Source organism: Bradyrhizobium sp. 1(2017) (assembly GCF_011602485.2).
Classification (GTDB): domain Bacteria; phylum Pseudomonadota; class Alphaproteobacteria; order Rhizobiales; family Xanthobacteraceae; genus Bradyrhizobium.
The window spans coordinates 6,918,917-6,974,576 of sequence record NZ_CP050022.2; the positions used below are offsets into that span (position 1 = coordinate 6,918,917).

At 65.0% G+C, this 55,660-nt stretch carries 55 protein-coding genes (2 of these 55 cut by a window edge); 24 read left to right on the top strand and 31 right to left on the bottom strand.

Annotated elements, in window-relative coordinates; all coding sequences use genetic code 11:
- Positions 1-175, bottom strand: partial view of a response regulator transcription factor gene (locus HAP40_RS32825; protein WP_166813456.1) — the beginning only. It extends 446 nt beyond the left edge of the window; the window shows 175 of its 621 coding nt (coding positions 1-175); its start codon is at positions 173-175; its stop codon lies beyond the left edge, outside the window.
- 203 nt (positions 176-378) lie between these two features.
- On the opposite strand from HAP40_RS32825, the gene HAP40_RS32830 reads away from it, so the two are divergent.
- Positions 379-1,416 carry an AraC family transcriptional regulator gene (locus tag HAP40_RS32830; RefSeq protein ID WP_166813454.1) on the top strand — a complete coding sequence of 346 codons (1,038 nt, stop codon included), beginning with the start codon at positions 379-381 and terminating at the stop codon, positions 1,414-1,416.
- Positions 1,417-1,418: 2 nt separating this feature from the next.
- On the opposite strand, the gene HAP40_RS32835 is transcribed toward HAP40_RS32830, so the two are convergent.
- Positions 1,419-2,630 carry an NnrS family protein gene (locus tag HAP40_RS32835; protein WP_166813452.1) on the bottom strand — a complete coding sequence of 404 codons (1,212 nt, stop codon included), beginning with the start codon at positions 2,628-2,630 and terminating at the stop codon, positions 1,419-1,421.
- Between the two features lie 128 nt (positions 2,631-2,758).
- Between HAP40_RS32835 and HAP40_RS32840 the strand changes: the two genes are divergently transcribed.
- Complete coding sequence (locus HAP40_RS32840) at positions 2,759-3,469, top strand: Crp/Fnr family transcriptional regulator (protein ID WP_166813450.1); 711 nt, start codon at positions 2,759-2,761, stop codon at positions 3,467-3,469.
- A gap of 115 nt (positions 3,470-3,584) precedes the next feature.
- Here the strand turns inward: HAP40_RS32840 and HAP40_RS32845 are convergent, their stop codons facing one another.
- Both HAP40_RS32845 and hemN read right to left on the bottom strand, forming a co-directional pair.
- Positions 3,585-3,782, bottom strand: coding sequence for a DUF1858 domain-containing protein (locus HAP40_RS32845; RefSeq protein ID WP_166813448.1), 198 nt, complete (start codon positions 3,780-3,782; stop codon positions 3,585-3,587).
- A 196-nt stretch (positions 3,783-3,978) separates the two neighbouring features.
- Entirely contained in the window at positions 3,979-5,331 is a 1,353-nt protein-coding gene (gene hemN / locus HAP40_RS32850; RefSeq protein WP_166813446.1) for an oxygen-independent coproporphyrinogen III oxidase, read from the bottom strand.
- A gap of 156 nt (positions 5,332-5,487) precedes the next feature.
- Between hemN and HAP40_RS32855 the strand changes: the two genes are divergently transcribed.
- The 5 genes from HAP40_RS32855 (at position 5,488) to HAP40_RS32875 (ending at position 10,878) form a co-directional block, all read left to right on the top strand.
- Positions 5,488-5,694 (top strand): hypothetical protein, encoded by a 207-nt coding sequence (locus HAP40_RS32855; protein ID WP_166813444.1) that lies wholly within the window; start codon positions 5,488-5,490, stop codon positions 5,692-5,694.
- Between the two features lie 230 nt (positions 5,695-5,924).
- The gene (nirK, locus tag HAP40_RS32860; RefSeq protein ID WP_166813442.1) at positions 5,925-7,049 is read left to right on the top strand and encodes a copper-containing nitrite reductase; all 1,125 of its coding nucleotides are present in this window, start codon (positions 5,925-5,927) and stop codon (positions 7,047-7,049) included.
- Between the two features lie 53 nt (positions 7,050-7,102).
- Positions 7,103-7,981 (top strand): SUMF1/EgtB/PvdO family nonheme iron enzyme, encoded by an 879-nt coding sequence (locus tag HAP40_RS32865; protein ID WP_166813440.1) that lies wholly within the window; start codon positions 7,103-7,105, stop codon positions 7,979-7,981.
- A gap of 169 nt (positions 7,982-8,150) precedes the next feature.
- Complete coding sequence (locus tag HAP40_RS32870) at positions 8,151-9,176, top strand: Fe(3+) ABC transporter substrate-binding protein (RefSeq protein WP_166813438.1); 1,026 nt, start codon at positions 8,151-8,153, stop codon at positions 9,174-9,176.
- A gap of 55 nt (positions 9,177-9,231) precedes the next feature.
- Positions 9,232-10,878 carry an ABC transporter permease gene (locus HAP40_RS32875; protein WP_246741228.1) on the top strand — a complete coding sequence of 549 codons (1,647 nt, stop codon included), beginning with the start codon at positions 9,232-9,234 and terminating at the stop codon, positions 10,876-10,878.
- A 206-nt stretch (positions 10,879-11,084) separates the two neighbouring features.
- On the opposite strand, the gene HAP40_RS32880 is transcribed toward HAP40_RS32875, so the two are convergent.
- Together HAP40_RS32880 and HAP40_RS32885 are read right to left on the bottom strand one after the other, a co-directional pair.
- Positions 11,085-11,735 carry a 3-oxoacid CoA-transferase subunit B gene (locus tag HAP40_RS32880; RefSeq protein WP_166813434.1) on the bottom strand — a complete coding sequence of 217 codons (651 nt, stop codon included), beginning with the start codon at positions 11,733-11,735 and terminating at the stop codon, positions 11,085-11,087.
- Positions 11,736-11,803: 68 nt separating this feature from the next.
- On the bottom strand, positions 11,804-12,511 hold the full coding sequence (locus HAP40_RS32885; protein ID WP_166813432.1) for a CoA transferase subunit A: 708 nt from the start codon (positions 12,509-12,511) through the stop codon (positions 11,804-11,806).
- 272 nt (positions 12,512-12,783) lie between these two features.
- Here HAP40_RS32885 and HAP40_RS32890 point away from each other — a divergent pair, with 272 nt between their 5' ends.
- The 4 genes from HAP40_RS32890 (at position 12,784) to HAP40_RS32905 (ending at position 18,101) form a co-directional block, all read left to right on the top strand.
- The gene (locus HAP40_RS32890) at positions 12,784-14,676 is read left to right on the top strand and encodes an AsmA family protein (protein ID WP_166819248.1); all 1,893 of its coding nucleotides are present in this window, start codon (positions 12,784-12,786) and stop codon (positions 14,674-14,676) included.
- A 223-nt stretch (positions 14,677-14,899) separates the two neighbouring features.
- A complete protein-coding gene (locus HAP40_RS32895) occupies positions 14,900-16,285 on the top strand; it encodes an ABC transporter substrate-binding protein (protein WP_166813430.1) in 1,386 nt (461 codons plus the stop codon).
- 95 nt (positions 16,286-16,380) lie between these two features.
- Positions 16,381-17,253 carry a carbohydrate ABC transporter permease gene (locus HAP40_RS32900; RefSeq protein ID WP_166813428.1) on the top strand — a complete coding sequence of 291 codons (873 nt, stop codon included), beginning with the start codon at positions 16,381-16,383 and terminating at the stop codon, positions 17,251-17,253.
- Positions 17,250-18,101 carry a carbohydrate ABC transporter permease gene (locus tag HAP40_RS32905; protein ID WP_166813426.1) on the top strand — a complete coding sequence of 284 codons (852 nt, stop codon included), beginning with the start codon at positions 17,250-17,252 and terminating at the stop codon, positions 18,099-18,101. Before HAP40_RS32900 ends, HAP40_RS32905 begins: the two co-directional genes overlap by 4 nt.
- Here HAP40_RS32905 and HAP40_RS32910 read toward each other — a convergent pair.
- The 6 genes from HAP40_RS32910 to HAP40_RS32935 are packed head-to-tail and all read right to left on the bottom strand — an operon-like array spanning position 18,059 to position 25,765.
- The gene (locus HAP40_RS32910) at positions 18,059-18,598 is read right to left on the bottom strand and encodes a DUF6622 family protein (RefSeq protein WP_166813424.1); all 540 of its coding nucleotides are present in this window, start codon (positions 18,596-18,598) and stop codon (positions 18,059-18,061) included. The two genes, HAP40_RS32905 and HAP40_RS32910, sit on opposite strands and share 43 nt — an antisense overlap.
- Before the next feature lie 14 nt (positions 18,599-18,612).
- Positions 18,613-19,425 carry an ABC transporter permease gene (locus HAP40_RS32915; protein ID WP_166813422.1) on the bottom strand — a complete coding sequence of 271 codons (813 nt, stop codon included), beginning with the start codon at positions 19,423-19,425 and terminating at the stop codon, positions 18,613-18,615.
- A 4-nt stretch (positions 19,426-19,429) separates the two neighbouring features.
- Positions 19,430-20,344 carry an ABC transporter permease gene (locus HAP40_RS32920; RefSeq protein ID WP_166813420.1) on the bottom strand — a complete coding sequence of 305 codons (915 nt, stop codon included), beginning with the start codon at positions 20,342-20,344 and terminating at the stop codon, positions 19,430-19,432.
- On the bottom strand, positions 20,341-21,510 hold the full coding sequence (locus tag HAP40_RS32925) for an ABC transporter ATP-binding protein (protein ID WP_166813418.1): 1,170 nt from the start codon (positions 21,508-21,510) through the stop codon (positions 20,341-20,343). The genes HAP40_RS32920 and HAP40_RS32925 overlap by 4 nt, the downstream gene beginning before the upstream one ends.
- A gap of 52 nt (positions 21,511-21,562) precedes the next feature.
- Positions 21,563-23,041, bottom strand: coding sequence for a glycerol-3-phosphate dehydrogenase (locus HAP40_RS32930; protein WP_166813416.1), 1,479 nt, complete (start codon positions 23,039-23,041; stop codon positions 21,563-21,565).
- A 36-nt stretch (positions 23,042-23,077) separates the two neighbouring features.
- Positions 23,078-25,765: a sensor domain-containing protein gene (locus HAP40_RS32935; protein ID WP_166813414.1), complete on the bottom strand. Its 2,688-nt coding sequence runs from the start codon at positions 25,763-25,765 to the stop codon at positions 23,078-23,080.
- 202 nt (positions 25,766-25,967) lie between these two features.
- Between HAP40_RS32935 and HAP40_RS32940 the strand changes: the two genes are divergently transcribed.
- Positions 25,968-27,071, top strand: coding sequence for an NAD(P)/FAD-dependent oxidoreductase (locus HAP40_RS32940; RefSeq protein ID WP_166813412.1), 1,104 nt, complete (start codon positions 25,968-25,970; stop codon positions 27,069-27,071).
- Between the two features lie 172 nt (positions 27,072-27,243).
- Here the strand turns inward: HAP40_RS32940 and HAP40_RS32945 are convergent, their stop codons facing one another.
- Positions 27,244-27,426, bottom strand: coding sequence for a YdcH family protein (locus HAP40_RS32945; RefSeq protein ID WP_166813410.1), 183 nt, complete (start codon positions 27,424-27,426; stop codon positions 27,244-27,246).
- Positions 27,427-27,754: 328 nt separating this feature from the next.
- On the opposite strand from HAP40_RS32945, the gene HAP40_RS32950 reads away from it, so the two are divergent.
- The 3 genes from HAP40_RS32950 to HAP40_RS32960 all read left to right on the top strand — a co-directional run bounded on the left by HAP40_RS32950 (position 27,755) and on the right by HAP40_RS32960 (position 28,663).
- A complete protein-coding gene (locus HAP40_RS32950) occupies positions 27,755-27,961 on the top strand; it encodes a YdcH family protein (protein WP_148771963.1) in 207 nt (68 codons plus the stop codon).
- Between the two features lie 149 nt (positions 27,962-28,110).
- On the top strand, positions 28,111-28,329 hold the full coding sequence (locus HAP40_RS32955) for a hypothetical protein (protein ID WP_166813408.1): 219 nt from the start codon (positions 28,111-28,113) through the stop codon (positions 28,327-28,329).
- Positions 28,330-28,411: 82 nt separating this feature from the next.
- The gene (locus tag HAP40_RS32960; protein WP_166813406.1) at positions 28,412-28,663 is read left to right on the top strand and encodes a hypothetical protein; all 252 of its coding nucleotides are present in this window, start codon (positions 28,412-28,414) and stop codon (positions 28,661-28,663) included.
- Positions 28,664-28,665: 2 nt separating this feature from the next.
- On the opposite strand, the gene HAP40_RS32965 is transcribed toward HAP40_RS32960, so the two are convergent.
- Positions 28,666-29,376, bottom strand: a complete 711-nt coding sequence (locus HAP40_RS32965; protein WP_166813404.1) for a GGDEF domain-containing protein — start codon at positions 29,374-29,376, stop codon at positions 28,666-28,668.
- 141 nt (positions 29,377-29,517) lie between these two features.
- Here HAP40_RS32965 and purE point away from each other — a divergent pair, with 141 nt between their 5' ends.
- Positions 29,518-30,006 (top strand): 5-(carboxyamino)imidazole ribonucleotide mutase, encoded by a 489-nt coding sequence (gene purE / locus HAP40_RS32970; protein WP_166813402.1) that lies wholly within the window; start codon positions 29,518-29,520, stop codon positions 30,004-30,006.
- On the top strand, positions 30,003-31,109 hold the full coding sequence (locus tag HAP40_RS32975; RefSeq protein ID WP_166813400.1) for a 5-(carboxyamino)imidazole ribonucleotide synthase: 1,107 nt from the start codon (positions 30,003-30,005) through the stop codon (positions 31,107-31,109). Before purE ends, HAP40_RS32975 begins: the two co-directional genes overlap by 4 nt.
- Positions 31,110-31,148: 39 nt before the next feature.
- Here the strand turns inward: HAP40_RS32975 and aqpZ are convergent, their stop codons facing one another.
- A complete protein-coding gene (aqpZ, locus tag HAP40_RS32980; RefSeq protein ID WP_166813399.1) occupies positions 31,149-31,871 on the bottom strand; it encodes an aquaporin Z in 723 nt (240 codons plus the stop codon).
- Between the two features lie 261 nt (positions 31,872-32,132).
- Between aqpZ and rpsU the strand changes: the two genes are divergently transcribed.
- Positions 32,133-32,429, top strand: a complete 297-nt coding sequence (rpsU, locus tag HAP40_RS32985) for a 30S ribosomal protein S21 (protein WP_008546194.1) — start codon at positions 32,133-32,135, stop codon at positions 32,427-32,429.
- 192 nt (positions 32,430-32,621) lie between these two features.
- Entirely contained in the window at positions 32,622-33,275 is a 654-nt protein-coding gene (locus HAP40_RS32990) for a tetratricopeptide repeat protein (RefSeq protein ID WP_166813398.1), read from the top strand.
- A 21-nt stretch (positions 33,276-33,296) separates the two neighbouring features.
- Here the strand turns inward: HAP40_RS32990 and HAP40_RS32995 are convergent, their stop codons facing one another.
- From HAP40_RS32995 to HAP40_RS33045, 11 genes are all read right to left on the bottom strand, one after another.
- Positions 33,297-34,244: a hypothetical protein gene (locus HAP40_RS32995; RefSeq protein WP_166813397.1), complete on the bottom strand. Its 948-nt coding sequence runs from the start codon at positions 34,242-34,244 to the stop codon at positions 33,297-33,299.
- Between the two features lie 93 nt (positions 34,245-34,337).
- A complete protein-coding gene (locus HAP40_RS33000; protein ID WP_166813396.1) occupies positions 34,338-34,622 on the bottom strand; it encodes a cupin domain-containing protein in 285 nt (94 codons plus the stop codon).
- A gap of 19 nt (positions 34,623-34,641) precedes the next feature.
- A complete protein-coding gene (locus HAP40_RS33005; protein ID WP_166813394.1) occupies positions 34,642-35,739 on the bottom strand; it encodes a calcium:proton antiporter in 1,098 nt (365 codons plus the stop codon).
- A 49-nt stretch (positions 35,740-35,788) separates the two neighbouring features.
- Positions 35,789-37,123, bottom strand: a complete 1,335-nt coding sequence (locus HAP40_RS33010; RefSeq protein ID WP_208024916.1) for a sodium:proton antiporter — start codon at positions 37,121-37,123, stop codon at positions 35,789-35,791.
- Positions 37,124-37,220: 97 nt separating this feature from the next.
- Positions 37,221-38,018, bottom strand: a complete 798-nt coding sequence (locus tag HAP40_RS33015; RefSeq protein ID WP_166813392.1) for an alpha/beta hydrolase — start codon at positions 38,016-38,018, stop codon at positions 37,221-37,223.
- A gap of 22 nt (positions 38,019-38,040) precedes the next feature.
- Positions 38,041-38,211: a hypothetical protein gene (locus HAP40_RS33020; RefSeq protein WP_166813390.1), complete on the bottom strand. Its 171-nt coding sequence runs from the start codon at positions 38,209-38,211 to the stop codon at positions 38,041-38,043.
- Between the two features lie 18 nt (positions 38,212-38,229).
- On the bottom strand, positions 38,230-39,627 hold the full coding sequence (locus HAP40_RS33025; protein WP_166813388.1) for an NAD(P)(+) transhydrogenase (Re/Si-specific) subunit beta: 1,398 nt from the start codon (positions 39,625-39,627) through the stop codon (positions 38,230-38,232).
- A gap of 39 nt (positions 39,628-39,666) precedes the next feature.
- Positions 39,667-39,984, bottom strand: coding sequence for a proton-translocating transhydrogenase family protein (locus HAP40_RS33030; RefSeq protein WP_166813386.1), 318 nt, complete (start codon positions 39,982-39,984; stop codon positions 39,667-39,669).
- Positions 39,985-39,995: 11 nt separating this feature from the next.
- A complete protein-coding gene (locus HAP40_RS33035) occupies positions 39,996-41,123 on the bottom strand; it encodes a Re/Si-specific NAD(P)(+) transhydrogenase subunit alpha (protein WP_166813384.1) in 1,128 nt (375 codons plus the stop codon).
- Between the two features lie 144 nt (positions 41,124-41,267).
- Positions 41,268-41,420, bottom strand: coding sequence for an aa3-type cytochrome c oxidase subunit IV (locus HAP40_RS33040; protein WP_166813382.1), 153 nt, complete (start codon positions 41,418-41,420; stop codon positions 41,268-41,270).
- A gap of 237 nt (positions 41,421-41,657) precedes the next feature.
- Complete coding sequence (locus HAP40_RS33045) at positions 41,658-43,601, bottom strand: M3 family oligoendopeptidase (RefSeq protein WP_166813380.1); 1,944 nt, start codon at positions 43,599-43,601, stop codon at positions 41,658-41,660.
- A gap of 127 nt (positions 43,602-43,728) precedes the next feature.
- On the opposite strand from HAP40_RS33045, the gene HAP40_RS33050 reads away from it, so the two are divergent.
- The 3 genes from HAP40_RS33050 to HAP40_RS33060 all read left to right on the top strand — a co-directional run bounded on the left by HAP40_RS33050 (position 43,729) and on the right by HAP40_RS33060 (position 49,675).
- Positions 43,729-45,228 (top strand): sigma-54-dependent transcriptional regulator, encoded by a 1,500-nt coding sequence (locus HAP40_RS33050; protein WP_166813378.1) that lies wholly within the window; start codon positions 43,729-43,731, stop codon positions 45,226-45,228.
- 344 nt (positions 45,229-45,572) lie between these two features.
- On the top strand, positions 45,573-47,783 hold the full coding sequence (locus HAP40_RS33055; protein WP_166813376.1) for a L,D-transpeptidase family protein: 2,211 nt from the start codon (positions 45,573-45,575) through the stop codon (positions 47,781-47,783).
- Between the two features lie 263 nt (positions 47,784-48,046).
- Entirely contained in the window at positions 48,047-49,675 is a 1,629-nt protein-coding gene (locus HAP40_RS33060) for a DUF882 domain-containing protein (protein WP_166813374.1), read from the top strand.
- 160 nt (positions 49,676-49,835) lie between these two features.
- Here HAP40_RS33060 and HAP40_RS33065 read toward each other — a convergent pair whose 3' ends face one another.
- The 4 genes from HAP40_RS33065 to HAP40_RS33080 all read right to left on the bottom strand — a co-directional run bounded on the left by HAP40_RS33065 (position 49,836) and on the right by HAP40_RS33080 (position 52,964).
- Positions 49,836-50,255 (bottom strand): DUF1801 domain-containing protein, encoded by a 420-nt coding sequence (locus HAP40_RS33065; protein ID WP_166819246.1) that lies wholly within the window; start codon positions 50,253-50,255, stop codon positions 49,836-49,838.
- 46 nt (positions 50,256-50,301) lie between these two features.
- The gene (locus HAP40_RS33070) at positions 50,302-52,068 is read right to left on the bottom strand and encodes an adenylate/guanylate cyclase domain-containing protein (protein WP_166813372.1); all 1,767 of its coding nucleotides are present in this window, start codon (positions 52,066-52,068) and stop codon (positions 50,302-50,304) included.
- Between the two features lie 118 nt (positions 52,069-52,186).
- Positions 52,187-52,459 carry a DUF2312 domain-containing protein gene (locus tag HAP40_RS33075; protein WP_018641571.1) on the bottom strand — a complete coding sequence of 91 codons (273 nt, stop codon included), beginning with the start codon at positions 52,457-52,459 and terminating at the stop codon, positions 52,187-52,189.
- Positions 52,460-52,658: 199 nt separating this feature from the next.
- Complete coding sequence (locus tag HAP40_RS33080; protein ID WP_166813370.1) at positions 52,659-52,964, bottom strand: DUF1244 domain-containing protein; 306 nt, start codon at positions 52,962-52,964, stop codon at positions 52,659-52,661.
- A gap of 169 nt (positions 52,965-53,133) precedes the next feature.
- Here HAP40_RS33080 and HAP40_RS33085 point away from each other — a divergent pair, with 169 nt between their 5' ends.
- A complete protein-coding gene (locus HAP40_RS33085) occupies positions 53,134-53,724 on the top strand; it encodes a DUF1036 domain-containing protein (RefSeq protein WP_166813368.1) in 591 nt (196 codons plus the stop codon).
- A complete protein-coding gene (gene pyk / locus HAP40_RS33090; protein ID WP_166813365.1) occupies positions 53,721-55,157 on the top strand; it encodes a pyruvate kinase in 1,437 nt (478 codons plus the stop codon). The genes HAP40_RS33085 and pyk overlap by 4 nt, the downstream gene beginning before the upstream one ends.
- A 147-nt stretch (positions 55,158-55,304) precedes the next feature.
- Here pyk and HAP40_RS33095 read toward each other — a convergent pair whose 3' ends face one another.
- Positions 55,305-55,660 carry the 3' portion of a TetR/AcrR family transcriptional regulator gene (locus tag HAP40_RS33095; RefSeq protein WP_166813363.1) on the bottom strand. 325 nt of this gene lie beyond the right edge of the window, so the window shows 356 of its 681 coding nt (coding positions 326-681); the start codon falls outside the window, past its right edge; its stop codon occupies positions 55,305-55,307.

Below are 55,660 nucleotides of genomic sequence, written 5' to 3' on the forward strand. Positions count from 1 at the left end.
CGAGCAGCACACAGGCCGGCATTCGCGCTCTTGCCTCCGACAGCAGCGAGGCGCCGTCGGCGAAGCAGATCACGTCGTAGGCGCTCTGTTGGAGCGCGGTCGAGAGTTGTTCGCGGGCGGTCGCGTCAGTTTCAATGACGAATACCTCACCCTTGGAAAGCGTGTTCCCCGGCATCATCCCGATCCAGCAATGTCTTGGTCAAATGGCCCGAGACGACCGCGGGCCCCGTCGCCCAGCCGCGCCGTTGTGAGCACGGCATTCACGCCAGTGCTTCGGTTCTCCTTATGTATGTTCCGCGCTGTTCCCGGATTTGACGGATCGGGACAGAAACTTTACATTTCGGGACACTGCGGGAATGGCCGACAGGAACGGGTCGCATGACCGACCTCATTCGCAGCGCAGGCTTGAGCTATTATCCGGAGGTCGCCCGGTCGGTCGGGCTCGACCCCAGGCAGATGATGCGCAAGGTGCGCCTGCCGCCGACCTGTCTCGACAAGCCCGATACGCCCATCGCCGTCGCCGGCCTGCGCCGCCTGCTCGAATTGTCGGCCGAGGCATCCGGCGCCGAAGATTTCGGTCTACGCCTCGCCGAGCGGGGCGGCCTGACCAATTTCGGCGCGGTCGGCTTGATCGTGCGCGAGCAGGCGACCGTCGGCGAGGCCATCGAAGCCTTCTCGCGCTTCATTCATGTCCATCATGACGGCATGCGGCTCGACGTCGTGCGTGCAAAGCGTACGGTGACGATCACGCTGCATCTGCGCGGCCGGCGGCCGACCGCGCCGCGCCAGGCGATCGACATGGCGCTCGGCAGCGTCCACCGCATCATCCAATCGCTGTTCAGCAGCGCTTGGCGGCCGCTGGAGGTGCACCTGCATTATCCGCCGCCCCGCGACCGCAAGCGCTATCGCGAGTTCTTCGGCTGCCGCGTGACCTTCAACGCGGATGGTGATGCAATCGTGCTGTCGGCGCACGACATGGAGCGGCGGGTCCCGAGCGCGCATCCGCTGATCGCGAGCTATCTGCGCAAGCGAATCGAGGCGATCGAGACGCGCCCCTCAAGCTGGGAGGCCAAGGTCGACGAGGTCGTGCGCATCCTGCTCGCCAGCGGCGACTGCACGGTCGAGCGCGTGGCAGAGCATCTCGCCTGCACGCGCCGCACCGTCCACCGCCACCTTGCCGCATCAGGCACGAGCTTCTCGGCCATCCTCGATGCGCAGCGCGCCGATCTCGTCACTCAGTTGATCGACGATCCCGGACGGCCGCTGGCCGACGTCGCCGTGCAGCTCGGCTTCTCCGCCCAGAGCGCCATGGCGCGCTGGTTCCGCGGACGCTTTGGCTGCACCATCTCCGCATGGCGCAAGGGCGCGCGGCCGCGGACGCCGCTGACCGGCGGGCCGGCGGCCACCGCGGCGTAGATTCAGCGCGCCGGGGCGGCCATTCCCATGATGGCAAGTGCGCGTCGGCGGCTGCCAGCGAGCAGCGGACCGAACGCGATCGCAAATCCGAGGAACGCGACCACCCAGCCGCAGGCCGCAATGTGCAGCAGCGCATTGCCATAAGCGGGCAACGCCACCGCGGCGACGCGCGCCAGCGCCGCGATGATGATCGCGAGATAGATCCCTTGTGTCGCCGGCGAGGCCGTCAGCGCCTGTCCGGTGTGGCCGAGGCTTGCGCGGGTCATCACCGCAAGCGTCATGATTCCGGCCGCGCCCGTCATCCAGGCGTGAATGCCCGCGCTCGGCGCCAGCACGCCGAAGCCCGCCAACGCATTCAGGAGAAAGCCGAGCGGCACGAAGACGTACCCGACATGGAGGATCAGGATCAGCCGCTCGCGCGTGGTGCGGTCGCCGGCCCAGCGCGCAAGCCGCGCCAGATGCAGCCCGCCGACGAGCGCCATCGCGACGCCGGTGACGGCATTCAATGGCGCCACGATCCAGGAGATGAGTGCGAGCGCGCTGCACCCGATCACCGCGCCGTCGAAGCGTCCGAACGGTACCGGCAGGCGGCCGGGATTGAACTTGACCAGCCAGTTGCGGGTGAAGCTCGGGATGATGCGACCGCCGATCAGCGCAATCAACAGTACGACCACGCCGATGCCGGCGCGGATACCGACATCGGCCGTCCCTTCGAAATGCGTTTCGAGGTGAAAGGCGATGTTGCCGGCAAGCAGCACCAGCACGAGCGCCACCACGGGCAGATTGCGCCAGTTGCCGCCTGCGATGATCTCACGCGTGGCGGCGGCAACGACCAGCGCCAGGAAGGCGGCATCGACGAGGAGCGCGAACATCCAGCCGATGTCGGCAGACAGCGTCACCGCGACGCGCCCGGCAATCCAGACCACCAGCAGCGCAGCCAGCGAGGTGCCCTGGATCGGCAGCCGTCCGGTCCAGTTCGGGATCGCCGTGAACAGAAATCCGGTGATGACCGCAGGCAGGAAGCCGTAGAGCATCTCGTGGACATGCCAGTCGCGGGGGGCAAAGGCTGACGTCACCGACAGCTCGCCATAGAACATCGGCAGCCAGACCAGGATCGACAGGGCGGCCTGGATCGCGGCGAACAGGAAAAAGGGCCGAAAGCTGTTCGCAAACAGCGGCCAGCCCTCAAATTTGCGGGATCGGGCGCCAGCCATGGGTTCACTCCTGAAAATTCAAACCGGTGCCTGGAAAAATACTGCCGTCAGGCCGGCCCGTTTTGCGCTATCGCAAACTGCCCGACGATTGCAGGTGCCATCACACTCCCGAGCGCCAAGGAGACAGAATGGCCAAGGTCGACACATCGCTGGTTGCGCATTTGCCGCTGTTCGGGGGCCTCAAGCCGGAGGACCTCGAGGAAATCCTGCGCGAGGCCCGCTCGGCCCGTTACCCCAAGAACAGCGCCATTTTCGAGCAGGGGGCGGACGCGCAGTCCTTCTTCCTGCTGCTGCACGGCCACGTCCGCGCCGCCAAGACCACGCCGACCGGCGAGCAGATCGTCGTGCGTTATGTCGCGCCCGGCGAGACCTTCGGGCTCGCGATGGCAATCGGAGCCAACCGCTACCCCGCGACCGCGATGGCGGTCGACGACAGCGTGGTGCTGGTCTGGCCGAATTCGGCCTGGCCGCGTCTGGTCGAACGGTTTCCCTCGCTCGCCGTCAACACCATGCAGACCGTGGGCATGCGGCTGCAGGAGAGCCACACCCGCATCCTGGAGATGTCGACCCAGCAGGTCGAGCAGCGCGTCGCGCATGTGCTGCTGCGACTCGCCAAGCAGTCCGGCAAGAAGCTCGATCACGGCATCGAGATCGACTTCCCGATCAGTCGCCAGGACATCGCACAGATGACCGGCACCACGCTGCACACCGTCAGCCGCATCTTAAGCGGCTGGGAGAGCCAAGGCCTCGTCGAGAGCGGCCGTCAGCGCATCATCCTGCGTGAACCGCACAGGATCGTCGTGCTGGCGGAGCGGAGCCCCGACAGCGGCGCGGCATGAGAGAGGCGCCAGGACGTTTTTTGCTCGGGGTGGGAGCGAGGGGGCGCTCCGCTTACGGCGAAAGCGCGCCCTCGCCCGGGAACTCGCGCGCGTCCGGCGCGAATTCCGAAACCCGTCACGCCGGCACGCAGTCGCACAGCGCGGCGAGGAATTTCTCGCGGTCGACCCCATGCTCGCGGCAGGCGTCGTCTACCGTGTGGAACATCGCGATCGGACAGCCGACACACGCCATTCTGAAAGCGAGAAACACGCGGATCGTGTGCGGCGCGGTGCGCATGATGTCGTCGACCAGATCGTCGGATCGGAAAGACATGGACAACTCCGTTCCGAAACGACGATAGCGGAGCGGTTGGGAGGATCTTTGTTGAGGCGCAAGCTGTTGCCAGTTCCTCAGCTCGTCATTCCGGGGCGCGCCGCCATCCAAGTCGGCTCGCCGACTTGGATCTTCGTATCTGCCGAACTCGGGTAAACCCGAGTTCGGGTGGCGCGAGCCCGGAATGACGGAGAGACTACACCGCCCGGCTGTGAAGCTGCTTGCCCGGATCCAGATGCGCGTCGAACGCCGCCGCGACGCTGCGGACCAGGAAGCGCGAATCCCTTGCGACCGCGAGCCGGTCGCCCTCCAGCCTGACGACACCGTCGGAGATCAGCGGCTTCAGACGCGATGCCGATTTCAACGTCGCCTCGGGATCCGCGCCATGACGGGCGCAGATGCCGCCGACATCGGCGCCGAACTCGCACATGATGCGCTCGATGATGTCGGCGCGCAACCGGTCGTCGTCAGTCAGCCCATAGCCCTTCGCGGTGGCGAGGCGCCCGGCACCGATGCTCTGCGCGTAGGCGCCGATCTGCACCTCGTTCTGGACGTAGCCCTGCGGCAAATGTCCGATCGCGCTTGCGCCGAAACCGAGCAGGACCTCACCCTTGTCGGTGGTGTAGCCCTGGAAATTGCGCCGCAGCGTCCGCTCCTCAAAGGCCACGGCCATCGAATCGGCGGGTCGCGCGAAATGATCGAGCCCGACCTGCACGTAGCCGGCCTCTTTCAGCGCATTCGCGATCGCGCAACCCTGGTCGTGACGCGCAGGACCGTCGGGCAGGACGGCCTCGTTGATCATGCGCTGGTGCTTCTTGAAATCAGGCACATGGGCATAGCCAAACACCGAGAAGCGGTCGGGCGCGAGCGCGAGCGCGCGCCGGACCGTGTCCAGGCACGAGGCGACGGTCTGATGCGGCAGCCCGTAGATCAGGTCGAAATTGACTCCCGCGATATCGGCACGCCGGAGCATGTCGACGACGGACGCCGTCTGCTCGAAACTCTGCACGCGGTTGATCGCGCGTTGCACGACGGGATCGAAGCTCTGAACCCCGAGGCTCGCGCGATTGACGCCGGAAAGGCGCATTGCCTCCACCATGTCGGCGGTCAGCGTCCGTGGATCGATCTCGACCGCGATTTCCGCCGTCGGCAACACGAAGAATGCGCGACGCATCACGGCCATCAACTCGACGAGAGCTTCCGGCGCCATGATCGTCGGCGTGCCGCCGCCGAAGTGAATGTGCTCGACCTTGATGCGGCGGCCGATGGTGTCGGCCACCTGCTCGATCTCGCTGCGCAACGTCCGCTGATAGGCCGCGATCAGGTCGTCGCGGCGGACGATCTGGGTATGGCAGCCGCAATACCAGCACATCTCGCGGCAGAACGGCACATGCAGATAGAGCGACGCGCTGGCGCCTGCCGGGAGTTCGGCGAGCCAGCCCGCATAGGTGTCTCCACCGATCGCGGGCGAAAAGTGGGGGGCGGTCGGATAGCTCGTATACCGCGGCAATCTCTCTTCGCCGTAGCGCGCCGCAAGATCGACTCTCATGTCTTACCCATTCGTAGATCGGTGCCGCGCGTCGCGGCAAATCCCGGATGGCATTAGATTACCCGTTCCCGGACGAGCGACCTTGCGCTCGCTCAAAGTCCGATCGCCGGATTTGGCTAACGATGGCGTTTGATCATCGTTATCTGGAGATAGGCCATGGCGTCGTACGCGCTCGATCTCGTTCTCTGGCTTGCCGGCATCCGCGGCCACATCCCGCGCTTCGACGATTTCCGTCCTGTTCCTGCGGCGCCCGCAACCGGCGCAAATTATCTGATGCGCGTCCTGGCCATCATGGCCAGCGTGTTTGCCGCGCTGTCGCTCGCGGTCTGGGGCACAGTCTGGATGGCAATACGCCTGCTCTGATCGAGCCTGGGTTGGCGGCCGAATGCAATTCAACATGCGAACGATTTGCCGCTTGCGCGCCTGATGCCGCGACATCGGCTGTTCTCATCGTCGACGTCGCCCCGGGCGCCCCCTTAAGGAATTCACCGGAGGCAAATCCGGCAGAAGGTTGTTGCAGCGCAAATCATCTTGCCGTGATCGGCGCAGACTGCATCCGTCATCAAAATCACTTCAGATGAAGGATGCTTCCGATGTTCACCCGCAGAGCCGCACTGATCAGCGCCGCCGCGACAGCTCTGATGCTCGCGACACCCGCCTTCGCTGCCAGCGATCTCAAGCTGCCGCGGCAGAAGGTCGAACTGGTCGCACCGCCCTTCGTGCATGCGCACGAACAGGCCACGACACAAGGCCCCAAGATCGTCGAGTTCAAGCTCAACATCGAAGAGAAGAAGGTCGTCATCGACGACAAGGGCACCACGTTCCAGGCCATGACCTTCAACGGTTCGATGCCGGGCCCGATGATGGTCGTCCATGAAGGCGACTATGTCGAAGTGACGCTGGTCAATCCATCGACCAACACCATGCCGCACAATATCGACTTCCACTCCGCGACCGGTGCGCTCGGTGGCGGCGAGCTGACCCTGGTCAATCCCGGCGAGCAGGTCGTGCTGCGCTGGAAGGCAACGCGGACCGGCGTTTTCGTGTATCACTGCGCCCCGGGCGGTCCGATGATCCCCTGGCACGTCGTCTCCGGCATGAACGGCGCGGTGATGGTGCTGCCGCGCGAGGGCCTCAACGACGGCAAGGGCCACGCGCTGAAATACGACAAGGTCTACTATGTCGGCGAGCAGGACATGTATGTGCCGCGCGACGAGAAGGGCAACTTCAAATCCTACGATTCGCCGGGCGAAGCCTTCACCGAGACCGAAGAGGTGATGAAGAAGCTGATTCCCACGCACGTCGTGTTCAACGGCAAGGTCGGCGCGCTGACCGGCAAGAACGCGCTGACGGCGAAGGTCGGCGAGAACGTGCTGATCGTGCATTCGCAGGCCAACCGCGACAGCCGTCCGCATCTGATCGGCGGCCACGGCGACTATGTCTGGGAGACCGGCAAGTTCTCCAACGCGCCTGAGACGGATCTCGAGACCTGGTTCATCCGCGGCGGTTCTGCGGGAGCGGCGCTGTACAAGTTCCTGCAGCCCGGCATCTACGCCTATGTCACGCATAACCTGATCGAAGCCGCAAACCTCGGCGCCACCGCGCACTTCAAGGTGGAAGGCAACTGGGACGATGACCTGATGACCCAGGTGAAGGCGCCGGCGGAAATCCCGCCGCGGACACAAGGCGCCCTTCAGACCGGTCGCAAGATCAACTGACGAACCAGAAGGGGCCGGGAACAACCGGCCCCTTTTTCTTTCGGGGGATCATCATGCTGATCGCGTTCAAGCTGAAATTGGCGCTGGCCTGCGCGGCCGGACTCGCGGGACCGCTGGCGGTCGCGCCGCTCGTCTCCGAGATAGCGACGCACACGGCAGGTGGCGAGCCGGCGATCGTCGAGATCGCCGCGGGCAGCTTCCTCTATCGCGAGGCCGGCGATTTCACGCGCGCCGGACAGCAGGCCGAAGCACCGCTGCGAATGATTCGCTTCAACAGGCCGCTCCGCATCATGCGTGACCAGGTTTCCTCGGCCGACTTCCAGCTCTGCGTGCAGGATGGCGCATGCCGCGCGCTGGGCCGCGACGTCGCCGTCGCGCCGGATCGCCCTGCGGTGCAGGTGAGCTGGTACGACGCCGAAGCCTATGCGGGCTGGCTGTCGCGCAAGACCGGCAGGCATTATCGTCTGCCGAGCGACGAGGAATGGGCATTTGCCGCCGGCAGCCGCTTCAAGGATGACGGCGCGCCGGTCGACTCACGCGATCCTTCGAAGCGCTGGATCAGCCGTTACGAGCGCGAGTCCGAGCGCGGCTCCTCCGACACGACCGTTTATCCGTTCGGCAAATTCGGCCTGAACGAGCACGGCCTCGAGGACGTCTCCGGCAATGTCTGGGAATGGACATCGACCTGCTTCGTCCGCTCGCGGGTCGACGAGAGCGGCAATGCGATCCGCCCCACCGTGAATTGCGGCGTGCGCGTCGCGGAAGGCGTTCACCGTGCCTATGTCACCGATTTCATCCGCCACGCCCGCGCCGGCGGCTGCGCGCAAGGCGTGCCGCCCGCCAATCTCGGCTTCCGCCTGGTGCGGGAGGAGACGTCGTGGTTGGTCAGCGTGTCGCAGCGCCGGAGTAAGACGTGGCCGGTAAGATCATAGCGGCACGCATCATTTTCCCATGGACGTCTCGGTGCGCTACTTAGAATGAATCTAAATTGTATTTGGAATCCCTCTAAGTCATGTCCCTCGCGACATCGCGTCGCTGACTTCGCCGCAGCGGCTGCGCTACTCAATCGAACTTTCAATCGCGCGCCTGGGAGCAGCCCTCATGATCAATCTTCGCGTCCTCGCCGCGTCAGCGGCGGTGCTGAGCCTGACCTCGTCCTTCGTATCGAGCGCAGCCGCCAATGGCGAGGTCAACGTCTATACGTATCGCGAGACCAAGCTGATCCAGCCGCTGTTCGACGCCTTCAGCAAGGATACTGGCATCAAGGTCAATGTCGTGTCCGCAAGCTCCGGTCTGGAGCAGCGCATGAAGGCGGAAGGCGCCAACAGCCCGGCCGATGTGCTGCTGACAGTGGACATCGGCCGCATCGATGAGGCCGTGCAGGCGGGCGTGACCCAGCCGATCAAGTCGGAGGCGGTCGACAAGGTCGTGCCGGCGCAGTATCGCGATCCGGACGGACACTGGGCCGGCATCTCCATGCGCGCGCGCGTGATCTATGCCTCAAAGGATCGCGTCAAGCAGGACAAGATCACCTATGAGGAGCTTGCCGATCCCAAGTGGAAAGGCAAGATCTGCATTCGCTCGGGCCAACACATCTACAACAACGCGCTGTTCGCGGCCTATGCCGCCAAGTACGGCGAGGCAAAGGCCGAGGAATGGCTGCGCGGCGTGAAGGCCAATCTCGCGCAGAAGCCATCGGGCGGCGATCGCGAAGCCGCGCGTGACGTTGCGGCCGGCAAGTGCGACATCGGCATCGGCAACACCTATTACTGGGCGCTGATGATGAACAACGATCCCGAGAAGAAACCGTGGGCGGAGGCGACCCGCGTCATCCTGCCGACCTTCGAAGGCGGCGGCACCCACGTCAACCTCTCCGGCGTGCTGCTGGCCAAGCACGCCCCCAACAAGGCCAACGGCATCAAGCTGATCGAGTGGCTCGTCAGCGAGCAGGCGCAGCAGATGTACGCCGACCAGAATTACGAATATCCGGTTCGGTCCGGGGTCGCCATCAACTCCACCATCGCGGGCTATGGCAAACTCGGCCCAGATCCGTCGCCGATCGCAAAGATCGCCGCCAACCGCAAGGCTGCGGCCTCGCTGGTGGACAAGGTCGGCTTTGACAACTGATCTCTGGCGGCCGTCGTCTCTCAAATTGTCAGAAGCTAAGGGCGCACGGCCTCGCTTGAGAGGCCGTGCCCACGCCGGGCGCGCCGCAACAGCCATCGCGATCGCAACCGCGATCCTGGTCGCGGCGCCGGTGATCTCGATCGTTTCGCTGGCTTTGCAGCCGGCGCCCGATGTGTGGCACGATCTGATCAACTACGTGCTGCCGGCCGCCCTCCTGGATACTGCGCTGCTGCTCGTCGGAGTCGGCGCTCTCACACTTCTGACCGGCGCCGGCACCGCGTGGGTGATGTCGCGCCACGATTTTCCCGGCCGGGGCATGCTCTTGTGGCTGATGCCGTTGCCGCTGGCGATTCCGACCTATCTTGCGGCTTACGTTTATGCCGACCTGTTCGAACCGCTCGGCCTGGTGCATCGCACTTTGGCGATCTGGCTGCCGCTGCGCGATGCCCTCGGCCATCTCCCCAACCTGCGCTCGCTGCCGGGCGCCATCTTCGTGATCGGGCTGGTGCTCTACCCTTACGTCTATCTGTCGGCGCGCGCGACGTTCCAGGTTCAGTCTGCCGAATTCGCCGAGGCGGCCAAGACGCTGGGCGCCGGCCGATGGACCGTTTTCTGGCGCGTTTCACTGCCGATGGCGCGGCCGGCGCTTGCGGTCGGCGTGGCGCTGGTCGCGCTGGAAACGCTCAACGACATCGGCGCCAGCGAGTATCTCGGCATCCGCACGCTGACGGTCTCGATCTTCACCACCTGGCTCAACCGCGGCAGCCTTGCCGGTGCGGCGCAACTCGCATGCCTGATGCTTGCGATCGTCGCCGGCCTGATCGCGATGGAGCGTTACGGCCGTCGCAATGCCAACATCGAATTCTCGGCCGAAAGCCCGCATGTGAGGCAGCGGACGCCGCTCTCAGGCGCAAGAGCGTGGATCGCGATCGCGGTCTGCGTGCTGCCTGTGCTGATCGGCTTCGTCGTGCCGCTGTGCTATCTGGCGCATCAGGCTCTCGGTCGCGGACTGCTTGCAAATTTCGACCCGCTGCTGTGGCGCCACACCTTCCATTCGTTTGCCTTTGCAGCGCTCGCGACGCTCTTGGCGCTGATGCTTGCGCTCGCCACGACGATCGCGCACCGCTTTCGGCCCGATCCTCTGCAATATCTGGCGATGAGCATCGCGCAGACCGGATACGCGCTGCCGGGTCTCGTGATTGCCCTCGGCCTGCTGACCCCGGTTCTGGCGGTCGATAACGCGATGAGCGTGGTCGCCGCCTGGACCGGACATTCGCTGCCCGGGCTGATCCTGGTCGGCTCCGGGATGGCCGTCGTCATCGCCTATACGATCCGTTTTCTTGCCGTGCCCATCGGCATGATCAAGGCCGGGTTCGACAGCATCCCGCACGACTATGACGAGAGTGCACGCACGGTCGGCGCTGGCCAGGCAGTCATGTTGCGGCAGATCTATCTGCCGTTGCTCCGGCCCGCGATGCTTGGCGCCGTCATCATCATGTTCGTCGACTGCCTGAAGGAACTCCCGGCAACGCTGCTCCTGCGTCCCCTGAATGTCGAAACACTGTCGACGTCGATCTACCAGTTCGCAAGCCGCGGCAATTTCGAGGACGGCGCGCTCGCGGCACTCCTGATCATCGCCGCCAGCATCGGCCCGGTCGCCTGGCTGACCCGATTCTCCGAGGTGCCGAGCGGCCCCGCTTGAAGACAGGGGCACTTCATCCGCACATCCATGGCGCCTCGACCGATCGAGTTCGCATCGCGCGACTGATCGCGCGATCCCGTACTTCAGAGACATTCGTGCTTGATCGAGCGGCCACCATTGTCCGTCTTCACGAGGAATAGCGGCGCTCAGCCAAGATCGTGAGGACGCACAGACCGTATCGTGGTGTGCGCCCCAGCGTGTCTCGCTTACGTGTTCTTCAGCGCGACGCGGAATTCGGCGTCGGTCTTGGCCTTGACCTCGTCGAGCGAGACGCCGTCGGCGAGTTCGATCAGGGCCATGCCGCCGTTGCCGTGCTTGTCGATGGTGAAGACGGCGAGATCGGTGACGACCATGTCGACGACGCGCTCACCGGTCAGCGGCAGGTTGCACTGCTTCAGCAGCTTCGGACCGTCCTTGGCCGAATGCTCCATCACCACGACGACACGCTTGACGCCCGCGACGAGGTCCATCGCGCCGCCCATGCCCTTGACCATCTTGCCGGGGATCATCCAGTTGGCGAGATCGCCGTTCTGGGCCACCTGCATGGCGCCGAGGATCGACAGATCCATGTGGCCGCCGCGGATCATGCCGAAGGAATCGGCGCTCGAGAAATAGGACGTCGAGGGCAGCTCGCTCACGGTCTGCTTGCCGGCGTTGATCAGGTCCGCGTCCACCTCGTCTTCATATGGGAACGGGCCCATGCCGAGCATGCCGTTCTCGCTCTGAAGGCTGACGTCGATGCCGTCGGGGATGTAATTCGAGACCAGCGTCGGGATGCCGATGCCGAGATTGACGTAATAGCCGTCGCGCAATTCCTTCGCGGCGCGCGCGGCCATCTGTTCACGGGTCCAGGCCATTGTTGAGCTCCAGTCGATTCTTTAGTGGCGCATGATCTGATCGGAAAACCGGTGTCCACTTTTCCGGATCATGCGCTCGTGCGCGGGCGGGTGTTGCGGAATTCGATGCGCTTCTTGGCCGTGCCGACCTCGACGATGCGCTTCACGAAGATGCCGGGCGTGTGGATGTGGTCGGGATTGAGTTCGCCGGCCGGAACCAGATGCTCGACCTCGGCCACCGTGACCTTGGCGGCGGTCGCCATCATCGGGTTAAAGTTGCGCGCGGTCTTGCGGTAGATGAGGTTGCCGGCGGTGTCGCCCTTCCAGGCATGCACGATGGCGAGGTCGGCGAACAGGCCGCGCTCCATCAGATATTTCTCGCCATCGAACTCCTTCACTTCCTTGCCTTCGGCGATCAGCGTGCCGACGCCGGTCTTGGTGTAGAAGGCCGGGATGCCGGCGCCGCCGGCGCGGATGCGCTCGGCCAGCGTGCCCTGCGGATTGAATTCGAGTTCCAGCTCGCCGGCGAGGAATTGCTGGGCGAACAGCTTGTTCTCGCCGACATAGGACGAGATCATCTTCTTGATCTGCCGGGTTTCGAGCAGCCGGCTGAGCCCGATGCCGTCGACGCCGGCATTGTTGGAGACCACCGTCAGACCCTTGACGCCGGACTCGCGGATCGCGTCCGACAGCTCCTCGGCGATGCCGCAGAGGCCGAAGCCGCCCGACATGATCATCATGTTGTCTTTCAGAATGCCGTCGAGAGCCGACTTGGCGTCGGGATAGACCTTGTTCATGCAAATGACCTTCGACTGAACCTTCGGCTTGCGGGCGTCGCGCCTTGTTGGCGGCGATTATTAGGCGAAATCCTCCAAAGCCGTCAATGATACGGGGTTCTCCGTTCCGCCCCCGGGTGATAGAAGCTGCCCACGCCGTGGGCAGAATCGTCCGCGGCCTTGAAAGCGACAAGAAAACCCATCAAGTTGCGGGGGTTGGGCGTGGGCGCGCAGGTTTCCCGACCCGCCCTTCTGGCTCCAACGACCAACCCGATCAGGACATGCCATTGACCATGGCCCAAGGAATGAAGCGCCTCGGGACGCCGATCGCGGCGCTGCTCGGCGTGGCGCTGATCGCCCTGATCGCGACCTCCTGGCTCATCAACCGTGACGCGCTGCGCAGGGCGGTGGAAGCGCAGATCCGCGACGTGACCGGGCTCGAGCTCAGTGTCGCGGGCGCGATCGACATCTCGGTGCTGCCGGCGAGCTACATCTCCTTCCACGACGTCGGTCTCAAGGGCGGCGGCGCCAACGATCCCGCGCTCCATGTCGACGTGCTCACCGCTAACCTGCGGCTGCTGCCGCTGCTGCTGCAACGCTTCGAGATCGCCGACCTGACGCTGCTGCGGCCGCGCATCCATGTCAGCCTGAAGCCGGACGGCGAGAGCAACTGGACGCCCTTCATCCAGACCATTGCACGGACCATGAAGCCCGGCGCCGACAACCAGGTCTCGTTCTCCGAGATCAGGATCCAGGACGGCGTGCTCAATTACGAGGACGCTGCCACGCGCGGCACCGAGAAATTCGAGGATATCGACCTGTCGCTGGCCTGGCCCTCGATCTCGCGCTCCTTCGCCGCGACCGGGCAGTTCGACTGGCGCGGCGAGCGCGTCGACGGCACGATCAGCTTTTCCGATTTCCTCGCCGCCCTCTCCGGCGAGCGCTCGGGGTTGAAGGCGCGGATCGCGAGCGCACCGCTCAAGCTCGCCTTCGACGGCAGCGTCGCCAACCGCACCAGCCCGATGATGGAAGGCACGCTCACCATCGACAGCCCGTCCCTGCGCAACGCGCTGCGCTGGACCGGTCAGCCGCAGCCCGCCAGCGGCGGCTTCGGCCGCTTCGCGCTGAAGGCGCGTGCCAACGTCGTGGGCCCCTCGATCGCGCTCACCAACGTCAATGTCGAGCTCGACGGCAACACCGCCGAGGGCGTGATGACTTACGCCAATAACGGCCGGCAGACGCTGCAAGCAACCCTCGCCGCCGACGCACTCGACTTCACGCCCTATATCTCGACCTTCCGCCTGCTCACGAGCGGAGCGCGCGACTGGAACAGGCAGCTGTTCGATCTCAACGGATTGTCGACCACCGATCTCGACATGCGACTGTCGGCAGCAAAGCTGACGGTCGGACCCTCCAAGCTCGGCCGCACGGCGATCGGCGCGAATTTGCGCAACGGCGCGCTGGCGCTCTCGGTGGGCGAGGCCCAGATCTATGGCGGCATCGCCAAGGGCTCGTTCGGCATCACACGCGCCGACAACGTCGCCGACATCAAGGCGCAATTCCAGTTCACCGACGTCGACCTGCAGGCCTGCGCCTCCGAACTGTTCGGCCTCAACAAGCTGTCCGGCCGCGGCAACATCGGCGTCTCCCTGTTCGCCTCCGGCTCGAGCCCGTTCGGCCTCGTGCAGTCGCTCGACGGCAGCGCCACGGTCACCGGACATAACGGCGCGATCTCGGGCTTCAATGTCGAGCAGTTGCTCAAGCGCCTGGAGCGACGGCCGCTGTCGGGCGGCGGCAATTTCCGCAACGGCTCGACGCCCTATGACAGCCTCACCATCGCGGTGAAATTCTCCGACGGGATCGCCACCGCCGAGGACATCCGCATCGAAGGACCGGCCGCGAAGATCACGCTGACCGGCACCGCCTCCGTGCCGACGCGCGAATACGACATGAAGGGCGTGGCGAGCCTCAACACGACATCCGGCTTTCAATTGCCCTTCATGGTGCAGGGTCCGTGGGATGATCCCTTGATCTTCCCCGATCCCGAAAGCCTGATCCGACAGTCGCCTGCGGCGTCTCCCTTCCTCGATCTCCTGAAGCAACGCATTACCGGTGGCGGAAAGCGCCCCGCACAGGATGGATCGCCGACGGCTGAGAATGCCAAAGAAGGCGCCAAATCGAACTGAGATTACGAAGTGAGGGTTCGACCTGAGGATCGCGTCCGCCGAGCGGCGCGAATTGATCAGGGCGAATTGATGCGGCGATTGGATCGATGCGCGCATCAAACATCGCGATTGGTCCGACATTTCGCGACCTTCGTCTGACAAGATGGCGCTAGATCGGACTCCCGCCATGCGCTAGTGTTTTATACGACCGGTTAAAAACACCGGCCGTTTGAGGGAGAAAAACGTGAGATCCAAGGTTATTGGCGCAGTATCATTGGCGGTCGCTGCGGCTGGGCTTTTCGCCGCCACTGCACCCGCCTTTGCGCAGCAGAAGACGATTACGGTCTGGTGGGGCAAGGGCTTCTATCGCTCCGAAGACGACGCGCTGATCGAGACGATCAAGAAGTTTGAAGCCAAGACCGGCATCAAGGTCGAATTGTCGCAGTACGCGATCCAGGACATGATTCCGAAGACGGTCGCCGCGCTCGATGCCGGCACCGTGCCCGATGTCGCCTATTCCGACTCTTATGACGTGCAGGCGCAGGGCAAGTGGGCCTATGAGGGCAAGCTCGAGGACCTCACGGACATCATGGATCCGATCAAGGGCCGGTTCGTGCAGAACACGCTCGATGCGTCGATCCTCTACAACGACGTCGCGAAGAAGAAGGCCTATTACGGCTTCCCGCTGAAGCAGCAGAGCATGCATGTCGAGATCTGGAACGACATGCTGGAGAAGGCCGGCTTCAAGCTTGCCGATATTCCCAACGACTGGGCCGGCTACTGGACGTTCTGGTGCGACAAGGTGCAGCCGGCCATCCGTAAAGCCAGTGGCCAGCGCATCTACGGTGTCGGCCAGCCGATGGGCGTTGAATCCACCGACGCCTTCCAGTCGTTCTACACCTTCATGGACGCCTACCACGTCAAGCTGGTCGACGACGACGGCAAGCTCACGGTCGACGATCCCAAGGTTCGTGAGAACCTGATCCACGCCCTGAAGGACTATACCGACACCTATATCAAGGGCTGCTCGCCGCCCTCTTCCACGACCTGGAAGGACCCGGACAACAACGTCGCCTTCCACAACAAGACCATCGTGATGACCCACAACTTCACGATCTCGATTGCGGCGAAGTGGTTCGAAGACTCGCAGAACCAGGCCCTCACCCAGGAGCAGCGCGACGCCGGCAAGAAGGCCTATGAGCAGGACATCGTCACGGCGTCCTTCCCGAAGGCCCCCGATGGTTCGACCATCCGCTACCGCTCCGACGTCAAGACCGGGCTGATCTTCACCGCGGCCAAGAACAAGGCCGAGGGCAAGCAGTTCATCAGCTTCCTGCTCCAGGAAGAGAACATCCGTCCCTACATCGAGGGTGCGCTCGGCCGCTGGTTCCCGGTGACGAAGGAAAGCCAGGAGAGCCCGTTCTGGCAGGCTGACAAGCACCGCAAGGCCGTCTACACGCAGTTCAAGGGCGGCACCGCCGCGTTCGACTTCACCAAGAACTGGAAGTTCACGATCCTCAACAACGAGAACGTGTGGGCGAAGGCGATGAATCGCGTCGTCAGCGAGAAGGTTCCGGTCGACAAGGCCGTCGACGAACTGATCGCCCGCATCAAGCAGGTCGCGGGTTAAGTCATCCGCTCCCTCTCCCCGCCTCGCGGGGAGAGGTGTAAGAACAACACCGGCCGCGTTTCGCGGCCGGCTTCTCTTTGAAGAGTCCGAAAAGAATGGCGATCACGCTTTCAGGCGATCAGGCACTTCCCGGCCCGCCACTGTCCTCGCGGCTGACCACGGCGCAGGCCTGGGGCATTGTGCTGCTCGCACCCTATTTGCTCGTTTTCCTCGCCTTCGTCGTCTATCCCGTCTGCTATGGACTGTGGCTGGCCCGCGCGCCGGAAAACTACGTCGCGCTCTATCACGACCCGATCTTCGCGCGCGCCGCGATCAACACGCTGATCTTCCTGGTCATCGGCATCAACATCAAGATGATGATCGCGCTGTTCCTGTCCGGCTTCTTCGCCATGCAGCGCACCTGGATCAAATGGCTGTCGGTGATCTTCATCCTGCCCTGGGCGGTGCCGTCGATCCCGACCATCCTGTCGGTGCGCTTCATGCTCAATCCCGAATGGGGCGTGATCAACCACCTGATCTTCTCCTTCACCGGCGATGACGGCCCGAACTGGCTGAACGATCCGACCGTGGCGCTGAGCATGGCGATCGGCGTGCACATCTGGAAGTCGCTGCCGTTCTGGACGCTGATCCTGATCACCGGCCGTCTTGCGATCTCGCACGACCTGTTCGAGGCCGCCGAGGTGGATGGTGCGAGCTGGTGGCAGAAATTCCGCTTCATCACCTGGCCGTCGATGCAGACGCTCTACGTCACCTGCACCCTGCTCTCGATGATCTGGACGCTCGGCGATTTCAACAGCGTCTATCTGCTCACCGGCGGGGGACCTGCCGACCTCACGCACGTGCTCGCGACGCTCGGCATCCGCTATCTCCGGCTCGACCAGCTCTCGCTGGCCATGGCGTCCATCGTCTGCGCGATGCCGTTCGTCCTGCCGCTCGTGTACTTCATGATGAAACGGTTGTCGCGATGAAGCTCCCCTCCCTGCGCGAAGTCGGCACCGAAGCGCGGCTGCTGCTGATCGGCATCCCCGTCTTCCTGTGGACGATGATCCCGATCTATCACATGTTCCTGTTCGCGATCTCCCCGAAGGAAGACGCGTTCTCGGGCAAGCTGTGGCCGGATCATCCGACGCTGCACAACTTCGAGATCGTGTTCAAGCAGCAGCATTATTTCCTGCGCGACTTCTACATCCAGTTCTGGAATTCGACGGTGATCGCCGTCTCCGTCGGCGTGCTGACGCTGTTCATCGCGACCTCCGCGGCGTTCGCGATCTCGCGATTGAAGGTGCCGGGCGGACGCGCCGTGCTGAACCTCGCGCTCTTCACCTATTTCATCCCCGCGGCGTTCCTCGCCGTGCCGATGTACCGCACAATGGGCAATTACGGCCTGCTCAACAATCACTGGTCGCTGATCCTGGCCATGGTGACGATCGCCAGCCCCTATGCGATCTGGGTGCTCAAGCAGGCCTCCGACAAGCTGCCGGTCGAGCTGGACGAGGCCGCCGTGATGGACGGCGCGACAACGCTCCAGATCTTCCGCCTGGTCTATTTGCCGCTGATGATGCCATCGCTGGTCGCGATCGGCACCTATGCGGTGCTGCTGGCCTGGAACGAATATCTGTACGCGTTCCTGCTGCTCTCCAACGACCGAGAGATCACGCTGCCCGTCGCACTCGGCAACTTCCTCGCCGCCGACGATTCGCCCTGGGAGCTGCTGATGACGACCGGTTTCATCTACGCGCTGCCGCCGGCCGCGGTCTACTACGCCTTCCGCCGCTACATGGTGGGCGGGCTCACGGCGGGCGCGGTGAAGTCGTAGGCATCGGCTGTGCGCTTCCTGCGATAGGCGAGCAGGAGCGCGATCATCGAGCCGATGAAATAGCCAGCGGTCGCGCCCGAGATGGCGCGGCCGACGATGATGGCCACAGCACGGTCGCCCGCATCGATAGCCGCGATCACGCCAGCGGCGTATTGCAGAGAGAACACGACCAGGTTGCGGATCAGCGCGAACGCGCTGCCGAGGCGGATGATCTCACCTGTCTTGTGATCGACGTCGAAAGGGCGCGGCGTCAGCACGCCGAGCGGCAGCAGCGCCAGTGCGGCGGCCATCCAGGCTGCCAGCGGCCACGCGCTGTCCTGGTGTCCAAAGCCGATCCGCGAAACGCCCCAGACGATGAACACGATCGGCACGATCAGCGCACGCCAGAGCGGCGATCGGCGCGGCTGCATCGCCTTGATGCCCTGCCACACCAGATAGGCGAGCAGTGCAAAGACCCAGAGCGGTGTGTGGATCAGGACCTGGTAGGCCATCGTCATTGTCGCCTCTCCTCTCACAGCGGTGCTGCGCTCTCGCCCTGCGAGCTCGACAGCTTCGAAGCCAGCGAAGCAATCACGATCACCACCGCAATCAGCGCGATCACCAGCGTGCAGATCGCGTTGATCTCGGGCTTCACGCCGAGCCGCACCTCGGAGTAGATCCGGATCGGCAGCGTCGCCGAGCCGGGGCCGGTGGTGAAGCTGGCGATCACGAGATCGTCCAGCGACAGCGTGAAGGCCAGCATCCAGCCGGCGACGATGGCCGGCGCGATCAGCGGCAGCGTCACAGCCACGAACGCGCGGACGGGGTCGCAGCCGAGGTCCATCGCGGCCTCCTCCAGCGAGCGATCGAGCGAGCCGAGGCGGGACTGCACGACCACGGCGACGAAGCACATCGTCAGCGTGGTATGGGCAATCGTCACGGTCCAGAAGCCGCGCTCGGCGTTCAGCGCTACGAACAGCAGCAGCAGCGACAATCCGGCGATCACCTCCGGCATCACCAGCGGCGCATAGAGCATGCCGGAGAACAGCGTGCGGCCGCGAAAGCGTTCGCCGCGCGACAATGCGACCGCGGCGAGCGTGCCGAGCAGCGTGGCGATGGTCGCGGACGCGACCGCGACCCGCAGGCTCATCCAGGCCGCCTCGATCATGGCGCGGTCATTGAAGAACTCGTGATACCAGCGCAGCGACCAGCCGCCCCACACCGTCACCAGGCGCGAGGCGTTGAAGGAGTAGATGACGAGGATTAGGATCGGCAGGTAGAGGAACGCCAGCCCCAGCGCGAGCGAGGCAATGTTGAAGCGCGAGAGACGTGAGAGCTTGCGCATCGTCTCAGCGCCCCTGTTCCAGCTGCCGCTTCTGCAGCCGCTCGTACAACAGCAGGGGCACCAGCAGCACCACGAGCAGCACGATGGCCGCCGCAGACGCGACCGGCCAGTCCTTGTTGGTGAAGAATTCGAGCCAGAGGGTCTGGCCGATCATCAGGGAATTGGAGCCGGCCAGAAGATCCGGAATGACGAATTCGCCGACGATCGGGATGAAGCACAGCAATACGCCGGCGCCGACGCCGGGCAGCGACAGCGGAAAGGTGACGAGCCAGAACACCTGCCAGGGCGGCGCGCCGAGGTCACCGGCCGCCTCCTCCAGCGCCGGCTCCATCTTGGCGAGCGTGGCGTAGAGCGGCAGGATCATGAACGGCAGATAGGAATAGACGATGCCGATATACATCGCGCTGTCGGTGGAGAGCCACACCACGGGCTGGCTGACCAGATGCAGCGCCAGCAGGATCTTGTTGAGCAGGCCGTCGTGCTGGAGGATGTTGATCCAGGCATAGATGCGGATCAGAAACGAGGTCCAGAACGGCACGATCACCAGCACCATCGCCACCGCCTGCCAGCGCTTCGGCAGCCGCGCCATGCCATAGGCGATGGGGTAGCCGATCAGCAGCAGGAGCGCAGTCGCCGTGACGGCGACGGTGAGGCTGCGCAAATAAGCGAATACATAAAGGTCGTCGGAGATCAGCAGCCTGAAATTGTCGATCGACAACGCAGCAAAGGCCGTCTTCAGCGCGTCCCATCCCGCCGTCAGCTCGAAGATCGGCTCGTAAGGCGGCTGCGCGATCGCCGTCTGCGACAGGCTGATCTTCAGCACGAAGGCGAACGGCACCAGGAAGAACAGCACCATCCAGACGTAAGGCGCGATCGCGGCAAAGCGCGCCGGTCGCGCGAAGATACGACGGGAGCTCATGGCGGCAACACCACGCAGTCGTCGGGCGTGAACCACGCGACGACGTTCTGGTTCACGCTGTAGGCATCGGTCTCGAGGCGCGCGCTGTTGACGACTGCAGCTTGCACCGTTCCGCCGGCATCGAGCTTCACCTTGTAGGTGGTGGTGCCGCCGAGATAGCAGATGTCGGCGATCACGCCCTCCAGAGTGTTGATCGCCGCTTCACGGCCGGCCTCGGACACCGGCCCGCGGCGCGAGAGCTTGACCTTCTCGGGCCGGATCGCGACCGACAATGTCGTCTCGCCCACCGGCTCGCGCGGCTCCGCCGCCACCAGCGTGCCCGCTTCACGCGTCGCAATCACCAGACGATGGCCATCGCGCAGCTTGAATTCGCCGTCGAACAGATTGACGTCGCCGACGAACTCGGCGATCCAGCGCGACCGCGGCGCCTCATAGAGCTCGCGCGGAGCGGCGACCTGCGCCAGTTTGCCGGCCTTCATCACGCCGATCCGGCTCGCCATCGTCATCGCCTCCTCCTGGTCGTGGGTGACGATGATGAAGGTCATGCCGAGCCGGCGCTGCAGCTCCATCAGCTCGGCTTGCGTGCCCTCGCGCAATTTCTTGTCCAGCGCTGCGAGCGGCTCGTCGAGCAGCAGGAGCTGCGGACGGCGCGCCAACGCCCGCGCCAGTGCCACGCGCTGGCGCTGGCCGCCGGAGAGCTGGTCGGGCTTGCGCTTCTCCATTCCTTCGAGCTTCACCAGAGCAACCATCTCCGCAACACGCATGGCAATGTCGGGCCGCGCCATGCCGGCGCGCTTCAGGCCGAAGGCGATGTTGTCGCGCACCGACAGATGCGGAAACAGCGCGTAGTTCTGGAACATCATGTTGATTGGCCGCTCATGCGGCAGCGCCTGCGCGATGTCCTTGCCGCCGAGCAGGATGCGCCCCTCGTCCGGCGCCTCGAAGCCGGCGAGCATGCGCAGCAGCGTGGTCTTGCCGCAGCCGCTGGGCCCAAGCAGCGCGAAGAACTCCCCGGCCTTGATGTCGAGCGACACGCCGTCCACCGCACGGAAGGTCCCGAACGTCTTGGCGACGCCCTCGATGCGCAAGAGCGGCTGCCCCGCCGGATATTGATCTCCGCGGACCGCGTCGGCCGCGGCGTCTGCTCTGGGCAATTCGTCCGTCATGGTCCCTGCCAACCCCGAATCCGCCGCACGCTAGCGGCCGATCGCCCTTTGCTCAACCGGTTCCAAGCTGCTCGTTCACACCCGACATGAACGCGGCCAGCGCATCACGATCTGCCGCGGGCATGGTCAGGCCGAGCTTGGAACGGCGCCAGAGGATGTCGTCGGGGAAGCGCGCCCATTCATGGCTCATGAGATAGCGCACCTCGGCGGCGGTCAGTTCGGGACCGAAGGCGGGACCAAGATCGTCTCTGGTCTTCGCTCCACCCAGCACTGCCCCCAATCGCGAGCCATAGGCGGCGACGAGGCGCTGGGCCTGCGTCTCCCCGAGGAACCGCCAGCGGTCGCGGGCGAGGTCCACCTCCGTGTCGAAACGATCCCAGGCAAAATCGCCGCCCGGCAGCGCTGCGCCGGCGGTCCAGGGCGGCGACATCGGATAGAACGGTGTCAGCCGCGTCACCGCCCGCTCCGCGCGCAGACGCGAGGTGGTGACGTCGCCGCCGAACATCGTGATCAGCGGCGCCTTGCGTCGGCGCGCATGGAACAGGGTCGTGCCGTCACGTCGCCGTGCGGACGCCAACGTCAGGTTGACGCCGGAGACCGTCCGGACCACGTCGGTTGGCGTGACGCGTTCGCGGAAATAGCGGCTGGCCGCTTCGCAGAGATAGCTGACGTCGGCCCCACGCATCGCCACGATCGCGGGATCGCCGGTGAAATCATGCGTGACCGTGCCGACCAGGGTGAAGTCGCGTTCGAAGGGCCGGGCAAAGATCAGGCGCCCGTCGTTGTTCTGGAAGACGTAGACATTATCGCTGTCGTACAGCCGCGGCACGATGATCTGGCTCATCTGCGTCGCTGCCATTGGGGCTTGCTGATGCCGCAGCACGGTCTCCGCGACCATTGGCGTCCAGGCCCCCGTGGCGTTGGCGAGGGCCCGGGCCGTGATCGTGCGGCGGTGGCCGCGATCGACCACCGCAAGCCGCCAGGTGTCGGTTCGATCGGCGCGGACGCAGCGCGCCCCGGTCCGGATCACGGCGCCACGTTCGGCGGCATCGAGCGCCGTGAGCACCACCAGGCGGGAATCATCGACGACGCAGTCCGAATAAGCGAACGCCGTGCCGAACGGGCGCTTCAGCGCGTTGCCGACCGGATGATGCGTGATGTCGAGCGTCGTCGCCACGGGCAGGCCGCTCCGGCTGGAGAGGTTATCATAAAGAAACAGGCCTGCGCGCAGCAGCCATGGCGGACGTTCCTCGGAATGGGCGGGGATCACGAACTGCATCGGCCGGACCAGATGCGGGGCGATCCTAAGCCAGGTCCGGCGCTCCGCCAGCGCCCGGCGCACCCGCCAGAAGCCGCGTCGTTCCAGAACCGAGAGATCGCCGTGGATCAGCCGCGGTGTCGCGGACGACGCCGCGCCGCCGAGGTCGCTCTGCTCGAACAGGATGACCCGCAAGTCACGGCCGGCCGCATCGCGCGCGAGGCTGACACCGTTCAGGCCGCCGCCGATGATCGCAAGGTCGTAATCCGCCATGAAGCCGTCGAGAAGGAGCGAAGCGCCCCGTCATCACTAGCCGGTCTTGAGCGCAAGCTCCATGACTTCAGCGCGTCCGACGAGGCCGGCATATTTTCCGATCGGCAAGGGCTTGCCGAGCAGATAACCCTGCACGCCGTCGCAGCCTTCCTTGGCGAGGAAGGCGAGCTGGTCGATCGTCTCGACACCCTCGGCGACGATCGACATTTCGAGGCCGTGGCCGAGATCGATCACCGCGCGCACGATCGCCGCCGATTGCGGGTTGCGGCCGAGATTGATGATGAAGGCGCGGTCGATCTTGATCTTGTCGAACGGGAACGCCTGGAGATAGCTCAGCGAGGAATAGCCGCTGCCGAAATCGTCCATGGAGATGCGCACGCCGAGCGCCTTCAGCCGGCGCAGCAGCGCAAGGCCGCGGTCGAAGTCCTCGATCAGCACGCCCTCGGTGATTTCCAGCTCGAGCCGGCCGGGCGCAAGGCCGGTCTCGATCAGGATCGAATGGACCAGCCCGACCACGTCGCCGTGCATGAACTGCGCCGGCGACAGATTGACCGCGACCTGCAGCGGGTTTGGCCAGGACGCCGCCTCGCGGCAGGCCTCGCGCAGGATCCACTCGCCCATCTCGACGATCAAGCCGCTCTCTTCCGCGATCGGGATGAATTCGGCCGGCGAGACCTGGCCGCGCACCGGATGCTGCCAGCGCGCCAATGCCTCGAAGCCGATGATCTCGCTCTCGGCGACGCTGTGGCCGGCGGCGCCTTGGGGCTGGAAGGCGAGCGAGAGCTCGCCGTTCTTGATCGCCATCGAGAGGTCCTGGTGCAGCACGCGGCGATCGCGGATCTGCTGGTCCATCTCCGGCTGGTAGAGGCTGATCGTGCCGCGTGACTTCTGCTTGGCGCGGAACAGCGCCGCACCGGCATTGGCGAGCAGCGAGGCGCCATCCGTGCCATTGTGCGGGAACACCGACATGCCGGTGGTGATACCGGCGCGGACCGGCCGGCCATCGATCTGGAATTCCCGGGCAACGGCTTCACCGATCTGCTGCGCCAGCGCCAGACCCGCCTCAGGCTGCTTGCCATCGATGATCAGGCCGAACTCGTCGCCGGACAGGCGCGCCACGACGCCGCCGCGCGCGGAGTCCTGGAGCCGCTGGGCCACCTCGATCAGGAGCTTGTCGCCGAGCGCATGACCGAAGACGTCGTTGACCTCCTTGAGGCCGTCGAGATCGACGCAGAGGACGGCGAACTCCTCGCCGGTGCCCTCGCAGGCCTCGATCATCTGGGTCAGCGCCTGGAGGAAGGCAGCGCGGTTCGGCAGGTCGGTGAGGCCGTCGTGATAGGCCATGTGCGCCATGCGCGACTCGGTCTGCCGGCGATCGGTGACGTCCTCGTGGGTCTTGATCAGATATTGCGGCTCGCCGGCATCGCTCAGCACGGTGGCGCGACGGGTCAGGAACAGGCGCAGGCCGTCCTTGGTGGAGATCGGATGCTCCTCGGTGATCATCCCGCGCTTCTTGATCGCGGCCTCGTCGCGGGCGATGATCAGCTTGGCTTCCTTGGGATTGAAGATATCGGCGGCGGTCAGGCCCGTGGCTTCCTCGCGCCTGCGGTTGAGGATCGTCTCGGCGCTGCGGTTGGCCAGCAGATAGCTGCCGTCCCTGACCTGCTCCACGATCAGCGCCACCGGGATGTTGTCGACCACGAGCTCGAGGAACTTCTTGGTGCTCTCCAGCTCCTGCGACAGCGAGCGACGGTCGGTGATGTCCTCGAACACCAGCAGCAGGAATCCGGGCCTGTTGCCTTCATTGCGGACCGCGATCCGGATCGAGGCGACCATGCGTCGCTCCCCGCCGCGCTCGACCTCGAATTCGTTGCGGAACTGGCCGTCCGGCGAATCGAGCGCCGCACGGTCGGCCGTCTCGATGGTCGCCGCCGACACCGGCGCGAACAGCTCGCGCGCATTCTTGCCGACGACATGGTCCCGCGAGAAGCCCCAGAAGCGCTCATAGGCCGTATTGGCGAAGATGTAGCGGCCGTCCTCGATGTTCTTTGCGGCCACACAGGCCGGCACGTTGTCCAGCACCGTCTCCAGGAACTGCTTGGTGGAGGCGAGCTGTTGCGACAGCCTGCGCTGTTCGCTGACGTCGAGATGTGTCGCCACCGAGCCGCCATTCGGCAGCACAAAGAACTTCACTAGGATGGCCCGACCTTCCGGCAGTTCGGTGATCAAGCCGTTGATGCTTGCCGCCTTCTCGTAGAACTCGTCGTCGGTCGCGCCATCCAGCACGCCGCGCCTGCGGCGCAGCTCGAGGAGGTCGTGGCCGTTCATGTTCGGCCGGATATCGGACCGCGCCAGACCGTAGATCTCGAGATAGCGGTCGTTGCAGAAGATGACGCGCCGCTGCGCATCCGTCATCACCACGCCCTGGTTGAGATTGTTCATGGCGGAGGAGACGAAGGCGTTGCGCCGCAACTGCAGACGCCGGGTCCGGCGCAGCGAGGAATGGATCCACAGCGCGAGCGCGGCGAGGAACGAGCAGACGACGATGCCCGCGATCAGGACTTCCCAGATCACGTTGGGTGCGAGCTTGGCGAGATCGCCAGGCGCGGGCAGGCCGTCCGACAGCGCAAAGGCGCGCGCAGGCGCGACCGCGCCGGCCAGGCACAGCACGGCCTGCACAGCAATCGGAAGCGTGCTGCCCACGTGCCAGTTCTTCTCAGCCATCAGCCACCCGCGATTTCAACGTCGGATTGTCTGGCTTCAGGGGTTTGGATCGGGTAAACGCCTGTATGTGCAACGGAAAAATGTGACGCGAAATACGGCAATTGCCCTGACATGATAAATGTTTTCTTAATGGAAAAAGCCCGCGCAACCGCGCTTCCCGCCCCGCCGCCACCGGCGCTTCCAGCGGACGTCCTGCACAACCATGGATAGGGTCGACTGCGTCGTCATCGGAGCCGGCGTGGTCGGGCTCGCGGTGGCTCGAAAGCTCGCGCAGGCCGGGCGCGAGGTCATCGTGCTCGAGGAAGCCGAGGCCATCGGCACCATCACCTCCTCGCGCAACAGCGAGGTGATCCATGCCGGCATCTACTACCGCGCCGGCAGCTGGATGGCGCGCATGTGCGTCGACGGCAAGCACGCGCTCTATCGCTACTGCATCGAGCGCGGCATCCCGCACAAGAATTGCGGCAAGCTCATCGTCGCGACCAGCGCGAAGGAGACCGAGAAGCTGCAATCGATCAAGGCGCATGCCGAGGCCAACGGTGTGCTCGACATGCGGCTGCTTCCGGGCGAGGCCGCACGCGCGCTGGAGCCGGCGCTTGCCTGCGATGCCGCGCTGCTGTCGCCGTCGACCGGGATCATCGACAGCCACGCCTACATGCTTTCGCTGCGCGGCGAAGCCGAAGAGGCAGGCGCGGCGTTCGCTTTCCACACGCCGCTGGTGCGCGCCAAGGCGGAAGCCGGGATTATCGAGATCGAGGCTGGCGGCGAGGCGCCGATGACGCTGCAATGCAGCCTCCTCGTCAACGCCGCGGGGCTCGCGGCAACGCATCTGGCGCGCAACATCGAGGGCATGCCGCTGGATCGCATTCCGCCGGCCTATCTCGCCAAGGGAAACTATTTCAGCTGCAATGCCAGGGCGCCGTTCTCGCGCCTGATCTATCCGGTGCCGGAGCCCGGCGGGCTGGGGGTGCATCTGACGCTGGACATGGCAGGGCAGGCCCGCTTCGGCCCCGACGTCGAGTGGATCGAGACGATCGATTACGAGGTCGATCCATCACGCGCCGAGCGCTTCTACCCGGCGATCCGCAAATACTGGCCGACGCTGCCTGACGGCGCGTTGATGCCGAGCTATTCGGGCATCCGTCCGAAGATCGTGCCGCCGGCAGTGGCCACGCAGGATTTTCTGATGCAGGGCCCGCGCGATCATGGCGTTGCAGGCTTGATCAATTTGTTCGGTATCGAATCGCCGGGACTGACGTCGTCGCTCGCGATCGCCGATCACGTCGCCGAGCTCGCAAAGGTTTGAAGCGTTTTCGAGCGACGTAGATTGTCGGGTCGCATCTAGAAAACGCGTTCACCAAGAATCTACCCCGCGCAAATTAGCTCTGCGCGGGCATACCCTTGCAGCAGGGACGAGCACAAAGACTCTCATCCCTGCGTGAAAGGGTTAGGGTCAACTCTACGCTGTTACGGGGGTACTAGTGGAGCGTGTCGCCAGAGTGCTTCAGACGCTCGATCTGGTCCTTGACCATCAACTTTCGGCGCTTCAACTCAACAATTTGCAGGTCGTCTGTTGAAAGGTGCACGAGAGCTTCGTGCAATTCGTTTTCGAGAAGTTTGTGCTTCCGTTCCAATTCAACAAGATGTGCCTGAATTGTCATTCGAAACCTCCTCGGTAGGGCTGAACCTCAGGATTCGATCCGGACGGCGAAGTCTACATCACCGATTCGTTCTGTCGATGGGTATCCGTCATTGCAGCTTCATTTTTGAAAATTCATATGTAACGAAGCGTGAGTACGGAACCGCTCGGGAAAAATCCATGATATCAATGCGCTTGCGGAGCGCCGCGGCGACCCGCAGAAATATGTTGCGGGAGACCGGCGGACGAGAACCGCAGATCGCTTGCGGTCACGCCGCACAAGGACGATAATTTCCACAGGGCATCCACAGCCCAGATCTCACGCCTACCGGTTTTCGGCCACCGCAGACATGACCAATGAAGACGAGCGTGAGCTCGAAACGGAGCTCACCCGGTTGCAGCAGGAACACCGAGATCTCGATGCGGCGATCGATGCACTGCATCAATCGCCAGCCCCCGACCTATTGCGGTTACAGCGGCTGAAGAAGCGCAAGCTGTTGTTGCGCGATCGCATCGCGTTCATCGAAGACCAGATCACGCCCGACATCATTGCCTGAGCCAAGTCTTTCGCGGCGGCTCGCCACATCCGAATCCGCTTGACTCGAAAAGAACAAAATAGGAACATTCGTGACATCCCGGCGCCCAGAAAAACGCCAGCGGAAGCGCCAACGGGCAACCACCGATACAAGCCAGAAGGACAACGCAGATGTCAGCCACCGCCCTTCTCGACAACAGCCATTATGAACAAGCCTGCGATCAGGCTATCGCGATGTGCGACGGCAATCTGCGCAGCACCATCAAGGCGCTGATCATGGCCAACGAATATCTGGAAGCCGAACTGGAGGAGTTGCAGGCGGCGATATCGGCCGGCTGCATTCCGGAGACCTCGCACAGCAAGATGCGGAGCAAGAGCAGCGCCGCCTGAGCTCTCAAACGCAAATCGCGCTGAGGTTGCCGTTTGACCATGATCCGGAAAGCCGGATCATACCCCCACCCGGAGCAACGCCATGTCCGATGTGACCTATTACGTTGCAATGCCTTTTCTGATCGATGCAGATGGCTCGCCTGTCGCGGGCACCGCCGAGGAGTGCCAGAGCTCGACGGCCGCGTTGCGGCGCGCCGAGATCTTGTCGCGCGGCGCGGGCAACATCGGCGCGGTGGCGTTCAGCCGCAGCGGCGATCCCATGACTGGCGAGTTCGGCGACGCCACGCTGCTGCGCAAATTCGGCAACGTGCCGGACGATCTCGCCACGCTGTAGGTTCAGTCGCCAACCAGCCTGATCCGCGGCTCGTGCCGCCGGTGCGCCTTGCGCACATACATGGCGGCATCGGCCTCCTCCAGGGCGCGACCCGCGTCGGACTGCGCTCCCAGCAGCGCGACGCCGGCGGAGGCGCCCGCCGTCACCCGGTGGTCCCGAAAGGTGAAAGACAAGTCGTCGATGGCCTGCTCGAAGATGGCGGCTTTCGCCTTGGCATCGGTCTCGCTGAGATTCCACAGCAGCAGCGCGAACTCGTCGCCGCCAAGACGGCCGACCACGTCCGAGGCGCGGACCTGCCGCATCAGCGTCGCAGCAATCGCCTTGAGCACCTCGTCGCCGGCGGCATGTCCAAAGGAATCGTTGATCGGCTTCAGCCGATCGACGTCGAGCACGATCAGCGCGCCGCTGGCGCGGTAGCGCTTCATGTAGGCGATGGCGCGGCTGAGCTCGCGCTCGAAACCGCGCCGGTTCGGAATCTCGAGCAGGAAATCGGTGTCGGCGGCCGCCTCGAGTTCCGCGACCCGCCGCTCTGCCGCCTTCAGCTTGCTCCGCAAGCCGCGGATCGTCGCCTTGAGCGTGTCGGTCGCGCCATCGGCCGGCGTACGGCGCTGCCGCGGCCTGGCGGGACGCTTGGGGCCGGCTTCGGGACGCCTGGCGCTGGTCTTCCGGCCCATTTTGGCCTTCGCAGCACGCGCCCTTTTTGGTTTCTTCATGGGCATCCTGCTCAATGAAGGCTTGCGGGGATTCACCAAGACAGGATAGTGCATTCCCTTCTCCTTGCCACCGCCTTGCGAGCCACCGGCCGGAACCGTTAATCTGGCCTATCTTTCTGTTTTCCGAGCACAATTGACGTCATGACCGCGCCGATCGCCATCATCATGGGAAGCCAGTCGGACTGGGACACGATGCGGCATGCCGCCGATACGCTTGCCGCGCTCGGCGTTGCCGCCGACACCCGCATCGTTTCGGCCCACCGCACCCCCGACCGCCTGTTCGCCTTCGCCAAGGGCGCCAAGGCGGCCGGTTACAAGGTCATCATCGCCGGCGCCGGCGGCGCCGCGCATCTGCCAGGCATGGCGGCGGCGCTGACGGAACTGCCGGTGTTCGGCGTGCCCGTCGAATCGAAGACCCTCAAGGGGCTCGATTCGCTGTATTCGATCGTCCAGATGCCCGCAGGCATCCCGGTCGGCACCCTCGCCATCGGCAAGGCCGGCGCCACCAACGCGGCGCTGCTGGCAGCGTCCGTGCTGGCGCTGTCCGACCCCGCGCTGTCGAATCGGCTTGCCGCCTGGCGCAAGGCGCAGACCGAGGCGGTTGCTGAACGTCCGGAGGACAAGGCGTGAGCGACGCCAAGCAGGTGACGCTGAAGCCCGGTGACACCATCGGAATCCTCGGCGGCGGACAACTCGGCCGGATGCTGGCGATGGCCGCGGCGCGGCTCGGGCTGCGCTGCCAGGTGTTCTCGCCCGATCCGGATTCGCCGGCCTTCGACGTGGTCTTGAACGCGACCTGCGCCGAATATGCCGATGTCGAGGCGCTCGAGCTGTTCGCCAATGACGTCGACGTCATCACCTACGAATTCGAGAACGTGCCGGCGGCCGCCGCGATGGTGCTGGATGCGCGCCGCCCTGTGCTGCCCAACCGCAAGATCCTCGAGACCACCCAGGACCGGCTCGCCGAAAAGGATTTTGTGACGAAGCTCGGCATCGGCACCGCCGCCTATGCGGACGTGACGTCGGTCGCGTCGTTGCGCGAGGCGATCGTCAGGATCGGCCTTCCGGCCGTGCTGAAAACCCGCCGCTTCGGCTATGACGGCAAGGGCCAGGCCATCATCCGCGAGGGCGACGACATCGCCAAGGTGTGGACCAGCCTCGCCACCAAATCGGCGATCCTGGAAGCCTTCGTGCCCTATGAGCGCGAGATTTCGGTGATCGCCGCACGCTCGGCCGCGGGCCAGGTCGAGTGCTTCGACGTCACCGAGAACGAGCACCGCGACCACATCCTGAAGATATCGCGCGCACCCGCGCAGATCCCCGATTCGCTTGACGAGGACGCGCGCAGCATCGCGGGCAAGATCGCGAGCGCGCTCGACTATGTCGGCGTGCTCGCCGTCGAGATGTTCGTGCTCGCCAACGGCACCGGGCCGAAGGTGCTGGTCAACGAGATCGCCCCGCGCGTGCACAATTCCGGACACTGGACGCTGGACGGCGCCTCGGTCTCGCAATTCGAGCAGCATATCCGCGCCATCGCCGGCTGGCCGCTCGGCAAGCCCGTGCGCCACGGTGATGTCGTCACCATGACCAATTTGATCGGCGATGAGATCAACGACTACGGCAAGTGGCTGACCGTCCCCGGCGCCACGGTGCACATCTACGGCAAGGGCACGCCGCGCCCCGGCCGCAAGATGGGCCATGTCACCGAAGTCAGGCCGACCGGGAGCAAGTGAGGGGACCGCAGCCGCCGCGATCCCGCTTCGCTCGAAACGCTACGCCGTCTTCGCGCCCGCGACGACGCCTGTGGGCTCCTCGCTGAGCCAGCGATAGATCACCCCGCCCAGCGCACCACCGATCAGCGGTGCGACCCAGAACAGCCAGAGCTGCGCCGTCGCCCAGCCGCCGACGAACAGCGCGGGACCGGTGCTGCGCGCCGGGTTCACCGAGGTGTTGGTGACGGGAATGCTGACCAGGTGGATCATCACCAGCGCGAGCCCGATCGCAAGCGGCGCGAAGCCCGCAGGCGCACGGCCATGGGTGGCGCCCATGATGATGAACAGGAACATCATGGTCATCACCACCTCGGTGAGGAAGCACACCATCATGCTGTATTGGCCGGGCGAATGCGCGTCATAGCCATTGGACGCGAAGCCCTTGGTGACGTCGAATCCCGGCGCCCCGCTCGCGATGACATAGAGCAGCCACGCACCCACGATCGCGCCGGCGACCTGGGCGATGACGTAGGGCAGGATCTGGCCGGCCGGAAAGCGGCCACCGGCGGCAAGACCGACGGTGACGGCCGGATTGAGGTGGCAACCCGAGACGTGCCCGATCGCATAGGCCATGGTGACGACGCTCAGGCCGAATGCGAGGGAAACACCGACCAGGCCGATGCCGACCTGGGGGAAACCGGCTGCGATCACCGCGCTGCCGCAACCTGCGAATGTGAGCCAAAAGGTGCCGATGGCTTCGGCTGCGTATTTTTTCATGTCCATGTGGCGTCTCCCCTGATTTCAGCTCCGGATCAACTTCCGGAAAACGGCCGGCCTTTTGGCGTCAAATCACCCAAATTGCGACCGCACGGGGGTATTTTCGCCGCATTTAATGGCCGAACTTGGCCCAAAACCTCGCTTGGCCGGTGGACATCCAGGGTTTTGTCTGATACATCCGCGCGCTCAAGGTTAAGGGCTTGCGCGTTTCGCCATCCCCTTTGACTTACCAGAATTCAAATCCGATCCACCTGAAGAGGATGCCGCGTGCAGGTTCTCGTTCGCGATAACAATGTCGACCAAGCCCTCAAGGCGCTGAAGAAGAAGATGCAGCGCGAGGGAATTTTCCGCGAGATGAAGCTCCGCGGTCATTACGAGAAGCCCTCCGAGAAGAAGGCCCGTGAAAAGGCCGAAGCCGTGCGCCGCGCACGCAAGCTGGCCCGCAAGAAGCTTCAGCGCGAAGGCCTGTTGCCGATGAAGCCCAAGCCGGTGTTCGGCGCCGGTCCCGGCGGTGATCGCGGTGGCCGTGGCGGCCCCGGTGCAGGTCCGCGCGGACCGCGCTGAGATCGACCGCATTTAGCAAGACTTCAGTTCTCGATGACGCGGGCCCCTGGCCCGCGTTATTGTTTTGCGGGCGGTGCCGTCCGGGACGGGGCACCACGGATGCGGCACTCGGGCGCGATGATTGGATTGAAGCGTCATTGCGCTCTGGCGCCGCTGTCACGTTCCGGATGCTCTAGCGCGAGCGAAGCGTAGATGGCCTCCCCTTTTCCCGAGCGCGGCTTGGCGCGGCTACGCCAGATCTGGCAGCGGCCGTTCGCGCTGGTTTTGATGGGGACTGCACTGTGCAGTTGCTCCTTCGATCTGGGATCGCTGATGCCGGAGAAGGAGAAGCCTCAGGAGGCGCCGAAGGCGACGGCGACCGCTGACACCAGCGCGGTCAGTGCCGGCAATGTCAGCGAAGCCCAGGCCCATGCAGCAAAGGCCCAGTCCCTGGCGAAGTCGGGCGCGACCGCAGCTGCGCTCGACGAGTTCAATCGCGCGATCGGGCTCGATCCCTACAACGCGCAGGCGCTCTATGGCCGCGCCTTGATCTATCAGGGCAATAACCAGCACGATTTCGCAATCGCCGATTTCAGCGCGGCCAGCGGGCTCAACCCGCAGAAGGTCGAGCCGCTGCTCGGCCGCGCCGCCAGCTATCTCGCGCTCGGCAAGGTCAAGGAGGCCGCGGCCGACCTGGACGAGGCCTCCGAGGCCGATCCGCACAACGCCCAGGTCTGGACGGCCCGCGGACAGGCCTACGAGCGGCTGGGCGACCGGGCAAAGGCAGTGGCGTCCTACACCAAGGCCGTCGCGCTGCGTCCACGCGACGACGCCGCCCGCAGCGGCCTTGCCCGCGTCGGCGGCTGACAGCGCGGCTCAGACGTCGCTCTAGTCGGGGGTGGCGCCCTTCGGCAGAACGGCATGGAACATCGACTTCATGCCGGACAGCATCTCATCGGCGACAGTGGTCTTCGGCCGCCGCACGGGCGTGGTCACGCTGGCGTCCGCTCGCAGGTCGAGGGGCGGTGCGATCACCGGCACCGGAATGTCGGCCGGCGGCGTCACCCGATTCGGGTCGTCATTGCCGACCGAAGCCGTGTAAGGCGGATTGGCCGACGACGAGCCGCCATTGCCAAAGGCCGCCTCGGGCGAGGGCGTCGAGACCGTGATCGGCGGCGGCAACGGGCGCACCGTCGACGGCTCCGCAGTGATGACCCGCGGGGCCTCCGGGGTGCGGGCGGCTTCCCGCAACCCAGGCTCGGCCGGTCTCTCGGCGGATTTGATGTCGGAAGACTTGTCGGAAGATTTGGCTTCGGCGGCCTTGCCCTCAGGCGACTTGCGCAGGCGCTCGATCGCGGCGCGCACGAGATCGTTGGCATCTTGGGCAGGGGCTGCTGCAGCCGGCGCGGAGTTGGCCTCCACCACCGGAGCGGCGGCGGCAGGAGCGGTGGCCGCCGGAGCGGACTTGGCGACGGCCTTCTCGCGCGCCGGAGGCCGGCCACGTGGGCTGGTCTCGGCGGGAGCAACGTCTGCGGCCTTGGTCTCGGCGGAAGGCTGATGATGATCGGCAGGCTTCTCGGCCGCGGCCCTGTCCGCCGCGCTCTTCTCGGAAATGCTCTTCTCGGAGACACCCTTGGCCTTAACGCCCGGCGCAGGAAGGTTGGCAGTGTCCGTCGGCTTGCCCTCGCTGCCAGCCTGGGCAGGCGCTACCGCGGCCGCAGGGGCATCGGGCGCGGGCTTGGCATTGATGTAGTGGTTAACGATGTAAGCCCCGATGATCGTCGCGAGCACCGAGGGGAAAATATCCATCGAGATTTTAGCGAGGTATTTCAGCATTTCTCGGCCACTCCCCGCGCGATCTGATGCGGGAACTTTAGGGCATTGTGAGGGATCAACTGCGACGGATCGATGGCAGACAATTGCGCCAACTTACGGTTTCAGCTCGATTTCAAGGAACACGATCTCGGTTGAGGTTTCGTTAAGCACGTCATGCTGGACCCCGGCCTTGCGGAAATAGGATTTGCCGGCCGCAAGCTGCGCATTGGACCGCTCCCCATTCGGGGCCACGATGGTCATCTCCCCCGCCACCACGGGAACAATCACATAGTCCATGCCGTGGGTGTGATGTCCGGTGGCGCTGCCGGGCGCAAGCCGCCATTCGGTCACCCGGACCTCTTCGTTGTCGACCTGAACCTCGGACCTGGCGGCAAGCATCGGAACTCCCCCTATCGCTTCAGGGCACGAACACCATGAACACGTACACGGCAAATACCACCATATGGACCAGTCCGAACAGGACGTTGGTCCTGCCCGTGCCGAAGGTCAACATGCTCAGAAAGAAGGTCAGGAGCAAAAGCACGCTGCCCTGGGCGCTGAGACCGAGCTCGAGCTCCTTGTCGAGCGCGTAGGTGGCCACGCCGACGGCCGGGATGGTCAGCCCGATGGTCGCGAGCGAGGAGCCAAGCGCAAGGTTGATGCTCTTCTGCAGATCGTTCTTGCGGGCCGCCGAGACGGCCGCGACACCCTCCGGCATCAGGATCAGGAGCGCGACCAGCAGTCCGGCAAAGGCCGGCGGCGCGCCGATCTTGGCCGCGACGGCGTCGACCACCAGCGAGAATTTCTTCGCGAGCAGCACGACCGCCAGCAGCGCAATCAGCAGCAGCACGACGCTGAGCGCCAACGTCTTGCCGGACAGATGCGCCTCGCCGCTGCCGCCGCCCGCCCGTTCGTGAACGAAATAGTCCTTGTGCAGGACGGTCTGGGTGTAGAGAAACACCCCGTACAGCGCGAGCGTGACCACATCGACGAAACCGAGCTGAACCGCCGAATAGACCGGCCCGGGCGTGGTGGTCGTGTAGTTCGGCATGACCAACGTGATGGTCGCCAGCGCGAACAGGACGCTGAGATAGACGTTGGCGCCGGAGAGCTGAAAACCCTGCTCGCGATAGCGCAGGCCGCCGATGAAGATGCAAAGCCCGACGAGGCCGTTGCAGACGATCATGACCACGGCGAACACGGTGTCGCGCGCCAGTGCCGGCGCGGGCTTGTCGCCCAGCATGATCGTGGTGATCAGCGCCACCTCGATGATGGTCACCGAGAGCGTCAGCACCAGCGTGCCGTAGGGTTCGCCGACCCGTTCCGCGATCACCTCGGCATGGTGAACCGCCGCGAACACCGTGCCGAACAGGATGACCAGAAGGACGACCGCAAAGACGAGCCCGCCCAGCGACAGCGTGAACACGTAGTCCGTCGCGGTGACGGCTGCGAACAACAGCACGGCGAGCGCCGGGAAGATCCAGGCCGACCGGGGCATCGGATTATGCGCGCTCATCCACCGATTCCATTTGCTGGAATGAGCAGTATCAAATCAGGCGCGAGATTCAATGCCAGTGCAGGATCGGCGCCACCGGCAGCAGCGTCAGCAGCAGGAACAGCGGGATCAGCACGGCGCCGGCCCGCAGGAGATAGCCGAAGAAGCTCGGCATTTTGATGCCGTTCTCGCTGGCGATGCTGCTCACCATGAAGTTCGGCGCATTGCCGATATAGGTGAGCGCCCCCATGTAGACGGCCCCCATGGAGATCGAGGCCAGCGTGCCCGAGAGCTCATGCATCAGCACTTGCGGGTCGCCGCCGGCGAGCTCGAAGAACAGCAGATAGGTCGGCGCATTGTCGAGGAACGCGGACATCAGGCCGGTGAACCAGAAATAGGCGACCTCGCGCGGCGCGCCGTCCGGCGCCGTCACCGCCGACAACAGCCAGGCAAAGGCGCCGTGATGTCCGGCATTGAGCATGGCAATGACCGGGATGATGGCGACGAAGATGGCCGCGAACAGCTTTGCGACCTCGCGGATCGGCTCCCAGGTGAAGCCGTTGGCCTGCCTGTGCTCGTCGGGCGTCAGCCACACCGACAGGGCCGCGATGGCCAGCAGCGCCAGATTGCGGGCGACATCCTCCAATTCCAGCTTGGTACCGAGAATGTCGAAGGCAATGCCCGGCTTCCACATCGCGGAGGCGAGAAGGCTCGCGACGATGGCCGCGATCAGCACCAGATTGACGAGGCCGCGGATGCGCGGGGGCTCCCCGCGGCCGGGGTCGACGGGCGGCGGCTCGCTGCGGAAGCGCCAAACGTCGACGGCGACGAAGATCGCGAGCAGCAATCCGGCCACGATCGTGGTCTGCAGCCAGATGGTCCGCGTGGTCCAGAAGAAGTCGACACCATGCAGGAAGCCGACGAAGAGCGGGGGATCGCCGAGCGGGCTCAGCGCGCCGCCGACATTGGCGACCAGGATGATGAAGAAGATGATGACATGGGCGTTGTGACGCCGCGGCCGGTTGGCGCGGATCAGCGGACGGATCAGGATCATCGCGGCACCCGTGGTGCCGACGATGCTCGCCCCAAACGTGCCGAGCGCGAGGATGCCGGCATTGACGGCCGGCGTGGCCTTGATGTCGCCGGTGATGAGGATGCCACCGGCCACGACATAGAGCGAGAACAGCAGCACGATGAAGCCGAGATATTCGGCGAGCATGGCGTGAACGAGCGCCGCCAGCGTTGCCATGCCCCCGGCAAAGATGACGAGGGCAATGAGCGCCAGCAGCGACCAGGCCGCGGCGATCTTGCCGTAGTGATGATGCCAGATCCTTGGCAACAGCAGCGGCCCCAGTGCGATCGACAGCAGCAGGCCGGCAAAGGGCAGCGCATGGGGCCAGTGCATCGCCGCGCCGTCGAGCCCGGTGGCCGCAGACGCGTCCTGCGGCAAAAACGTCAAGGAGAGGACAGCGAGCGTGGAACCGCAACGTGCAAGCAAACTGTCAGCCGCCAATGAAATCCCTCGCCGTTTCGATCGCGCCATAACGATCGAGATCTTCGTGTCCGCCGCCCGCCATGCGAACGAACCGCTTGGGATCATGGGCGAGCGCGAACAGACGCTCTCCGAACGCAATCGGAATGACAAGATCATTGGTGCCATGCATCACGAGGAGCGGCACAGTGACGCGCGCGATGCGCTGGTCCGAATGAAACGGATCACGCATCAGAAGCCGGACCGGAACGAACCAGAACGATGAAGCCGCAATATCGGCCGTCGACGTATAGGGCGCCTCCAGGATGAGTTTTCCAACGCGATGCTGCGAGGCCACGGCGACCGCCACGCCCGTCCCGAGTGAAAAGCCCCAGGGGACGATCCGTTCCGCCTGATAGCGCGCGGTCGTGAACGCATAGGCGGCTGCGGCATCGCGCAGCAGGCCCTGCTCGCTTGGGGCACCGCTGGAGCCGGCATAGCCGCGATAGGACAGCGCGACGAGGCCGGTGCCGTCAGCGGTCATCGCCTTGAAGCGGCTGACGAGACCGGCAAGAAAATCGCCGTTACCGGGAAAATAGAGGATCACGGAACGGCCGGGCTTCGCCGGCACGTGCCAGAGGATGACCTTCTCGCCGTCCGATGTCGTCAGGACATGCTCTTCCGCCTCGGGAAGGCCCGCGGCATCGGGCGCGGTGCGACCGACGGGCGGGATCGGAAACAGCATCTCGCGCTGCCGGACATACAGCACGAGGAGACCGGCGCAATAGACGGTCACCAGCAGGATGGCGATCCATTTGACGATGGTCATGATACACGGCCGGCCTTTCGGCTCACGGCTTGGGGCGGCTCCGCAGCAATTTGATGACTTCGGGCCGGAGGCTTGCCGGAATGTCGCGGCAGCTGCACGCCGCCTTGTGGGCGGCGTGCCATGCGATGCGCTGCTCGCGCGTCGCCTTCAGTGGCATGCGATGGGACCGGTGCCATTCCTTGTTGATGGCCACGATCCGCTTCCCTTCTCGCTACATCGCCTTGACGATGTTCTCGGTGACCTTCTTGGCGTCGCCGAGCAGCATCATGGTGTTGTCGCGGTAGAACAGCGGATTGTCGATGCCGGCATAGCCGGAGGCAAGCGAGCGCTTGATGAACATCACGGTGCCGGCCTTCCAGACCTGGAGCACGGGCATGCCGTAGATCGGCGAGGTCTTGTCCTCTTCGGCGGCCGGGTTGGTGACGTCGTTGGCGCCGATCACGAAGGCGATGTCGGCCTGTGCGAATTCGGAGTTGATGTCCTCGAGCTCGAACACCTCGTCATAGGGCACGTTGGCCTCGGCCAAGAGCACGTTCATGTGGCCGGGCATGCGGCCCGCGACCGGGTGAATGGCGTACTTCACCTCGACGCCTTCCTTCTTCAGGATGTCGGCCATCTCGCGCAGCGCGTGCTGGGCCTGCGCCACCGCCATGCCGTAGCCGGGCACGATGATGACCTTGGAGGCGTTCTTCATGATGAAGGCCGCATCGTCCGCCGAGCCGAGCTTGGCGGGCTTCTGCTCGCCCGTACCGCCGCCGGCGGCAGCGGTCTCGCCGCCGAAGCCGCCGAGGATGACCGAGATGAAGGACCGGTTCATCGCGTGGCACATGATGTAGGACAGGATCGCGCCCGAGGAGCCGACCAGGGCGCCGGTGATGATCAGCGCGGAATTGCCGAGCGTGAAGCCGATGCCGGCGGCGGCCCAGCCGGAATAGGAGTTCAGCATCGAAATCACGACCGGCATGTCGGCGCCGCCGATCGGGATGATCATCAGCACGCCGAGCGCCAGCGCCAGGATGACGATCATCCAGAAGTCGAACGCGCCGCCGGTGAGCACGAGGCGGACGATGAAGAACACCAGCGCGAGCGCCAGCGCGATGTTGATGCCGTGGCGGAACGGCAGGATGATTGGCGCGCCGCTCATACGCGCCGACAGCTTCAGGAACGCGATCACCGAACCGGTGAAGGTCAGCGCGCCGATGGCGACGCCGAGCGACATCTCGACCAGGCTCTGCGGATGGATGTTGCCGGGGGTGCCGATATCGAAGGCTTCGGGCGCATAGAACGCGCCGGCAGCGACCAGCACCGCGGCCATGCCGACCAGCGAGTGGAAGGCAGCGACCAGCTCCGGCATCGAGGTCATCGGCACGCGGCGGGCGATCACCGCGCCGATGCCGCCGCCGATGGCGATGCCGACGATCACGAGCACCCAGGCGAGACCGTCTGCCGGCGGATGGTTGGCCAGCGTGGTGGCGACCGCGATCGCCATGCCGATCATGCCGAACAGATTGCCCTGGCGCGACGAAGCCGGGCTCGACAGCCCGCGCAGCGACAGGATGAACAGCACCCCCGCCACGAGATACAAGAATGCAGAGAGGTTGGCGCTCATCTCAGGTCCCCATTGATCCCATCAGCCCGAGGTGGCCGCTTATTTCGACTTCTTCTTGTACATCGCCAGCATGCGCTGGGTGACAAGGAAGCCGCCAAAGATGTTCACGCAGGCGAAGATCAGCGCGATGAAGCCGAAGGCGCGGGCCCAGCCCGAACCGCTCGAGACATTCGCGACGCCGCCGGCGAGCAGAGCGCCGACCACGATCACCGAGGAGATCGCGTTGGTCACGCTCATCAGCGGCGTGTGCAGCGCCGGCGTCACCGACCACACCACGAAATAACCGACGAAGACCGCGAGGACGAAGATCGACAGCCGGAAGATGAAGGGGTCGACGACCTGTGCAGCATGCTCCATGGCGGGTCTCCTTAAGCCTTCGGCTGGAAGTTCGGGTGGATGACGGCGCCGTCTTTCGTGAGCGCAGTGGCCTTGACGAGTTCGTCGTCCCAGTTGACGGCGAGCTTCTTCTCCTTCTTGTCGACCATGGTCTCGATGAAGGAGAACAGATTGCGTGCGTAGAGGCTGGAGGCCGAGGCCGCGACGCGGCCGGCGACGTTGGTGTAGCCGACGATCTTGATGCCATCGAGGTCGACGACCTCGCCGGCCCTGGCACCCTCGACATTGCCGCCGCGCTCGACGGCGAGATCGACCAGCACCGAGCCCGGCTTCATCGACTTGACCATCTCGGCACTGACGAGCTTCGGCGCGGGCCGGCCCGGAATCAGCGCGGTGGTGATCACGATGTCCTGCTTCTTGATGTGCTCGGCGGTGAGCGCGGCCTGCTTGGCCTGGTATTCCCTCGACATCTCCTTGGCGTAGCCGCCGGCGGTCTGCGCGTTCTTGAACTCCTCGTCCTCGACGGCGAGGAATTTCGCACCGAGCGATTCCACCTGCTCCTTGGTCGCGGGGCGAACGTCGGTTGCGGTGACCACGGCGCCGAGACGGCGCGCGGTCGCGATCGCCTGCAGACCGGCGACGCCGACGCCCATCACGAACACCTTGGCGGCGGGCACGGTGCCGGCCGCGGTCATCATCATCGGGAAGGCGCGGCCGAAGGCCTCGGCCCCCTCGATCACGGCGCGGTAGCCGGCGAGGTTCGCCTGCGAGGACAGCACGTCCATCACCTGGGCGCGCGTGATGCGCGGCATCAATTCCATCGCGAAGGCGGAGACGCCGGCATCGGCGATCGTCTTCAGCGCGGCCTCGTTGCCATAGGGATCCATGATGGCGATGACCAGCGCGCCGCGCTTGTACTGCGAAAGCTCGGATGGCTCGGGGCGCTTCACCTTGATGACGATATCGGCATCCTTCAGCGCGTCGGCACTGACGGTGGCGCCCACGGCGGTGAATTCGGAATCCGGCAGGCCTGATTTGAGGCCGGCGCCCGGTTCGACCGCGATCTCGGCGCCCAGCGCCTTGAACTTCTTCACCGTATCGGGCGAAGCGGCAACGCGCGGCTCCGACGGATCGATTTCCTTGGCAACGGCGATCTTCATAGGCCCTCCGGCGGCGCGGGACGGCGCACGCGCAAAACTAAGCGTTTACTCCCGCGGCGTTCGTTACCGGTTTTGTGACCGGCTTTGATGCAAATATTGTGAGCAGCTGCTGCCGCTGGTATGTGCAGCCGCCGATAGATCGGCTTAGGTCAGGAAGATCGCCATCAGGATCACGATGAGCGCGACCGCGGCGGTGCCGTACTTTACCAGCTTGATGAAGCCCTCGTAGGTCTGCTCGTGGGCAACGTAGTCGTTGCCGTCGGCGGTGGTGTACGCCACTTCGCTATGGTCAGCCATGGAATGTCCCCAGTCGAAAGTCGAATTCTTGGGCTGGGATACCGCAAACTTTCGGGCAGGGCAACGGCACGCGGGCGGGGTTTTGCCGCAAATGGGGGCATTTGGAATTCCGATTGCCGGGAAACCGGCTCCCGCGCCGCTCAGCCGTGATCGATCACCGCGTCGACGCTCGCGATGCGTCGCTGCAGCACCGAAAGACCGAGCGGCCTACGGACCCTGTCGAATGCCGGCTCCGCCTCAGCCCATCGCCTCCAGCTCGTCGATCATCCCGGCGATGACGCTCAAGCCCCCGTCCCAGAATTTGGGGTCCTTGGCGTCCAGCCCGAACGGACGCAGCAGCTCGGAATAATGCTTGGTTCCCCCTGCGGCGAGCATGTCGAGATAGCGCCCGGCAAAGCCCTCGGCCGCGTGCTCGTAGACCGCATAGAGCGAGTTCACGAGACAATCGCCGAAGGCATAGGCGTAGACGTAGAACGGCGAATGAATGAAGTGCGGGATGTACATCCAGTAGCTCTCGTAGCCCGCCTTGATCTCGATCGCCGGCCCCAGGCTCTCGCCCTGCACCGACAGCCAGATCTCGCCGAGCCGCGCGGCGGTGAGCTCGCCGTTCTTGCGCTCGGTGTGGACCGCGCGCTCGAACGAGTAGAACGCGATCTGCCGCACCACGGTGTTGATCATGTCCTCGACCTTGCCGGCGAGCAGCGCCTGGCGCTGCTTTGCGCTCTTGGTCTGCGCCAGCAGCCGCCGGAACGTCAGCATCTCGCCGAACACGCTCGCGGTCTCCGCCAGCGTCAGGGGCGTCGGCGCCATCAGCGCACCGTTCTTCGCCGCCAGCACCTGATGCACGCCATGGCCGAGCTCATGCGCGAGCGTCATGACGTCGCGCGGCTTGCCCTGGTAGTTCATCAGCACGTAAGGATGCGCCGACGGCGTGGTGGGATGCGAGAACGCGCCCGGCACCTTGCCTGGACGCACCGGCGCGTCGATCCAGCGGTCGGTGAAGAAGCGTTCGGCGATGTCGGCCATTTCAGGCGAGAAGCCGCGATAGGCGGTCAGCACCATGTTGCGAGCATCGGGCCAGCCGATGACGTCGGTCGCGGCAAAGGGCAGCGGCGCGTTGCGATCCCAATAGGCCAGCCGCTTCTTGCCGAACCACCTCGCCTTCAGCGCGTAATAGCGATGCGACAGCTTCGGATAGGCCGCGCGCACGGAAGCGACCAGCGCATCCACCACCTCGCGCTCGACGCGGTTGTTGAGGTGCCGGGAATCCGCGACATCCTGGAAGCCGCGCCAGCGGTCGGAGATGTCCTTGTCCTTGGCGAGCGTGTTGGTGATCAGCGCGAAAGTGCGCTCATTGGCCTTGAAGGTCTTGGCCAGCGCCTCCGCGGCGGCCTTGCGCTTGGCACCGTCGCGGTCCTGCAACAGATTGAGCGTCGGCTCGATCGCGAGTTCCTTGGAGCCGACCTTGAAGCGCAGGCCCGAGATGGTCTGATCGAACAGCCGATTGAAGGCGGAATAGCCGGTCTGCGCCTTCTCCAGGAAGAGCTGCTCGAGCCTGTCGTCGAGCTGGTACGGCTTCTCCTTGCGTAGATCCTCGATCCACGGACGGTAATGCGCCAGCTCCGGCGCCTGCAGCGCGCGGGTCAAAATATCGTCATCGATCCGATTGAGCTCGAGCGCGAAGAACAAAAGATGGGTCGACGCCGCCGTCAGGCGCTCGGAGACGTCGCCGTAAAACTTTGAAATCTTGGGATCAACGCTGTCGCCGGCATGGACGAGGCCGGCATAGGAGGCGAGACGGCCGGCGAGATCGTCGATCGCCTCGTAGCGCCGCACCGCCTCGGCGAGCCATTTTCCGCCATCTTCATTTGCTGTCCCTGTCGCGAGCTTGCCCTTGTAGTCGGACTCGAACGCGACGCAATCGGCATCCATCTGTTCGAGATCGCGCGCCACTTCCGGTGCATCGATCCCGGAATAGAGATCGGCCAGGTTCCACTCCGGAAGCTTGCCGGTCTTGCTCGCGGGCTTTGCGAGCGAAGATTTGGAGGGCTTTGCTTTGGCGACAGACTTCTTGGCGACAGACTTCTTGGCGACAGACTTCTTGGCGGCGGATTTCTGGGTGGCGGGCTTGCGGAGTGCAGTCTTTGCAACAGCAGTCTTTGCAAGGGAGCGCGAAGTCATTGTGTGGGAAACCTGTGTTCAACAGTCGCGACGGCGGGCGGGGGCATCAAGGTTTAAGAGTGCGTTAATCGGCTTCGGCCAGAGTGCCCCGATTCGAGACAGATAGTAGTAGCGTGCGGGGAACACCATGGCTGCCTGTATTTTGATCGCCGACGACGACGCCGTAGCCCGCCGGCTGGTCGAAAACATGGTGCAGAAATGCGGCTATGAAACGGTCGTCGTGGACTCCGGCGATGCGGCGATCGCCGCCCTCACCGCGCCCGACGCCCCCGCCATCGACGGCGTCATCCTCGACCTCGTGATGCCCGGCCTCGACGGCATGGGCGTGCTGGCAAAGATCCGCGACGCCGGCCTCAGCATCCCCGTCATCGTGCAGACCGCGCATGGCGGCATCGACAACGTGATCTCGGCGATGCGCGCCGGCGCGGCCGATTTCGTCGTCAAGCCGGTCGGCCTCGAACGACTTCAGGTCTCGTTGCGCAACGCGCTCGCCGCGTCCGCACTGAAGGGCGAATTGCAGCGCATCCGTCACAGCCGCGAGGGCCGGCTGACCTTCTCCGACATCATCACCCGCTCCGAGGCGATGGCGGGCGTGATGCGCGCCGCGCAGAAGGCGGCGAACTCCGCGATTCCCGTGCTGATCGAGGGCGAGTCCGGCGTCGGCAAGGAGATGTTCGCGCGTGCCATCCACGGCAGCGGCGAGCGCAAGGCAAAGCCCTTCGTCGCGGTCAATTGTGGCGCGATCCCCGACAATCTCGTCGAGTCCATTCTGTTCGGCCACGAGAAGGGCGCCTTCACCGGCGCCACCGAGCGGCACATGGGCAAGTTCGTCGAGGCCCATGGCGGCACGCTGTTCCTGGACGAGGTCAGCGAGTTGCCCCTGACGGCGCAGGTCAAGCTCTTGCGCGCGCTCCAGGAAGGCGCGGTCGAGGCAGTCGGCGGCCGCAAGCCTGTCAAGGTCGACGTGCGCATCGTCTCGGCAACCAATCGCAAGCTGCTGGAACGGGTGAAGCAGGGACACTTCCGGGAGGACCTGTTCTATCGCCTGCACGTGCTGCCGCTGACGATCCCTTCGCTGCGCGCCCGGCGCGAGGACATTCCGCACCTGCTGCGGCATTTCCTGGCGCGCTTTGCCGCCGAGGAGAACCGCCCCATCACCGGCATCAGTGGCGAGGCGGTGGCGCACCTCGCCCAGCTCGACTGGCCCGGCAACATCCGCCAGCTCGAAAACGCGGTCTACCGTGCGGTGGTGATGAGCGACGGCGACCAGCTCGGCTTTGCCGATTTCCCCCTGCTCACCTCGCAAGCGCCCGCCGCAACCGAGATTCCGACAGCACCACTGATGCTCGAGCCGGCCGCGGCACCCTCCCTGGTGTCGGGTAACGAAATACCGATCGCGCCTCTCCCGTCGTCGGTTGGAACTCTCTCGATGCTGACCCCGAGCGGCGACGTCCGCTCGCTGGAGGAGATGGAGAACGAGATCATCCGGTTCGCCATCTCGCATTATCGCGGGCAAATGTCCGAAGTCGCCCGCCGCCTCAAGATCGGCCGGTCCACGCTGTACCGCAAACTCGACGAAGCAGGCGTTCCCGGCCATGGCGGGAAAAGCGGCGAGGAGACGCACTGAGCCTGATGCGAACAAGGGGTGCGTGCCTCCGCGGGACAGCTCTAAGCCGTTCGCTTGGCGAGAGATTTGGCTGCGACTTGAACCGTGACTTGGAAGTGACAGACACAGGGAAAAGCGCGCCGCAGAAGCGCACAATCCGTTGCCAAGAGGCTGCCTTGAAGTCAGTTTGTCGTGAGTTGCCCCGTGTAGCGCTGGCTGCGAATTCGGGGCCTGTATATCGTCTACGTGGGAATCGTTGCGTGCAGGCGTGCAACTTTCGAGGGGCCGGCGCGATTTAGCCGAAACTCAATTGGCGATAACGAAGCTGTTCCACGAGGGACAGTTCACCCAAGGGGTGCGACACAATGCGTGACTGTTTGAACCACCGTGCAGGCTTTGACCGTGTCTTGATGACGGTCGCGGCAACCTTCCTCACGGTGTCGGCCGGCTCAGCCCTGGCGCAGGATCAGGGGCGCAGCAGCGCCGCAGAGCTTGCGATCGAAGCCGCGATCCCGCGCCCCGAACCGGCCAACGTGCCGCCCCCGACCGCATCCGACATCAAGCTCGACACCACCGCGACGCTTCAGGACGCGACCAAGGAACCTGCGAAGACCGGGGCCGCACCATCGGTCGACAAGGTCGAGCCGAAGCCTTCCGACGTCGCCACCACGCCTGCCACCGAGGCGCCGAAGGGCGAGGTGGCCAAGACAGAATCTGCGACAGAACCTGCGAAGACAGAACCCGCCCAGAGCGAGCCCGCCAAAGCTGACACCGCGACCACCACGCCGGCTGCGCCTGCGGCGCCCGCCGCGGCGGCGCCGGCCGCCGAGCCGGTGAAGGCCGCGAGCAACGTTCCCGCTGCCGACCAGCCGGTTGCCGACAGGCTCAAGGACATCATCGGCGCCAAGACGTCGCGTCATTTCGACCGCAAGAACGAGCGTGCGGCGATCGAGAAGTTTTACGATGCCCGCGGCTTCGCGCCGGTCTGGACGCAAGGCGGCAGCCTGACCCCGGCGGCCAAGGGCGTGATCGCACGGCTCAAGGATGCGGCCTCCGACGGCCTCAATCCGTCCGACTATCCGGTGCCGGATTTCGCCGCCGCGACGACCCCCGATGCGCTCGCCGATGCCGAGCTCAAGCTCACCGCCAGCATGTTCGACTATGCGCGCCAGGCCCAGAGCGGCCGCATGCACTGGTCGCAGGTCAGTGGCGACATCCTCTACCCCGAGCACCCGGTCGATCCGAACGATGTGCTCGCCAAGGTCACGACCGCGACGGACTCCTCCGCGGCGCTCGACAGCTACAACCCGCCGCACAAGCTCTACAAGGAGCTGAAGGCCAAGCTCGCGGAGCTGCGCGGCCTGGGCAACGGCCCGGTGATCGAGATCGCCGACGGTCCGACGCTGAAATACACGCCGGCCGGCAAGAAGCAGGCCGAGATCGTCGTGGAAGATTCGCGCGTGCCGCAGCTGCGCGCCAAGCTCGGCATCGCCGAGAACGCGAACGACACCCGCTACGACGCCGCGGTCGCCGACGCCGTGCGCAAATTCCAGAGCGGCGCCGAGATGAAGGCGACCGGCATCCTCGACGACAAGACCGTCAAGGCGCTCAACACGCCCAAGCGCGACAAGCAGATCGACGTGGTGCTGGTGAACATGGAGCGCTGGCGCTGGCTGCCGCGCGACCTCGGCGCGCCCGCGCTGGGCGACGCCTACGTCATCCTCAACATTCCCGACTACACGCTGAAGGTGATGCAGCGCGGCCAGCAGGTCTGGACCACCCGCGTCGTCACCGGCAAGCCGGGCTCGCACGCGACGCCGCTGCTCACCGAGACGATGAAGTACATCACGGTCAATCCGACCTGGAACGTGCCGCCGTCGATCGTCTACAACGAGTACCTGCCGGCGCTGCAGCAGGATCCGACCGTGCTCCAGCGCATGGGCCTCAGGCTCGAGCAGAACCGCGACGGCTCGGTGCACATCTCCCAGCCGCCCGGCGAAGCCAACGCGCTCGGCCGCATCCGCTTCAACTTCCCGAACAAGTTCCTGGTCTATCAGCACGACACCCCGGACAAGAACCTGTTCGCCAGGGAAGACCGCGCCTTCAGCCACGGCTGCATGCGCGTGCAATATCCGGATCAGTACGCCTCCGTGCTGCTCAACATCGTCATGCCGAACGAGAAGTACACGCCCGAGCGCGTGCGCAGCATGTACGGCAAGAGCGAGATCGACCTGAAATTCCCGACCCCGGTCCCGGTCAACCTCACCTATCAGACCGCGTTCGTGGATGACGCCGGCAAGCTGCAATTCCGCAAGGACGTCTATGGCCGCGACGCGACCATGATCAACATCCTGAAGAACAAGAGCGGCAAGGACCTCGAGGCCGTCGTGGCGCATTCCCAGCCGAGCTATTCACGTCCGGCGACGACGCTGCCGTCGGGGGTGGCGGTGGCCAACAATGGTGGCGGCTTCGGCTCGTCCGGTCCGAATTTCTTCGAGCGCCTGTTCGGGGCGCCGACCCCGCCGCCGGCACCGGTCGGCCGCCGGCCCCAGCAGCAGCGGGTGTTCACCCGCTGAGGCCTCAGCGCCCTGATCTCTGAAATTCCACAATGAAATCAGCGACCCCGTCCCCTGGATGGGGTCGCTTAACGTTAACCATTCTCCGCCGGGGATGCGGGCGTTTTTTTGCCACAGTCAACCGTTTAGGATTGTATTCTGACTTGGTTTGGGGGCGGGAAGGTCAACCTCGAATTAACCTTCTTGCTTTAAGAAAGCGTTCACCCTCTTTCGCACTGCTAACGGGGTTGGCGGGAGAGTCCATTTGAACGCTCGTCGACTGGGTGGGCTCATACGTGCTGACTAGTCTCGCACGCCAATTTGCTGTGCTGTCGTTGTCCCATGCGGGAGTGAAGGCCGGATCCAGGATCGGCCTCGCTGCCGCAGTGTTGCTTGCTGCCGCAGGCTCGGTTCATGACGCCGCCGCGCTGAACGAGACCAAGACGCTCTCCTTCCACCACACGCATTCCGGGGAAGACCTCACCGTCACCTTCAAGCGCGACGGGCGCTATGACGAAGCCGCGCTGAAGCAGCTCAACCACTTCCTGCGCGACTGGCGCACCCAGGAATCGACGGTCATGGACCGTCGCCTGTTCGACATCCTCTGGGAAGTCTATCGCGACGTCGACGGCAAGCAGCCGATCCAGATCATCTCGTCCTACCGCTCCCCCGCCACCAACGCCATGCTCCGCCGCCGCTCCTCCGGTGTGGCGCGCTCCAGCCAGCACATGCTGGGGCATGCGATGGACTTCTACATTCCCGGCGTGGCGCTGGAGCAGATCCGTTTCGCCGGCCTGCGCCTGCAGCGCGGCGGCGTCGGCTTCTACCCGACCTCCGGCTCGCCCTTCGTGCATCTGGATACCGGCAGCGTCCGGCACTGGCCGCGCATGACGCATGACCAGCTCGCCCGGGTCTTCCCGGACGGAAAGACGGTGCATCTGCCGACCGACGGCGTGCCGCTGAAGAACTATGAGGTCGCCAGGGCCGAAATCGAGCGGCGCGGCAGCGGCGATGATTCCGGCAGCAAGCCCAATTTCTTCGCCGCCCTGTTCAAGGGCAAGTCGACGGCTCCGGCCGCCAGCAGCGACGAGGATGACGAGGGCGCGCCCGCCCCGGCCGCGAAGCCGACGGCACCGACCGTCGTCGCAGCCGCCGCTAAGCCCGCCGAGCCGGTGCCGACGCCCCGCGCCAAGCCGCAGATCGCAGGCACGCTCCAGCTCGCCTCGGCCGATGCGCAGATCGTTACGCCGCCCAGGCCGAAACCCGTGGCCGACAAGCCGGCGACCGCCCGATCTGCCGACGCCAAGCCCGAGACCCCGGCGGACATCATCAATGCCCGCGGCTTCTGGGATGACATCCCGGCGACGCCGCAGCAGGCAACGCCGGCTCAGGTGGCCGCCCTGAAGGCACGCCAGGCGCTTGCCGCCACCACCGATCCCCACGCGACCGCGAGCGTCGCCAGCGCAACACTGCAGGCTCTGGCTTACGCGCCGGCCGCCTCCCCGGTCGACCGCGGCAATGTCGTCGCCGCCTCTGCGCCGATCCCGCGCTCGACGCGCTCTACCGCGGGCTCCCGCAGCGTCGCTCAGGCAACCGAGATCAACACGGTGGTCGGCAAGAGCGTCGACGGCAGGGTCGCAAACGCGACCCGCCTCTCCGCGGCCAAGGGCGAAGGCATCTGGCTCAAGATCGTGATGCTGTCGCCGAGCGCCAGCCGCGCGATGTCGGTCACGCTGATGGGCGAGCTCGATACGGCGGCGCTGCGCGGCTATTTCGTCAAGCCGCAGGCGGTGATCGCGATGGGCTTCGCCGACGATCCGATGCCTGGCCTGGCCTGCGACAGCTTCTCGGGCAGCGCCACCGCAAAGCTCGAGACGACCTCGTTCGTCATGCGCACAGCCGCGCTGCGCTGAGCTAGCTCGGTCGTCCTCACTGCTTCCAAGACCCCCGCCGTCGTCCTGGTGTGTTTCATCTGCAGCCTCGTAGCCCGGATGAGCGAAGCGACATTCGGGGAAACTGCCTGCGCACATCGCGGATATCGCTTCGCTCGTCCGGGCTACGAGTCCGCGACCGCTATGTCCTGCCCCGCCGATCGAGATGATAGGTCAGCGCCAGCGACAGGCAGACGATGATCTCCTGTTTCGGCAGCTTGCCCGCCACCGGCAACAGCAGGGCCCTGGTCTGCCGGTATTCGAACCGATCGGGGAAGCGCTCGCGGAACGTGTCGATCAACGTCGTCTTGCAGTTGAACAGAATGGCGGCGTGTGCGGAGTCCTTGACGCGGCCGAGTCGTATCGTCGAGCCGCTGCCGCTTGCTTCGGTCAGATAAGCAGGCTCGCCCCATTTCAGGGTTTCGCTAAGCCGTCCGACCTCGTCATGCGCCGCGGCCGTCGCAAAGATCAGATCGCGCACCTGCAGGAGCCGCTTGCGCATCGGCACGGGAAAGGCGTCGAAGGCCCGGCGCACCTCGGACGGCAACAGCGGCTCGGTCACGGTCTCACTCTCGATGATCGCCAACCGGTTTTCGCTGCGCGCCGGATCAAGCCGGCAGGCCTGCCTGGAGAAGGCCTGCTTCATAGCGCTGACGATCGACGTTTTGCTTATAATGCTGGGTCGAAAGATGATTGGCCACCGAAAACGCCGGTTCACGCTTGAGAACTTCGGCCGCATGCGCGCCTGCCGCCACCGTGTTGCCCATTTGCGCGAAGATCCCCGCAAGGAACGCGTGATGGGTGTGATCGGGCCGTGAGATCCGCGAGAAAGCTTCGGCGGCTTCGGCGTATTTCTCGGCGCAGTAATAAGCCCGCCCGAGATGGCTCCAGAACCGTTCCGGATGATAAGGGTTGAGCCTCATCGCCTTCTTGATCCAGTCGATGCCCTCTTCCGGCCGCCCCAGCCAGGTCAGCAGCTCGCCCTGCTGCACCACCACGAGATCATAGTTCGGATTGAGCGCGAGCGCGCGCTCCTGATGGTAGGCGGCCTTGTCATGGTTGTCGCGGTTCAGATTGAGCGCCGCGAGGATGCGGTGAACGTCGCTGTCATTGTCGTCGAGAACCAGCGCGATCTCCAGCTCGGCGGCCACCTGTTGGAAGGTGGCGTCGCGATCGTCGCACCAGCTATAGACCCAGCTCTGGCCCAGGACGCACGCCTTCCACGCATGTGCGTGAGCATAGTTCGCGTCGAGCTCGAGCGCCCGCTCGAGCAGAAGCCGCGCCCGTGCGTTGTCTTCGCGATTGGAGCGGTGGTGCAGGATCTTAGCGGCCAGAACGCATTCATAGGCCGCCATGTTGTCCGTTGGCTTGCGGTTCGCCCGATCGTGCGTGGCCGCCTCGACACGGCCGGGCAACGTGGCGGCGATGGCCCGCGTCATCTCGTCCTGGATCGCGAAGATGTCCTTGAGCTCGCCGTCATACCGCTCGGCCCAGATATGCCGATCGGTTTCCGCATCGATCAGCTGCACGGTGACGCGAACACGATCCCCGGCCTTTCGCACGCTTCCCTCGATCACGTAGTCGACACCGAATTCGCGGCCGACATCCTGCACCTTTACGGCCTTGCCCTTGTAGACGAAGGTCGAGTTGCGGGAGATGACGAGCAAATCGTGGAAGCGCGAAAGCTCCGTGATGATGTCTTCGGTCAGACCGTCGGCAAAGAACTCCTGCTCGGGATCGCCGCTCATGTTGGCGAAGGGCAGCACGGCGATGGACGGCTTCTTCGACTTGCCAGTCGCCTTTGCAGCGCCCGCCGTGCCGGCCGGCGTGGCTGCCGGCGCATCCTCCAATCGAATCCGGTAGACGCGGATCGAACGGGCGATGTTCTTGACGTTCTGCTCGCCGATGTCCTCGAATGCAACGCCGTCGAGGCGCTCGCCGAGTTGGTCGCGCACCGCGCTCGAGATGCAGATGCCTCCGGGCTCGGCCAGAGCCTCCAACCGTGCCGCGACGTTGACACCGTCGCCGAAAATGTCGTTCTGATCGACGATCACATCGCCAAGATTGATACCGATGCGGAATTGTATCCATCGCGGCGGCGGGACGTCGGCGTTGCGGCGTCCCATCCGGCTCTGAATTTCGGCAGCGCACACCACGGCGTCGACGACGCTGTGGAATTCGACGAGCAGGCCATCGCCCGTCGTCTTGATGATGCGGCCATGATTTTTGGCAATCGCCGGGTCGATGAGCTCGATCCGGTGGGTCTTGAGGCGCGCGAGCGTGCCGCCCTCGTCGACCTCCATGAGCCGACTAAAGCCGACCATGTCAGCCGCGAGGACCGCTGCGAGCCTGCGCTCTGGTCCAGGCACGTCCATTGCTCGGTCCCTTCACCGAGCACTGTAGCAGAGGAGCCGATTTTGCCCAAGCCGGCGGCGCTGCAAATCGCGGCCGGGCCGCGGTACGCGCTACGGCTGACGCCGCAACCTCGTCGCCTCAGAGCATCCCCAGCGCCTGCATATAGGTCTCGAGGATGGTCTCGGCCTCGGCACGCTCGTTGGGGTCCTGCTTGCGCAGGCGCACGATGGTGCGCAGCGCCTTGACGTCGTAGCCGTTGCCCTTGCTCTCGGCATAGACGTCACGGATGTCGTCGGAGATGGCCTTCTTCTCTTCCTCCAGCCGCTCGATGCGCTCGATGATGGATTTGAGCTGGTCCTTGGCAAATTTCGTCGCGGGCTCGTCGTCGCGGACGGCGGCGGAGGTGGCCATCTTGGTACTCCCAATGGAACTGGCAAAACGAGGTGACGCCGGCATCGTCACCGCGCGTGCTGGGTAGACCCTTAGGGTTGGCGCCCCCCGCGTTCAAGCAAGCATCGCGCTCGTCCACAGCGCGCCCACACCTTCCTGCAGCCGGCTGAAGAAAGCTGTTGTGTGGTGCGACTCAAGGCGCTGCCCGCAAACGGGCTCTTCAATGCCCGTGGGGATGGACCTTCTTCATCGCCTCGAGCTGCTCGGGCGTGGCCGAGCCCTGGTATTTCGACTTCCAGGTCTCGTAGGGCATGCCGTAGACGGCCTCGCGGCTCTCGTCCTTGCTCAGCGCGACGCCCTGGGCGTCGGCGGCGTCCTTGAGCCAGTTGGACAGGCAGTTGCGGCAGAAGCCGGCGAGATTCATCAGGTCGATGTTCTGCACATCGGTCCGCGTCTTCAAATGATCGACCAGGCGGCGGAAAGCGGCTGCCTCGAGCTCCGTTCTGGTTTTGTCGTCGATTGCCATGGCTGAATTCCTCAAGGCCTGCCCCGATGGCGGTCACCCTTACGGGATCAGGTGGGGTCCTGTCACAGATTTTGCCATATCACGGCGCAAACGGACCCGAACCCGGCGTTTGGAGCAGTTCCCGGCCCCTACGCCAAATCGTCAATCATCTGATATAGCTTCCGCGACAATGATCGCCGAATCTCCCCGCCCCCTCCTTCGCCTGCTCGCCCGGTTGGTCCCGGTGCTGGCGGTCGGCCTGCTGTGCTTGTGGAGCAGCCCGGCCTCGGCCGACTTCCGTCTCTGCAACAACACGTCGAGCCGGGTCGGCATCGCACTGGGCTACAAGGACGCCGAGGGCTGGACCACCGAGGGCTGGTGGAACATCTCGTCCCGCTCCTGCGAGACGTTGCTGCGGGGAACGTTGGTCGCCCGTTATTATTACATCTACGCCATCGACTATGATCGCGGCGGCGAATGGTCGGGTCAGGCTTTCATGTGCTCGCGCGACAAGGAGTTCACCATCCGCGGCACCGAGGATTGCCTGGCGCGCGGCTACGATCGCACCGGCTATTTCGAGGTCGACACCGGCGAGCAGCGGGCCTGGACGGTCCAGCTCACGGACGCCAACGAACAGCCGGCGCAGCAGCGCGTGCCCGGCCTGCCCGGCCCTGTCGGACCGGGTGGGGTTCCGGGTTTGCCCAACAGCCCGCCCGGTGGTACGCCCCCCGCGCCTGGCCTTCCGCCAGCCGCTGCCCCCCCGTCTGGAAGTAAGCCATGAGGCGCCTTCGCCGTATCAAGATTCTCGCGACGCTCGGACCCGCCTCGTCGGACCTCGCGATGATCCGCCGCCTGTTCGAGGCCGGCGCCGACCTGTTTCGCATCAACATGAGCCACACCCCGCACGACAAGATGCGGGAGTTGGTGGCGACGATCCGCAACGTCGAGAGCAGCTATGGCCGGCCGATCGGCATCCTGGTCGACCTCCAGGGCCCCAAGCTGAGGCTCGGCTCCTTCGCTGACGGTGCGGTCCAGCTCCAGAACGGCCAGACCTTCACGCTCGATTCCGACAAGACGCCGGGTGATGCCACGCGCGTCCACCTGCCCCATCCGGAGATCCTGGCCGCGCTCCGGCCGGGCCATGCCCTGCTGCTCGACGACGGCAAGGTGCGGCTGATTGCCGAGGAGACCTCGAAGGAGCACGCGGTGACGCGTGTCGTCGTCGGCGGCAAGATGAGCGACCGCAAGGGCGTCAGCCTGCCCGACACCGACCTGCCGGTCTCCGCGATGACGCCAAAGGACCGCGCCGACCTCGAGGCGGCGCTCGTCACCGGCGTCGACTGGATCGCGCTGTCCTTCGTGCAGCGCGCCGACGACGTGCACGAAGCCAAGAAGATGATCCGCGGCCGCGCCGCGGTCATGGCCAAGATCGAGAAGCCGCAGGCGATCGACCGCCTCGCCGACATCATCGAGGCCTCCGACGCGCTGATGGTGGCGCGCGGCGACCTCGGCGTCGAGCTGCCGCTGGAGCGCGTGCCGAGCCTGCAGAAGCAGATGACGCGGATGGCGCGCCGCGCCGGCAAGCCGGTGGTGGTCGCGACCCAGATGCTGGAATCGATGATCCAGTCGCCGGTGCCGACCCGCGCCGAAGTCTCCGACGTCGCCACCGCGGTCTATGAGGGCGCCGACGCCATCATGCTGTCGGCGGAATCGGCGGCCGGCAAATTCCCGGTCGAGGCGGTCTCGACCATGAACCGCATCGGCGAGGAGGTCGAGCGCGACCCGACCTACCGCTCGGTGATCACGGCGCAGCGCCCCACGCCGGAATCCACGGCGGGCGACGCCATCGCGGACGCCGCCCGGCAGATCGCCGAGACGCTCGACCTGCCCGCCTTGATCTGCTGGACCTCATCGGGCTCGACCGCCGTGCGCGTGGCGCGCGAGCGGCCGAAGCCGCCGATCGTGGCGATCACGCCGAACATCGCCGCCGGCCGGCGGCTCGCCGTCGTCTGGGGCGTGCACTGCGTGGTGGCGGAGGATGCACGCGACCAGGACGACATGGTCGGCCGCGCCGGCCAGATCGCGTTCCGCGACGGCTTCGTCCGCGCCGGCCAGCGCGTCATCATCGTCGCCGGCGTGCCGCTCGGGATTCCCGGCACCACCAACATGGTGCGCATCGCCTCGGTCGGCCCCGAGGGCGACGCCAACATCTGATTTTCGGCCGCTCACACAAAAAGTGCGAAAACAACCCCATGCACAGTAGAACGCGACTTCGGCGGCTGTGCTCGGGCTTTTCGAAAAGCCCAGCGCAGCCAACGGCCTGAGCGCAATCAGGCCGCCGCGCGGGTCGCGCGGCCTATTCTAGGCCCCAACCAGCGTCTTGGCGGTCGGCAGCAGCGTCTGCTGCACCACCAGACCCCTGGCGCGCGCGTCCATGACGCCGACGGCGCGCAGCGCCAGCAGCGTCACGGTCTGCACGGCATCGCGCATCTTGATGGGATCTTCGAGATTGTCGGGCGCGAGCGGCCCGACCAGGGCCTCATGCAGCGCGCCGAGCAGCGCGGTGGCGGCGAGTGCGGTATCTTGCGCGGGCAGATGACCGGCGCGCACGGCGGCGTCGATCCGGGACGCGATCTCGCCGGCGATCTCGCGCCGGCTGGCAAGGCGCGAGGCGCTGACATCGACGTCGACGGGCTCGGCCAGGATGCCCCAGGCCA

What these genes read in the sequence shown, in the direction of transcription:
- HAP40_RS32830 (WP_166813454.1), top strand. Translation starts at nt 379, where the DNA reads ATGACCGACCTCATTCGCAGCGCAGGCTTGAGCTATTATCCGGAGGTC.
- HAP40_RS32835 (WP_166813452.1), bottom strand. Translation starts at nt 2,630, where the DNA reads ATGGCTGGCGCCCGATCCCGCAAATTTGAGGGCTGGCCGCTGTTTGCG.
- HAP40_RS32840 (WP_166813450.1), top strand. Translation starts at nt 2,759, where the DNA reads ATGGCCAAGGTCGACACATCGCTGGTTGCGCATTTGCCGCTGTTCGGG.
- HAP40_RS32845 (WP_166813448.1), bottom strand. Translation starts at nt 3,782, where the DNA reads ATGTCTTTCCGATCCGACGATCTGGTCGACGACATCATGCGCACCGCG.
- hemN (WP_166813446.1), bottom strand. Translation starts at nt 5,331, where the DNA reads ATGAGAGTCGATCTTGCGGCGCGCTACGGCGAAGAGAGATTGCCGCGG.
- HAP40_RS32855 (WP_166813444.1), top strand. Translation starts at nt 5,488, where the DNA reads ATGGCGTCGTACGCGCTCGATCTCGTTCTCTGGCTTGCCGGCATCCGC.
- nirK (WP_166813442.1), top strand. Translation starts at nt 5,925, where the DNA reads ATGTTCACCCGCAGAGCCGCACTGATCAGCGCCGCCGCGACAGCTCTG.
- HAP40_RS32865 (WP_166813440.1), top strand. Translation starts at nt 7,103, where the DNA reads ATGCTGATCGCGTTCAAGCTGAAATTGGCGCTGGCCTGCGCGGCCGGA.
- HAP40_RS32870 (WP_166813438.1), top strand. Translation starts at nt 8,151, where the DNA reads ATGATCAATCTTCGCGTCCTCGCCGCGTCAGCGGCGGTGCTGAGCCTG.
- HAP40_RS32880 (WP_166813434.1), bottom strand. Translation starts at nt 11,735, where the DNA reads ATGGCCTGGACCCGTGAACAGATGGCCGCGCGCGCCGCGAAGGAATTG.
- HAP40_RS32885 (WP_166813432.1), bottom strand. Translation starts at nt 12,511, where the DNA reads ATGAACAAGGTCTATCCCGACGCCAAGTCGGCTCTCGACGGCATTCTG.
- HAP40_RS32890 (WP_166819248.1), top strand. Translation starts at nt 12,784, where the DNA reads ATGGCCCAAGGAATGAAGCGCCTCGGGACGCCGATCGCGGCGCTGCTC.
- HAP40_RS32900 (WP_166813428.1), top strand. Translation starts at nt 16,381, where the DNA reads ATGGCGATCACGCTTTCAGGCGATCAGGCACTTCCCGGCCCGCCACTG.
- HAP40_RS32905 (WP_166813426.1), top strand. Translation starts at nt 17,250, where the DNA reads ATGAAGCTCCCCTCCCTGCGCGAAGTCGGCACCGAAGCGCGGCTGCTG.
- HAP40_RS32910 (WP_166813424.1), bottom strand. Translation starts at nt 18,598, where the DNA reads ATGACGATGGCCTACCAGGTCCTGATCCACACACCGCTCTGGGTCTTT.
- HAP40_RS32915 (WP_166813422.1), bottom strand. Translation starts at nt 19,425, where the DNA reads ATGCGCAAGCTCTCACGTCTCTCGCGCTTCAACATTGCCTCGCTCGCG.
- HAP40_RS32920 (WP_166813420.1), bottom strand. Translation starts at nt 20,344, where the DNA reads ATGAGCTCCCGTCGTATCTTCGCGCGACCGGCGCGCTTTGCCGCGATC.
- HAP40_RS32925 (WP_166813418.1), bottom strand. Translation starts at nt 21,510, where the DNA reads ATGACGGACGAATTGCCCAGAGCAGACGCCGCGGCCGACGCGGTCCGC.
- HAP40_RS32930 (WP_166813416.1), bottom strand. Translation starts at nt 23,041, where the DNA reads ATGGCGGATTACGACCTTGCGATCATCGGCGGCGGCCTGAACGGTGTC.
- HAP40_RS32935 (WP_166813414.1), bottom strand. Translation starts at nt 25,765, where the DNA reads ATGGCTGAGAAGAACTGGCACGTGGGCAGCACGCTTCCGATTGCTGTG.
- HAP40_RS32940 (WP_166813412.1), top strand. Translation starts at nt 25,968, where the DNA reads ATGGATAGGGTCGACTGCGTCGTCATCGGAGCCGGCGTGGTCGGGCTC.
- HAP40_RS32945 (WP_166813410.1), bottom strand. Translation starts at nt 27,426, where the DNA reads ATGACAATTCAGGCACATCTTGTTGAATTGGAACGGAAGCACAAACTT.
- HAP40_RS32950 (WP_148771963.1), top strand. Translation starts at nt 27,755, where the DNA reads ATGACCAATGAAGACGAGCGTGAGCTCGAAACGGAGCTCACCCGGTTG.
- HAP40_RS32955 (WP_166813408.1), top strand. Translation starts at nt 28,111, where the DNA reads ATGTCAGCCACCGCCCTTCTCGACAACAGCCATTATGAACAAGCCTGC.
- HAP40_RS32960 (WP_166813406.1), top strand. Translation starts at nt 28,412, where the DNA reads ATGTCCGATGTGACCTATTACGTTGCAATGCCTTTTCTGATCGATGCA.
- HAP40_RS32965 (WP_166813404.1), bottom strand. Translation starts at nt 29,376, where the DNA reads ATGAAGAAACCAAAAAGGGCGCGTGCTGCGAAGGCCAAAATGGGCCGG.
- purE (WP_166813402.1), top strand. Translation starts at nt 29,518, where the DNA reads ATGACCGCGCCGATCGCCATCATCATGGGAAGCCAGTCGGACTGGGAC.
- aqpZ (WP_166813399.1), bottom strand. Translation starts at nt 31,871, where the DNA reads ATGGACATGAAAAAATACGCAGCCGAAGCCATCGGCACCTTTTGGCTC.
- HAP40_RS32990 (WP_166813398.1), top strand. Translation starts at nt 32,622, where the DNA reads ATGGCCTCCCCTTTTCCCGAGCGCGGCTTGGCGCGGCTACGCCAGATC.
- HAP40_RS32995 (WP_166813397.1), bottom strand. Translation starts at nt 34,244, where the DNA reads ATGCTGAAATACCTCGCTAAAATCTCGATGGATATTTTCCCCTCGGTG.
- HAP40_RS33000 (WP_166813396.1), bottom strand. Translation starts at nt 34,622, where the DNA reads ATGCTTGCCGCCAGGTCCGAGGTTCAGGTCGACAACGAAGAGGTCCGG.
- HAP40_RS33005 (WP_166813394.1), bottom strand. Translation starts at nt 35,739, where the DNA reads ATGAGCGCGCATAATCCGATGCCCCGGTCGGCCTGGATCTTCCCGGCG.
- HAP40_RS33010 (WP_208024916.1), bottom strand. Translation starts at nt 37,123, where the DNA reads ATGCACTGGCCCCATGCGCTGCCCTTTGCCGGCCTGCTGCTGTCGATC.
- HAP40_RS33015 (WP_166813392.1), bottom strand. Translation starts at nt 38,018, where the DNA reads ATGACCATCGTCAAATGGATCGCCATCCTGCTGGTGACCGTCTATTGC.
- HAP40_RS33025 (WP_166813388.1), bottom strand. Translation starts at nt 39,627, where the DNA reads ATGAGCGCCAACCTCTCTGCATTCTTGTATCTCGTGGCGGGGGTGCTG.
- HAP40_RS33030 (WP_166813386.1), bottom strand. Translation starts at nt 39,984, where the DNA reads ATGGAGCATGCTGCACAGGTCGTCGACCCCTTCATCTTCCGGCTGTCG.
- HAP40_RS33035 (WP_166813384.1), bottom strand. Translation starts at nt 41,123, where the DNA reads ATGAAGATCGCCGTTGCCAAGGAAATCGATCCGTCGGAGCCGCGCGTT.
- HAP40_RS33040 (WP_166813382.1), bottom strand. Translation starts at nt 41,420, where the DNA reads ATGGCTGACCATAGCGAAGTGGCGTACACCACCGCCGACGGCAACGAC.
- HAP40_RS33045 (WP_166813380.1), bottom strand. Translation starts at nt 43,601, where the DNA reads ATGACTTCGCGCTCCCTTGCAAAGACTGCTGTTGCAAAGACTGCACTC.
- HAP40_RS33050 (WP_166813378.1), top strand. Translation starts at nt 43,729, where the DNA reads ATGGCTGCCTGTATTTTGATCGCCGACGACGACGCCGTAGCCCGCCGG.
- HAP40_RS33055 (WP_166813376.1), top strand. Translation starts at nt 45,573, where the DNA reads ATGCGTGACTGTTTGAACCACCGTGCAGGCTTTGACCGTGTCTTGATG.
- HAP40_RS33070 (WP_166813372.1), bottom strand. Translation starts at nt 52,068, where the DNA reads ATGGACGTGCCTGGACCAGAGCGCAGGCTCGCAGCGGTCCTCGCGGCT.
- HAP40_RS33075 (WP_018641571.1), bottom strand. Translation starts at nt 52,459, where the DNA reads ATGGCCACCTCCGCCGCCGTCCGCGACGACGAGCCCGCGACGAAATTT.
- HAP40_RS33080 (WP_166813370.1), bottom strand. Translation starts at nt 52,964, where the DNA reads ATGGCAATCGACGACAAAACCAGAACGGAGCTCGAGGCAGCCGCTTTC.
- HAP40_RS33085 (WP_166813368.1), top strand. Translation starts at nt 53,134, where the DNA reads ATGATCGCCGAATCTCCCCGCCCCCTCCTTCGCCTGCTCGCCCGGTTG.
- pyk (WP_166813365.1), top strand. Translation starts at nt 53,721, where the DNA reads ATGAGGCGCCTTCGCCGTATCAAGATTCTCGCGACGCTCGGACCCGCC.